Source organism: Nocardia sp. NPDC050710, assembly GCF_040654375.1.
In the GTDB taxonomy this organism is placed as follows: Bacteria; Actinomycetota; Actinomycetes; order Mycobacteriales; family Mycobacteriaceae; genus Nocardia.
Genome location: NZ_JBFAHV010000017.1, coordinates 115,344 through 171,308, shown reverse-complemented (window position 1 = coordinate 171,308; position 55,965 = coordinate 115,344). Strand labels below are relative to the sequence as shown.

At 66.0% G+C, this 55,965-nt stretch carries 55 protein-coding genes and 4 pseudogenes (2 of these 59 running past the window's edge); 23 read left to right on the top strand and 36 right to left on the bottom strand.

Annotation, left to right across the window (positions count from 1 at the left end):
- Window positions 1-469, bottom strand: partial view of a hypothetical protein gene (locus AB0H61_RS25950; RefSeq protein WP_357309208.1) — the 5' portion only. 194 nt of this gene lie to the left of the window's left edge; only the first 469 of its 663 coding nucleotides appear in the window; its start codon is at window positions 467-469; its stop codon lies off the left edge, out of view.
- Between the two features lie 62 nt (window positions 470-531).
- A complete protein-coding gene (locus AB0H61_RS25945) occupies window positions 532-705 on the bottom strand; it encodes a winged helix-turn-helix transcriptional regulator (RefSeq protein ID WP_357309205.1) in 174 nt (57 codons plus the stop codon).
- Window positions 706-789: 84 nt separating this feature from the next.
- On the opposite strand from AB0H61_RS25945, the gene AB0H61_RS25940 reads away from it, so the two are divergent.
- The 3 genes and pseudogenes from AB0H61_RS25940 to AB0H61_RS25930 form a co-directional block, all read left to right on the top strand.
- Window positions 790-939 carry a hypothetical protein gene (locus AB0H61_RS25940; protein WP_357309202.1) on the top strand — a complete coding sequence of 50 codons (150 nt, stop codon included), beginning with the start codon at window positions 790-792 and terminating at the stop codon, window positions 937-939.
- Window positions 940-1,079: 140 nt separating this feature from the next.
- The gene (locus tag AB0H61_RS25935; protein ID WP_357309199.1) at window positions 1,080-1,976 is read left to right on the top strand and encodes an alpha/beta hydrolase; all 897 of its coding nucleotides are present in this window, start codon (window positions 1,080-1,082) and stop codon (window positions 1,974-1,976) included.
- Window positions 1,977-2,179: 203 nt separating this feature from the next.
- Window positions 2,180-2,592: pseudogene (locus tag AB0H61_RS25930) on the top strand (helix-turn-helix domain-containing protein); the annotation flags it as partial.
- A gap of 306 nt (window positions 2,593-2,898) precedes the next feature.
- Here AB0H61_RS25930 and AB0H61_RS25925 read toward each other — a convergent pair.
- The 3 genes from AB0H61_RS25925 to AB0H61_RS25915 form a co-directional block, all read right to left on the bottom strand.
- Window positions 2,899-4,068, bottom strand: coding sequence for a cytochrome P450 (locus AB0H61_RS25925; RefSeq protein ID WP_357309196.1), 1,170 nt, complete (start codon window positions 4,066-4,068; stop codon window positions 2,899-2,901).
- A 245-nt stretch (window positions 4,069-4,313) separates the two neighbouring features.
- Window positions 4,314-4,889, bottom strand: a complete 576-nt coding sequence (locus tag AB0H61_RS25920) for a GNAT family N-acetyltransferase (RefSeq protein WP_357309193.1) — start codon at window positions 4,887-4,889, stop codon at window positions 4,314-4,316.
- A 460-nt stretch (window positions 4,890-5,349) separates the two neighbouring features.
- A complete protein-coding gene (locus tag AB0H61_RS25915) occupies window positions 5,350-6,225 on the bottom strand; it encodes a helix-turn-helix transcriptional regulator (protein ID WP_357309190.1) in 876 nt (291 codons plus the stop codon).
- A 145-nt stretch (window positions 6,226-6,370) separates the two neighbouring features.
- On the opposite strand from AB0H61_RS25915, the gene AB0H61_RS25910 reads away from it, so the two are divergent.
- Window positions 6,371-6,715 carry a transposase gene (locus AB0H61_RS25910; RefSeq protein WP_357309187.1) on the top strand — a complete coding sequence of 115 codons (345 nt, stop codon included), beginning with the start codon at window positions 6,371-6,373 and terminating at the stop codon, window positions 6,713-6,715.
- Window positions 6,716-6,753: 38 nt separating this feature from the next.
- Entirely contained in the window at window positions 6,754-7,698 is a 945-nt protein-coding gene (locus tag AB0H61_RS25905; protein ID WP_357309183.1) for an integrase core domain-containing protein, read from the top strand.
- Window positions 7,699-7,831: 133 nt separating this feature from the next.
- On the opposite strand, the gene AB0H61_RS25900 is transcribed toward AB0H61_RS25905, so the two are convergent.
- Entirely contained in the window at window positions 7,832-8,188 is a 357-nt protein-coding gene (locus AB0H61_RS25900; protein WP_357309180.1) for a DoxX family protein, read from the bottom strand.
- A 76-nt stretch (window positions 8,189-8,264) separates the two neighbouring features.
- Here AB0H61_RS25900 and AB0H61_RS25895 point away from each other — a divergent pair, with 76 nt between their 5' ends.
- Both AB0H61_RS25895 and AB0H61_RS25890 read left to right on the top strand, forming a co-directional pair.
- Window positions 8,265-8,609, top strand: coding sequence for a helix-turn-helix domain-containing protein (locus tag AB0H61_RS25895; RefSeq protein WP_357309177.1), 345 nt, complete (start codon window positions 8,265-8,267; stop codon window positions 8,607-8,609).
- Window positions 8,610-8,823: 214 nt separating this feature from the next.
- Complete coding sequence (locus AB0H61_RS25890; protein ID WP_357309172.1) at window positions 8,824-9,228, top strand: hypothetical protein; 405 nt, start codon at window positions 8,824-8,826, stop codon at window positions 9,226-9,228.
- A gap of 21 nt (window positions 9,229-9,249) precedes the next feature.
- Here AB0H61_RS25890 and AB0H61_RS25885 read toward each other — a convergent pair whose 3' ends face one another.
- The 4 genes from AB0H61_RS25885 to AB0H61_RS25870 all read right to left on the bottom strand — a co-directional run bounded on the left by AB0H61_RS25885 (window position 9,250) and on the right by AB0H61_RS25870 (window position 12,760).
- A complete protein-coding gene (locus AB0H61_RS25885) occupies window positions 9,250-9,477 on the bottom strand; it encodes a hypothetical protein (protein WP_357309278.1) in 228 nt (75 codons plus the stop codon).
- A 296-nt stretch (window positions 9,478-9,773) separates the two neighbouring features.
- Window positions 9,774-9,956 carry a tyrosine-type recombinase/integrase gene (locus AB0H61_RS25880; protein ID WP_357309276.1) on the bottom strand — a complete coding sequence of 61 codons (183 nt, stop codon included), beginning with the start codon at window positions 9,954-9,956 and terminating at the stop codon, window positions 9,774-9,776.
- A gap of 105 nt (window positions 9,957-10,061) precedes the next feature.
- Window positions 10,062-11,435: a PQQ-binding-like beta-propeller repeat protein gene (locus tag AB0H61_RS25875; RefSeq protein WP_357309169.1), complete on the bottom strand. Its 1,374-nt coding sequence runs from the start codon at window positions 11,433-11,435 to the stop codon at window positions 10,062-10,064.
- Window positions 11,432-12,760, bottom strand: coding sequence for a hypothetical protein (locus AB0H61_RS25870; protein WP_357309166.1), 1,329 nt, complete (start codon window positions 12,758-12,760; stop codon window positions 11,432-11,434). Before AB0H61_RS25870 ends, AB0H61_RS25875 begins: the two co-directional genes overlap by 4 nt.
- 739 nt (window positions 12,761-13,499) lie before the next feature.
- On the opposite strand from AB0H61_RS25870, the pseudogene AB0H61_RS25865 reads away from it, so the two are divergent.
- A pseudogene (locus tag AB0H61_RS25865) lies at window positions 13,500-14,102 on the top strand (SDR family oxidoreductase); the annotation flags it as partial.
- 420 nt (window positions 14,103-14,522) lie between these two features.
- On the opposite strand, the gene AB0H61_RS25860 reads toward AB0H61_RS25865, so the two are convergent.
- From AB0H61_RS25860 to AB0H61_RS25850, 3 genes are all read right to left on the bottom strand, one after another.
- Window positions 14,523-14,708: a hypothetical protein gene (locus tag AB0H61_RS25860; RefSeq protein ID WP_357309273.1), complete on the bottom strand. Its 186-nt coding sequence runs from the start codon at window positions 14,706-14,708 to the stop codon at window positions 14,523-14,525.
- Between the two features lie 219 nt (window positions 14,709-14,927).
- Window positions 14,928-15,887, bottom strand: coding sequence for a hypothetical protein (locus AB0H61_RS25855; RefSeq protein WP_357309163.1), 960 nt, complete (start codon window positions 15,885-15,887; stop codon window positions 14,928-14,930).
- Between the two features lie 466 nt (window positions 15,888-16,353).
- A complete protein-coding gene (locus AB0H61_RS25850; RefSeq protein WP_357309160.1) occupies window positions 16,354-17,412 on the bottom strand; it encodes an endonuclease/exonuclease/phosphatase family protein in 1,059 nt (352 codons plus the stop codon).
- A gap of 220 nt (window positions 17,413-17,632) precedes the next feature.
- Here AB0H61_RS25850 and AB0H61_RS25845 point away from each other — a divergent pair.
- Both AB0H61_RS25845 and AB0H61_RS25840 read left to right on the top strand, forming a co-directional pair.
- Window positions 17,633-18,899: pseudogene (locus tag AB0H61_RS25845) on the top strand (IS3 family transposase); the annotation flags it as partial.
- The gene (locus tag AB0H61_RS25840; protein WP_357309270.1) at window positions 18,873-19,712 is read left to right on the top strand and encodes an alpha/beta hydrolase; all 840 of its coding nucleotides are present in this window, start codon (window positions 18,873-18,875) and stop codon (window positions 19,710-19,712) included. The pseudogene AB0H61_RS25845 and the gene AB0H61_RS25840, both read left to right, overlap by 27 nt.
- A 119-nt stretch (window positions 19,713-19,831) precedes the next feature.
- On the opposite strand, the gene AB0H61_RS25835 is transcribed toward AB0H61_RS25840, so the two are convergent.
- Window positions 19,832-19,999, bottom strand: coding sequence for a hypothetical protein (locus tag AB0H61_RS25835; protein ID WP_357309157.1), 168 nt, complete (start codon window positions 19,997-19,999; stop codon window positions 19,832-19,834).
- A gap of 41 nt (window positions 20,000-20,040) precedes the next feature.
- On the opposite strand from AB0H61_RS25835, the gene AB0H61_RS25830 reads away from it, so the two are divergent.
- Both AB0H61_RS25830 and AB0H61_RS25825 read left to right on the top strand, forming a co-directional pair.
- Window positions 20,041-20,436: an SDR family NAD(P)-dependent oxidoreductase gene (locus tag AB0H61_RS25830; RefSeq protein WP_357309154.1), complete on the top strand. Its 396-nt coding sequence runs from the start codon at window positions 20,041-20,043 to the stop codon at window positions 20,434-20,436.
- A 434-nt stretch (window positions 20,437-20,870) separates the two neighbouring features.
- Window positions 20,871-21,773 carry an alpha/beta hydrolase gene (locus AB0H61_RS25825; protein WP_357309151.1) on the top strand — a complete coding sequence of 301 codons (903 nt, stop codon included), beginning with the start codon at window positions 20,871-20,873 and terminating at the stop codon, window positions 21,771-21,773.
- Window positions 21,774-22,429: 656 nt separating this feature from the next.
- Here AB0H61_RS25825 and AB0H61_RS25820 read toward each other — a convergent pair.
- Window positions 22,430-23,332 (bottom strand): helix-turn-helix transcriptional regulator, encoded by a 903-nt coding sequence (locus AB0H61_RS25820; RefSeq protein WP_357309148.1) that lies wholly within the window; start codon window positions 23,330-23,332, stop codon window positions 22,430-22,432.
- Between the two features lie 102 nt (window positions 23,333-23,434).
- On the opposite strand from AB0H61_RS25820, the gene AB0H61_RS25815 reads away from it, so the two are divergent.
- Window positions 23,435-24,877, top strand: coding sequence for an MFS transporter (locus AB0H61_RS25815; protein WP_357309145.1), 1,443 nt, complete (start codon window positions 23,435-23,437; stop codon window positions 24,875-24,877).
- Between the two features lie 74 nt (window positions 24,878-24,951).
- Here AB0H61_RS25815 and AB0H61_RS25810 read toward each other — a convergent pair whose 3' ends face one another.
- Complete coding sequence (locus AB0H61_RS25810; protein WP_357309142.1) at window positions 24,952-26,178, bottom strand: MCE family protein; 1,227 nt, start codon at window positions 26,176-26,178, stop codon at window positions 24,952-24,954.
- Window positions 26,179-26,343: 165 nt separating this feature from the next.
- Between AB0H61_RS25810 and AB0H61_RS25805 the strand changes: the two genes are divergently transcribed.
- Complete coding sequence (locus AB0H61_RS25805) at window positions 26,344-27,693, top strand: cytochrome P450 (protein WP_357309139.1); 1,350 nt, start codon at window positions 26,344-26,346, stop codon at window positions 27,691-27,693.
- 61 nt (window positions 27,694-27,754) lie between these two features.
- On the opposite strand, the gene AB0H61_RS25800 is transcribed toward AB0H61_RS25805, so the two are convergent.
- The 8 genes from AB0H61_RS25800 to AB0H61_RS25765 all read right to left on the bottom strand — a co-directional run bounded on the left by AB0H61_RS25800 (window position 27,755) and on the right by AB0H61_RS25765 (window position 36,487).
- Window positions 27,755-28,981: a cytochrome P450 gene (locus AB0H61_RS25800; protein ID WP_357309136.1), complete on the bottom strand. Its 1,227-nt coding sequence runs from the start codon at window positions 28,979-28,981 to the stop codon at window positions 27,755-27,757.
- A gap of 31 nt (window positions 28,982-29,012) precedes the next feature.
- Window positions 29,013-30,626: a succinic semialdehyde dehydrogenase gene (locus tag AB0H61_RS25795; protein ID WP_357309133.1), complete on the bottom strand. Its 1,614-nt coding sequence runs from the start codon at window positions 30,624-30,626 to the stop codon at window positions 29,013-29,015.
- Window positions 30,627-30,802: 176 nt separating this feature from the next.
- Window positions 30,803-32,395 carry an acyl-CoA synthetase gene (locus tag AB0H61_RS25790; RefSeq protein ID WP_357309130.1) on the bottom strand — a complete coding sequence of 531 codons (1,593 nt, stop codon included), beginning with the start codon at window positions 32,393-32,395 and terminating at the stop codon, window positions 30,803-30,805.
- 25 nt (window positions 32,396-32,420) lie between these two features.
- The gene (locus tag AB0H61_RS25785) at window positions 32,421-33,659 is read right to left on the bottom strand and encodes a hypothetical protein (RefSeq protein ID WP_357309127.1); all 1,239 of its coding nucleotides are present in this window, start codon (window positions 33,657-33,659) and stop codon (window positions 32,421-32,423) included.
- Window positions 33,660-33,696: 37 nt separating this feature from the next.
- Complete coding sequence (locus AB0H61_RS25780; protein ID WP_357309124.1) at window positions 33,697-34,248, bottom strand: nuclear transport factor 2 family protein; 552 nt, start codon at window positions 34,246-34,248, stop codon at window positions 33,697-33,699.
- The gene (locus AB0H61_RS25775) at window positions 34,248-34,463 is read right to left on the bottom strand and encodes a ferredoxin (protein WP_357309121.1); all 216 of its coding nucleotides are present in this window, start codon (window positions 34,461-34,463) and stop codon (window positions 34,248-34,250) included. Before AB0H61_RS25775 ends, AB0H61_RS25780 begins: the two co-directional genes overlap by 1 nt.
- A complete protein-coding gene (locus tag AB0H61_RS25770; RefSeq protein ID WP_357309119.1) occupies window positions 34,460-35,281 on the bottom strand; it encodes an SDR family oxidoreductase in 822 nt (273 codons plus the stop codon). Before AB0H61_RS25770 ends, AB0H61_RS25775 begins: the two co-directional genes overlap by 4 nt.
- Complete coding sequence (locus tag AB0H61_RS25765; RefSeq protein WP_357309116.1) at window positions 35,282-36,487, bottom strand: cytochrome P450; 1,206 nt, start codon at window positions 36,485-36,487, stop codon at window positions 35,282-35,284.
- Window positions 36,488-36,789: 302 nt separating this feature from the next.
- Here AB0H61_RS25765 and AB0H61_RS25760 point away from each other — a divergent pair, with 302 nt between their 5' ends.
- The 7 genes from AB0H61_RS25760 to AB0H61_RS25730 all read left to right on the top strand — a co-directional run bounded on the left by AB0H61_RS25760 (window position 36,790) and on the right by AB0H61_RS25730 (window position 44,090).
- Complete coding sequence (locus AB0H61_RS25760; protein ID WP_357309113.1) at window positions 36,790-38,259, top strand: aldehyde dehydrogenase; 1,470 nt, start codon at window positions 36,790-36,792, stop codon at window positions 38,257-38,259.
- Window positions 38,260-38,281: 22 nt separating this feature from the next.
- Window positions 38,282-39,031, top strand: a complete 750-nt coding sequence (locus tag AB0H61_RS25755; protein WP_357309110.1) for an SDR family oxidoreductase — start codon at window positions 38,282-38,284, stop codon at window positions 39,029-39,031.
- Window positions 39,028-39,918, top strand: a complete 891-nt coding sequence (locus AB0H61_RS25750; protein WP_357309107.1) for an NAD(P)-dependent oxidoreductase — start codon at window positions 39,028-39,030, stop codon at window positions 39,916-39,918. The genes AB0H61_RS25755 and AB0H61_RS25750 overlap by 4 nt, the downstream gene beginning before the upstream one ends.
- On the top strand, window positions 39,915-40,325 hold the full coding sequence (locus AB0H61_RS25745; RefSeq protein ID WP_357309104.1) for a carboxymuconolactone decarboxylase family protein: 411 nt from the start codon (window positions 39,915-39,917) through the stop codon (window positions 40,323-40,325). Before AB0H61_RS25750 ends, AB0H61_RS25745 begins: the two co-directional genes overlap by 4 nt.
- Window positions 40,326-40,337: 12 nt before the next feature.
- Window positions 40,338-41,804: an FAD-dependent oxidoreductase gene (locus tag AB0H61_RS25740; RefSeq protein ID WP_357309101.1), complete on the top strand. Its 1,467-nt coding sequence runs from the start codon at window positions 40,338-40,340 to the stop codon at window positions 41,802-41,804.
- 20 nt (window positions 41,805-41,824) lie between these two features.
- Window positions 41,825-42,403, top strand: coding sequence for a TetR family transcriptional regulator (locus tag AB0H61_RS25735; protein ID WP_357309098.1), 579 nt, complete (start codon window positions 41,825-41,827; stop codon window positions 42,401-42,403).
- A gap of 103 nt (window positions 42,404-42,506) precedes the next feature.
- On the top strand, window positions 42,507-44,090 hold the full coding sequence (locus tag AB0H61_RS25730) for a GMC family oxidoreductase N-terminal domain-containing protein (RefSeq protein ID WP_357309095.1): 1,584 nt from the start codon (window positions 42,507-42,509) through the stop codon (window positions 44,088-44,090).
- 29 nt (window positions 44,091-44,119) lie between these two features.
- Here AB0H61_RS25730 and AB0H61_RS25725 read toward each other — a convergent pair whose 3' ends face one another.
- On the bottom strand, window positions 44,120-44,467 hold the full coding sequence (locus AB0H61_RS25725) for a DoxX family protein (RefSeq protein ID WP_357309092.1): 348 nt from the start codon (window positions 44,465-44,467) through the stop codon (window positions 44,120-44,122).
- A gap of 137 nt (window positions 44,468-44,604) precedes the next feature.
- Here AB0H61_RS25725 and AB0H61_RS25720 point away from each other — a divergent pair, with 137 nt between their 5' ends.
- The gene (locus AB0H61_RS25720; RefSeq protein ID WP_357309089.1) at window positions 44,605-45,495 is read left to right on the top strand and encodes a sigma-70 family RNA polymerase sigma factor; all 891 of its coding nucleotides are present in this window, start codon (window positions 44,605-44,607) and stop codon (window positions 45,493-45,495) included.
- 34 nt (window positions 45,496-45,529) lie between these two features.
- Here the strand turns inward: AB0H61_RS25720 and AB0H61_RS25715 are convergent, their stop codons facing one another.
- Window positions 45,530-45,880: a DoxX family protein gene (locus AB0H61_RS25715; RefSeq protein WP_357309086.1), complete on the bottom strand. Its 351-nt coding sequence runs from the start codon at window positions 45,878-45,880 to the stop codon at window positions 45,530-45,532.
- A 297-nt stretch (window positions 45,881-46,177) separates the two neighbouring features.
- Complete coding sequence (locus tag AB0H61_RS25710; protein WP_357309083.1) at window positions 46,178-46,297, bottom strand: excalibur calcium-binding domain-containing protein; 120 nt, start codon at window positions 46,295-46,297, stop codon at window positions 46,178-46,180.
- Window positions 46,298-46,852: 555 nt separating this feature from the next.
- On the opposite strand from AB0H61_RS25710, the gene AB0H61_RS25705 reads away from it, so the two are divergent.
- Complete coding sequence (locus AB0H61_RS25705; RefSeq protein ID WP_357309081.1) at window positions 46,853-47,602, top strand: RDD family protein; 750 nt, start codon at window positions 46,853-46,855, stop codon at window positions 47,600-47,602.
- A 114-nt stretch (window positions 47,603-47,716) separates the two neighbouring features.
- Here the strand turns inward: AB0H61_RS25705 and AB0H61_RS25700 are convergent.
- The 9 genes and pseudogenes from AB0H61_RS25700 to AB0H61_RS25660 all read right to left on the bottom strand — a co-directional run.
- Window positions 47,717-47,845, bottom strand: a pseudogene (locus tag AB0H61_RS25700) (hypothetical protein); the annotation flags it as partial.
- Window positions 47,846-48,030: 185 nt separating this feature from the next.
- Window positions 48,031-50,211, bottom strand: a complete 2,181-nt coding sequence (locus tag AB0H61_RS25695; RefSeq protein ID WP_357309078.1) for a CHAT domain-containing protein — start codon at window positions 50,209-50,211, stop codon at window positions 48,031-48,033.
- A complete protein-coding gene (locus AB0H61_RS25690; RefSeq protein ID WP_357309075.1) occupies window positions 50,212-50,556 on the bottom strand; it encodes a hypothetical protein in 345 nt (114 codons plus the stop codon).
- 231 nt (window positions 50,557-50,787) lie between these two features.
- Window positions 50,788-51,999, bottom strand: coding sequence for an MFS transporter (locus AB0H61_RS25685; protein WP_357309072.1), 1,212 nt, complete (start codon window positions 51,997-51,999; stop codon window positions 50,788-50,790).
- 203 nt (window positions 52,000-52,202) lie between these two features.
- A complete protein-coding gene (locus AB0H61_RS25680; protein ID WP_357309069.1) occupies window positions 52,203-52,679 on the bottom strand; it encodes an HAD-IIIC family phosphatase in 477 nt (158 codons plus the stop codon).
- A gap of 168 nt (window positions 52,680-52,847) precedes the next feature.
- On the bottom strand, window positions 52,848-53,627 hold the full coding sequence (locus AB0H61_RS25675; RefSeq protein ID WP_357309066.1) for an SDR family NAD(P)-dependent oxidoreductase: 780 nt from the start codon (window positions 53,625-53,627) through the stop codon (window positions 52,848-52,850).
- Entirely contained in the window at window positions 53,624-54,577 is a 954-nt protein-coding gene (locus AB0H61_RS25670) for a diacylglycerol kinase family protein (protein ID WP_357309063.1), read from the bottom strand. The genes AB0H61_RS25675 and AB0H61_RS25670 overlap by 4 nt, the downstream gene beginning before the upstream one ends.
- The gene (locus tag AB0H61_RS25665) at window positions 54,562-55,326 is read right to left on the bottom strand and encodes an HAD family hydrolase (protein WP_357309060.1); all 765 of its coding nucleotides are present in this window, start codon (window positions 55,324-55,326) and stop codon (window positions 54,562-54,564) included. The genes AB0H61_RS25670 and AB0H61_RS25665 overlap by 16 nt, the downstream gene beginning before the upstream one ends.
- Window positions 55,323-55,965, bottom strand: partial view of a nucleotidyltransferase family protein gene (locus AB0H61_RS25660; protein WP_357309056.1) — the 3' portion only. Its footprint extends 758 nt past the window's final position; only the last 643 of its 1,401 coding nucleotides appear in the window; the start codon falls outside the window, past its right edge — the gene reads right to left on this strand; its stop codon occupies window positions 55,323-55,325. The genes AB0H61_RS25665 and AB0H61_RS25660 overlap by 4 nt, the downstream gene beginning before the upstream one ends.

The window sequence follows — 55,965 nt, the reverse complement described above, 5'->3', positions numbered from 1 at the left end:
AGTCGCCGAAGTCGTAGTGGGTGCGCATCGCCTCGGCTACGGCCTTGCAGTAGCGGCCCCATGCGGTGAAATTCGAGTAAATACCCGCTGCGGCGGCGGAGGGTTCGGCGTGCATCGCCAACCAGGCGACATAGGCCGGATATGCCTGGCAGCCCGCCCTCGGCAGCTCCATGCCCTGGTCGGGTCCCACCGCCGCCACCAGCGCATCCAGCATGCCGTTCGCCTGCTGCTCGCCCGATGGGAGCCCGCCGAAGAAGACTCTGACGTGCGGTTCGTCCGCCCGCGCCGCCATGGCGTGGAAGCTGCGCCAGTCGCTGCTGATGATGCGCTGCTGCTCCGCCGCGATCGCCGCGAAGACCGCCAGCGGCGCCTTCCCCGCCGTGATCAGCGGGATCAAGCGGTTGTCGTCGTCGTGCGGGCCCAGCTCCGCCTGAATACCGTCGAGCAGTGCACGGGCGGAAACAGTCATCGGAACCTCCCTATCGGACGGGTATCTCTGTCTATTCAACCGCCCCGCGACAACTATCGCGGTCATTCGGTTTCGTCGACGCCGTGTTCGACATCCCAGCGTTGCCGGGCCGAGGCGATGACGTCCGTGTGATCTCGCGACCAGTCGGCGAGCGCGCCGATCGCCGCGGCGAGACTATGTCCGGTCTCGGTGAGCCGATACTCCACCTGCGGCGGGATCGTCGTCGAGGTGACCACCCTGCGTAACGGACTCTACGCCGAAGTGCCCGTCGGTCTCGCCGTCGCGGGAGCGGCACATCCGCCGAATCCGGTGTATTCGCAGTGCCATTCGGCACCGGCAAGATCTCGGTGGTTGTGCGCGAGGATCTCGCCGAGGTGACTGTGCGGGTGGCCGCCGAGACCGAGCGCGATCTCGCCGCGGGGCAGCACAGCAGACATGTGGGCGAGGTGCTGGACCGTGCGGTGAGCTGACCCGATAGCGGTTCGTCTCGAGTTCCTTGTGCCGATCATCTATCCGCGGCCAGCGGCGTAGCGGGCGGAGTTGTCGGGAACGAATCGCTGATCACCGCAGACGGTGGTTCGGTAGCCGCCCGGCGAACTATCGTGACCGTATGCCCGTTACCGACGGTATTGCTGTTTCCGAACCGCCAGTCATACCCGGCGTGCGCCGGTCGTTCAGCACCGCCCGTGGCGTTCGATTCCACGTCACCGAAGCCGGCCCGGTCGACGGTCGTCCGGTTGTGCTGCTGCACGGCTGGCCACAGCACCATTACACCTATCGGGATCTGCTCGCCGACCCGCCCGAGGGACTCCGGATCATCGCGCCCGATCTACCGGGCTACGGCTGGTCGGGCCCGCCGCCACATCGATGGGCAAAGGAAGACATCGCCTCCGATGTGCTTGCGCTCCTCGATGCGCTGGGCCTGGAGCGCGTGCTGCTCGTCGGACACGACTGGGGCGGTTACATCGGATACCTGATGGTGCTGCGCCAGCCCGAACGCTTCGACGGCTATCTCGCACTGAACATGGCACATCCATGGGTACCGGCGACAACGGTGTTGCGACACATCTGGCGCTTTCTCGTCTACCAACCGCTGGTCGCCATTGCGGGCGTGCCGTTACAACAGCGCACCCGCCTCCTCGAACGGCTCATCGGCGCCGCGATCACCGACCACAGCGCCGTCGGCCCCGACGTGGTGCGAATCTTTGCCGACCGCTTCCGCGATCCGGTCTGCGCTCGCTCCGCCACCGACACCTACCGAACGTTCTGGCTGCGCGAAATCCCGAACAGCGCCCGCAATCCCGAGCGCCGCCGCGCCACTGTGCCCATTCACGCACTTTTCGGCGTGGACGATGCCGCTATCCATCCCTCCCTCGCCGCAACCGAAACCGCCCGCGCCGACGACTACACCTTCGAACCCATCACCGGCTGTGGACATTTCATCGCCGACGAACGCCCCGACCTGGTCCGCGCCCGCCTGATCGAACTGGCGGCGACCACGACATAGCGAACGACCGCCGTAACAGGGTTCGACGTGCGATTCGCCAGTGAAGTCGGTTTCGGCGTTTGGGAGGCGGGTCGTGCCACCGTCGATCGCGCGGAAGGATCGACCGGGCGCATCGGGCATTAAGCGCAGATGAGCTGGCGTACTTGGAATCTCATGCCGCACACCATGCAGTTAGACCCTCGAGTGCGATCGCGCGTGGTGTGATGACCGAGGACGCGGCGGCGGAGGCGGGGGTGTCCTCGCCGGTCGGGTTCCGATGGTTCCGGCATGCTGGCGGCGTGAATCCTCGTTTGCCTCAGTCTGTTTCGGATCGGTATCTATCTTCGGGCGAGCGGGAGGACATCGCGTTGCGGCGGGCTCGTGGGAGGGAGTCCGTGAGTTCGCTTGCTGGCTTGGTCGTAGTCCGTCGACGATCTCGCGGGAGTTGCGCCGCAACGCCTCGACCCGCTCGTACTGGCTGAACTAAAGGGCCTCGAAAGCGCAGTGGCATGCCGAACGTCGTGCCCGGCGCCCCGAGATCGCCAAACTTGTCGCCAACGACCGGCTGCGCGAATACGTGCAGGACAAGCTCTCCGGGGTCGTCCGGAGTGCCGACGGGCGTGCCGTGGCCGGTCCGGTCGGTCCGGAGTGGGTGTCGGTTTCGGCGTTGGACCACACCACGCCATCGACGTAGTCGACGATCTTGTCCCACCACGACGGTCTCCCCGAATCCCCGCCATACAGGTTGGGGATCTCGGGACTTTTCATCCACTCCAAAGCCCCCGGCGGAAACGCGATGTCATCCGAGGCGCCACCGATGACCGAGAGCTGGTTGGAGTTGGTCGAGCCATCCAGCCGGTAGCAGAATCATCCGTATTCAGCGGGGTCCCAGAAACGGGTCGGCTTGTTGGTGATGATGAACCGCAATGCCTTGATCATGATGTCACCTCCTTCCTGGGGCTCGGTCGGGCGCGGACAGGGCTTGTGGGGCACGCCGCAGGGTGAACGGCCTGGGGGTCGCGGCATTGGTCACGATCGGGCGCGTATCACCGCCGCCGATGACGCGCAGAGAGGTGTTCTCGATGAGGGTGGTGGCCGCATCGGTGACCAGATCGTGGGCGACCGCGGCGCCGGCGCAGGTGAAGGGGCCGGAACTGAAGGGCACAAATGGGCCGTGTTCGCTCGGTCGAATCCAGCGGTCGGGTTCGAATGCCCCTGGTCTGGTCCAGTGTTTGTTGTCGTGATGGAGCAGATAGGGGCTGACGGACAGCATGTCGCCGGTCTGGAAGGCGATCCCCCCGAACTCGGCGGAATAGGGGACGGGACGGCTGACCATCCAGGAGACCGGCCGGTGCCGCAGGGCCTCACGTACCACCCAGTCGACGGGCCAAGGCCATGGTGAGCCGGGAGAGTGGAGACTGCCCAGCAGCACCGACCACGCGAGCGAGTAGCCCAGCGGTCCCACAATGGACCGGAACATCAGCACATACAGCTGCGCCACCGTTGTATCGGCGACGCCGTCGGGGCAGGCACCGATCACGGCATCGAGCAGATCCCGTGGTTCGGCTTCCGCAGTGCGGCCGGTGGCGCTGCGCCGGTCGCGGATCTGCTCATTCAGCGCGGTGGACAGCTTGGCGCGCAGCAGCTGGGCCCGCGCCCGCTGCGCCATTCGGGCCGGGCGAAGCGGGCCCACGCGTGCATTTCGCTCCAGCAACTGCCGCAACTCGGGAGAACCATCGGGGTGCAGCAACACGTCCGCGGTGCACCGATACACCAGCTCGACCCCCGCTTCGGGCCAGCGGGTGACGGAGGGCATTTCGATCACCGCCGCCGCCAGGGACTCGCGATACTCGGGCGTATGCGTCCGCAGAATCGCGCGCACGGCGCGGCCGAAATCGACCTGAGCAGACCGCGAAGGCAGCATAGAACCGAAGAACCCGGACTTCCCCGCATTGAAAGCGCGGTCATTCAACACCGTCAGCGCCAGACCCGTATCGCCGACACACCACCCGCCCCACGGCAGCCGGAACACCTCTACCGGGCTGGTCCGGCGCAGATTCTCGAGGAAACCCAACGGATCACGCCGGAACCGGCGCATCTCTGCAAAACCCATCGGACGGTCCTCTCATGGAGAGGGTGAGCGATTCATCAGATGTTTTCGAGCGGATTTATCCACCGGCTGTGCGTACAAACGCAGATCAAGCACAGTCCCGACTAATTTTACAAGCGAGGCCGTGGAGGTCGACCACGAGGCGAGTACCCTGGCACCGCCGGGGGCTATCGAACAATGTGCCAGCAGTGATATCGGTTCACAATCACCCGCGACCGCCGGCAACCGGTCATTGAGGTCTAAGCGGTTCAAACCCGATCCGCCTCGGCGAGGGTTCCCGTTGCCAGGCGCGCGTACATGTACATGTCGCGGCGTCGATTGCCGACCTTCTGCCACGATCTGAGGAGCCCTTCGCATTCGAAACCGGCTCTCTCCGCAGTGCGGATCGAAGCGCGGTTCCAAGGTTCCACATAGAGCTGGAGCCGTGGGATATGCAGCTCTTCCAGCGCCCAGGTAGCCATTGCCGCCAGAGCATGCGCGGCGACGCCATGGCCGCGCGCAGAGCGGACCACCCAGTAGCTGAGCGATGCGCGGCCTTCGTCGATGTCCTTCAACCACAGGCCGATACTTCCCAGTGATGTGTTGTCCCGTCGCCGGACGATCACCATCGGGTATCCGGTTCTATCGGTCGCTCGTTGCCACTGGCGTTCGACAAACCGCGTTGCGGCCTCGCGCGAAAAGGTCGCCGACACCGTGGTTATAGGAATCAGGTCGTCGGCAGAGGCTTCCCTGACAAGCTCGAGGTCTGCCGCAGACAACGACCACGGGCGGAGTTCCAAGTCTGCCGTGGCTCTCAGATGCGGTACTTGCAGAGCATCGTCCATGGTCAGCCTCCCCACAATATGCAAAGGATATCGGCCCGTGTCACCATTACACTTCCATTTCCGAGTACCGCAGGCACACGCCGACCCCCGCAATTCGATCGCCTCCGGCAGGCATCGGCCGGTGCACCGCGCGATAGAGGACGGAGCCGAGCCGGAAAGCTGGGCAGGTCGGCGGCTACCCGTCCCGGTAGTACCGAACTCCTCGGGCTGAAAAGGCGCTACTTCGATCCGGGCGAACGTCACCTCGCCCGGCGAAAAGTCGCCAATGGTATCGGCGCATGGATGCTGTCACACGTGACACATCTCGGTAATGACCCTGCCGGGCCAGCGGATTCGTGACCGTCGTCAGAATGGCGGCTGGTGAGATCGCGTATTCGACTGTCGACTTTGTCTATGCGCAGCGGTTCGTGGTCGGGGATTGAGGTTGCTCCGGTCTTCCGGACTACGCAAGCCCGAAATATCAGCGTTCCTCAGTGTCCAACCGTTCAGCACGCCGCGCACGAGGGTGTTCCGCATCGGAACCGCCGGCCCCCGGGTTCATAGGCGGAGTCTGCGACCCGGTCCACGCGGCGAGCAGCCGCAGTGCGGTCTCCGACGCCGAGCCTGCCTCGGCGGTGTAGATACACAGCGTCTGGTCGGGATCGCCTAGCGAGACGCATTCGTAGTCGATAGTGAGATCACCGACGAGGGGGTGGTGATAGCGCTTGCTGCCGTGACTGCGTTCGCGAACGTTGTGGTCGGCCCACCAGCGCCGGAATTGCGGGCTCTTGACCGCCAGTTCACCGACGAGTTCGGCCAGCAGCGGGTCGTCGGGGTGACGGCCGGCATCCAGGCGCAGGACCGCGACGTTGTCCCGGGCGACCTCTTCCCAATCGAGGTACAGCTCGCGGGCGGACTCGTCGAGGAAGGTGTAGCGCAACATGTTTCGGTCCCGGGGCGGGAGCGCTTCGAAGTCGGTGATCAGTGCCCGGGCGAGATGGTTGGTGGCGAGGATGTCCATGCGGCGGCCGAAGACGAAGGCAGGCATCACGTCGTCGAGCGTCTCGAGGATGCGGCGGATCCCGGGACGGACCCGCTGCACTCGCGCCGGAGTCCGGCGCCGGGCGCGCCGCGGATTCGCCCGGGCGATCTGGAAGAGATAGGAACGCTCGACCTCGTCCAGGCGCAGGGCGCGGGCCACGGCGTCGAGGACCTCGTCGGAGACGTTGATATTGCGCCCTTGCTCGAGGCGGCTGTAGTAGTCCACGCTGACCCCGGCAAGCAGGGCCGACTCTGCACTCCTAAGGCCCGGAGCAGCCCGCACGATCGGCGGCATGATCGGATAGGACTGCCGCATCTGCGACGTGAGGTTGCAGCAAGTTTGTCAAGAAGGGCCTGCTGCACGACGAGGTGACAGTGCATAGATTTCTAGCGAGTCAAACTTTCTGGCAGGGTTGCTCGGTTTACGCTCCGGGCACATCGAACCAGGAAGGAGCCGGTCTGTGGCGAGATCGCGGCGGTTGAAGATTCCGGTCGAGGACAAGGTGCGAGTGGTGTTTTCGGTGCTGGCCGGGGAGATGGATGCCGCCGAGGCCGCTCGCCGACGCGGGGTGAGCACGGCATCGGTCGGTAAGTGGAAGCAGGCGTTCCTGGAGGCCGGGACCAATGCGCTGGACGAGGTGTCAAGCGGCCCGGCCGGGGCGCAGGGGACGCCAGAGCAGCGGCGGTTGCGGGTGGAGAACGAGCAACTGAAGTTGGCGCTGGCCGAAGCGACGGTGCAGTTGCGGGTCTGGCAGCACGGCGCCGCCCTGGTGGACCAGGTCCCTTCGCTGACCTGGAAGCCCTGAGAGCGGCAGAGCGACTGCCGGTTTCGAGGTTCGCTCGATTGACCGGCATCCCGGAGCGCACCTACCGACGGCGGCTGGCCCGGCTCCGAAACGGTGACCCACCGTATGGTCCATTGCCCGCGCCGAAGGTCGACCGGTTCGAACCGATTGCAGCGAAATACGCCGAGGAATGGCCGGCGTGGGGGCATCGCAAGATCGCGGTGCTGGTGCGCGCCGACGGCGACGAGGTCTCGACTTCGACGGTGCAGCGGGCACTGCGGCGGCGCGGACTGTTGCTGCGCAGGGCTATCGGGCGGACCGTAAGTCGTGGGCGATGCTGCGGCGCAAGGTGTTCCACGATCCACCGACACAACGGAATCGAGTCTGGCAAAACCGATTTCAGCGAATTCGAAACCAGCGGTGGCGGCATCTGGCGGATCCGCGCGGTCATCGATTACGCGACGAAATACTGCCTGGCCATCAGCGTGACTCCGACGGCCCGCAGTGCCGACGCGCTGGCCTGCCTGCGGCTCGCTGTCACCGAGGCCGAGCGGATCCTCGACGTGGACGACCTGCGTGCCGATCGTGGGCTGACCGAGGTCCTCGTGCCGTGCGGGGAGGTGCTCGGCATGGCGCCCGCGCCGATCGCGGTGGTGTCGGACAACGGCCCACGCTTTCGCGGTGAGGTGTTCAAGACCGCGTTCGCCGGACCGGATCCGCTGCTGCGACACGTCCGCACGCGGGTGCGATCATCCCAGACAAACGGTGTGATCGAGCGGTTCTTCGGCACCTTGAAATACGAGCACTTGTTCCGTGGCATGATCGCCGACGGCGATGCCTTGGACATGGAGGTTCACCGCTTCCGGGTCATCTACAACACGATCAGGCCACACCAGGTCATCGACGATCAGGTACCCAGCTCAGCCTTCACGGCTGCGAGCAGCCGAAAACCGCTCGATACGCGGCATTTACGGATACTTTTGCTGACTGTAGTCAGCCTGTGAACTTCGTTGCCTTACATCATCGGCAGCTCCATGCCTTTGATTCGTGGAAAGATTCGTGAGTACATGGCCCGGTCGCCTTCTCGTGGGGAACTTCTCCGCGACTTCAGCCAGCGGCCGAGGTAGAAACGCGGGCTCAGGCGAGGAGAACATTGAGAACGAGCACGACTGACGTCGCGATCGAGAACGCGAGGAAGACCCCGGCTCCCAGCAGGTTCCGGTCGCCGCTGCGGATGTGGGCAACGATCGCGCCGCCGAAGTAGAGCACCAGCCCGATCGCGGCGGCGATCGCGAAGGGCGGGAACCAGATGCCCCAGATGAGACCGGCCGTCGCGGCGATCTGCAGGCTCCCGAGCACGGTGAGCTGGGCAGTGGTGAGGTGGACCGCTTCGGCGAATTTGCGTAGCCACGCTGGGCGGACGAACTTCATCACTCCGGAGTGGAGCATCGCCACAGCGAGCAGGACGGACAGGATCAGGGCTGTGATTTGCATGATGACAACGCTAGGAATCCGATAGGTACCCTTTGGTAACCTTTGGGCCGTGAGCCCTCCTGCTGAAATCATGTTCATGTCCGACTGTCCTGCGCGTACAGCAATCGAGGTCATCGCGAACAAGTGGTCCGTAGTCACTTTGTATGCGCTCAAAGACGGCCCCAAGCGGCACAGTGAACTTGTCGCTCTGTCCGGCGGGATCTCCCGGAAGGTGCTAACCCAGACCCTCCGCCGCCTGCAGAGCAACGGCCTCATCGATCGACAGCGGTATGCCGAAGTGCCCCCACGGGTGGAATACAGCCTGACACCGCTCGGCCGGACGCTCCAGGAGCCGATAGCGATGCTGACGGAGTGGGCGCAGGCGCACGGAGAAGCACTCGTCGACTTCCAGGAATCGACAGCCGCGAACCAGGCGCACTAGGGTTCCGGACAGCCCACACCTTACGTGTCGCGAACGAACGCTCAGGAGACACCCTGATGCTGTCGGTTGCCGGGCCGAACGCCCTCAACTCGCCATTACCGACCGCTCTCGAGCGATCTCACCAGCCGTGGCATCAACCATGTGACCAGCCAGATCCTGCCAAGATCTTGACCCAAGACAGATTGGCGGTTGATGTCAAGATGACAGGAGCTTCATGAAGTCGTTCACGTGGACGCCTACCCACGTGGTATTCGAGGACTGGAACCATCATTCGAAATGGAAAGCCGCGCAGTCGCCGGTGCATGTCCTGTTCGACGACACCGAGCGAGTAGACCTGATTCCTTTTGGATCGTCGAGGTCGTTGTGGTGGTGCCAGCTCATCATTCGAGGAAGGCAGCCCGACCCTATGAATGACTTGTACTCGTTCACCTACGACACCCGCCGCGATGCGAAGAAGATCGACGACATGCAGGCGCGTATTGCGCGCGGCACAATCCGGGTGGCGGAGGGCCTGCCGGGCAGTCAGCCGCTGACCCCTGACCAGCAACAGCGTGTGGCTGACGCTCTTCGGCGTGGTAGTCGCGGTTGGTTTCTTGATGGATTCTTCGGCGGCGAATAAGGGCAGGGACTGCGGGCGCAATCAGGGGACGTTCGCACTGCATCCGGCGTTCGGCGCACACAGACTGTGTAACCGACATCTCACCCCGGCCAAAATAGCCACTTCCTCGCGCCGCAGCCCCGGCGTGCGCCTGCGTCCGCCGCCGGGCAGACCGACGTCGGCGGGCCGCAACTCCGCCCGCCGGGCCACCAGGAATTCCGCGAAGCCGTTGCGACTCCCGGATCCGCCCTTGTGTTCCATGCGTTCCATCGTGCCTCGTCCTCGGACTTTTATCCGCGCCCTGCCAGATCCAGGACAAACCGCGGTCTGGTTGCCCGCGGTGCGGGACGAGGATCAGCGTTCCCGCTGGACTTCTTCGAGGCCGAGAAAGCCGACCGTGACATCCAGGTCCGCACCGTCGACTTCTTGGTGGAGCTCGAATACTAACGGCCACAGCCGATATCGGTTGTGGCACTTCTCCGCGCACCCCCGGGAACGTGCCATTGTCGGTTGCCCGTTCCGGCTGTGAAGCTCGAAACCGGCACCCCGGCCGGGATGTTCTGGTCTCACCCAACTTCGGCGCGGGGTTGTTGGCGTGCCGGTCGAGGTTGGTTCGAGCGCGGTCGTAGCGCAGGGTCGTCGGCGGGTCGGCATGGCGAGCCGCCGATCTGAACATCACGCAGGTCGGCACCAGCGTCGAGCAGGGTTGTGACGAAGGTGTGGCGCAGCATGTGCGGGTGCCCATGCAGGTGCGGTAGAAGCCGGTCACCACCGTGCTCTTGTTGGTGCTCGGACTCGGGCCCACGCCGGAACGTTTGAATCGGCTCTGGCCGCGAGGAGTTGGCGATTCGGTGTCAGTGTTCGAGGGGCCGGAGTCCGATTATTGTTCGGGCGCTGGCGCAGGTGTAGTGGCCCTTACCGTGTGCGGCGAGTTGGCTGGGTCCGGTGAGGGCCTCGGTGTCGGTGTTCACGGCGAGGAATGGAATGTCCCAGGAGATGGCGCCGGTTCGGGGGTCGATTGCCCAGAGTCCGGTGTAATCGGAGAGGACCACGGTGTGGCCGTCCCAGCTCAGGATCGTGCCGAAGCGGGTGGTGTCGGTCCGCCACAGCCGGTGTCCGGTGCGTAAGTCGAGGCCGGTTGTGGTGTGCGCGTCAGTGTCTCGTAGGAGCGCGACGTCGCCGAAGATCGCCGCCGCGGTGCCGGTCGTGGCGTTGGTTTCCCGGGGTGCGGAAATCAGGTCGGAGCTGGTCCAGAGGAGGCTGCCGGTGCGGCGGTCATAGCCGCTGTCGCCGAGCAGGACGGGGACGGTGTCGTCGGTGGGCAGGTCGATCGAAAGGGTTTGGGCGACTGTGCTATCGGAGGTGGCAATGGTGCGGCCGGCGCGGTCGAGGAGGTCGCTGCCGGTGATTTCGTGGCCGCCGCATTCGGTTCGGGCGCGCACGAGCAATGCGCCGCTGGTTGCGCCGGCATCGGAGCATCCGTCCTGGGTGGTGGTCCAGGTCGGCTTCCCGCTGGCGAGGTCGAACCCGGCGATATCGGCGCCGAGGGTGAAGACACCCTGGCCGTGGGACACGTCCAAGGCGTCGAAGGGCAGGTCTTCCCACAACGTACCCATGGTGAATGCCTGAGACCAGTATGCATCCGGGTCGGCGAGGGTGCCGGCGTGGACGCGCACGTCGTCGGATTCGACGTCGCCCTCGGCGACGTACACGCGATCATCGAGTGTCGCGATGGCGAAGGGAAACCACTTCGTCGGTGTGCGGGTGGCATCTCCGGTGGTGAGGTCGTAGCCGACGAGTGCTCGGTCGGAGCTGAAACATACGACCTGGCCATCGACAGGGGTAGACCCGCAACCGGTCAGGTCCGCGGCGGGGGTCTGCCAGCGCTTCGCGCCGGTGCCCGCATCGATGCCGACCAGCACCGGATCTCGCAGGTACATGTCGTCCGGCACACCGAGCACCGTCACAAGTGTGTCACCACCGTCGACGAATCCTGATCCGTGGGTATCGAATTCGGTGCCCGCTCGCGGATCGCGGAACTCCGCGCCTGCTCGTCCGAACCCGGCAGCGCTTGTCGACCACGCGAGGCCGGGAGCGGAGTCCGCGGTGCCGGTGATCTTGCGCGTGGTGTCCTCGGGTTGTAGATGGACCACCACCGCACCGGCAGTGGCGACTACGGCCGCCGCAGCGGCGAGCACGAGGTTGCGCAGCCCGGGAATCGTTCTCATCGCGACACCTCCAGTCCCGGATTCGAGGCGATCGCCTCGAGTAACTCGAATGGCAACGGCTCGGCGGGACCATCGCCGGAGGTGACCTGGATCCGGGTCCCGGACGGGCGGGTGACGGTCACCGTGCGGGTCGTTTGCGTGGGGGGTGACGGCTCCATCACCGTGCTTCGCGATTCGCGCGTTTCGACCACCGTTTCGTCCGGCAGCCGACGTGACGTCGCGCCGTCATTCGGCGAAAGCTCCTGCGGGAGAGGCTGCCCGGTCGTGATCGCCACGCTCAACCGTGATCGACGGCCAGGTGTGGTCACCCGAACTACCTGGCACACCCCGCCTGTGCTTGCCGGTAGCAGCGCTCCCAGCGGCGGGTCGAGGGTCAAGCCGTCGAGTGGAATCTGCGCCAGGACCGCGTCCCATCGACGAGCCTGGGCCTGATCGATGGCGGAGGAGGACTCCGCCCAGATATTGCAGGACTCGGGTGGGTTCGGCGTTCCGGGCGGAACCGGGGCGGTGACGCGGAGTCCGGGGACGGTGACGAGCGCGACGAGCTCGTCGATGGTCAGCGGGACGGTTCCGGTATAGCCGTTTCCGTCAGCGGCGTCGTCGGTGGCGTAGGCGTGGGCGACGGAGCCGTCGGGCAGGTAAGCGGTGGCCGAGCGGAAGAGGGTGCGAACACCATTCGTCTCGGACCAGGTGTCGTGGGTATCGACGATCGTGCCGTCGGGAAGGCGGCGTCTCTCATCGAGATCGCCGGCGACGCACGGCGGGATCGGCCTGGTGGACTCGCGAACGGTCACCGACAGCGAGCCCGATCGGTCGCCGCGCAGCAGCGTGGCGCGCGCGTCGGTCCAACCGCCGAACCCCTTGTCCTCCGTGGGGTCGTCGAGGATCGGCTGGAATACCAGTGACCGATCCACCGGTGCGAAGGCGATCTCGACACCAGCGGGCAGCGCCGCACGCAGCGCCTGCGTCATCGCGACGGCCTTGGGCCCGGAGAACCACGGATAGGACGGGTTGTCGTATCCGGGTGTTTCGAAGGTAACCATCGAAAACCCTTGCCCCGGCTGTGGCGGCTCCACGACATCACAACCCGGGATCTGCACCGGAAATGTCACCGGCGGAGTGACATACGAATATTCGGCCGGTTCCGGCGGCGGCGCCGAAGTGGTGGGGGTGATCGGTGCGGTCGTCAACTCCGGCTCCCGCTCGTACAGCAGCCCGGCGACCAGGTAGCCGGTCGCGACGATCGCCACACATGTCAAACCCACCGTCCAGTGCTGAACGGCGGGGGAGGGTGCGGTCGCGTCCTTGTCATCACCGTTTTCCATGTCCTGCATTGTGTCTGCCCGTTCGAGATCTGAGAAACGTCGAGGTAGCCGTTCGGCAGTTGTGTGGGACTCGGGACGCGTGCAGCGGCGTGACCGAGGGATCGTCGTACCAAGCGGCACGCGCTGGACCAGCAAGAGGAAGCCCAAGCCCGTAGCTCCGCCCTGGAGGAGGACAGCTACTCCGGTACCGCCATTGTCGCGTCGGTGCGCTGGCCCTCGGAAGTCGCAGACTGAGTCCACCTCCCCTGGGTCGCGAAGCCCGTGTTCGTTCGGATACGCGCTTCTTGGCATTTCAGGATGCTCGGACCGACTCGGTGGTGATTATTTCGGTCGAAGACCGATTTCCGGACGGGAGAGGTGACGGTGACCAGCTCCCTTCCTGGCTCGAGCCTTTGAGGGAGTGTGTAACCAACATCTCCCCCCGGCGAGCTGGGCGACTTCCTCGCGACGCAGCCCTGGCACCCGGCGTACCCCGCCCGTTCCGCGATCTGCATGTCATCGACGTTCAGGCGCGCGCGGCGGGTGCGTAAGAACTCCTTCAGCTCGGCATTGTGCTCCATGGTTCCAGTCTGACGGTCACGGCGGCCACACATCGCAACCAAGGTCGGTCTGCTGGACCCAGGTTCGCCGGACCTAGGTCGAGCAGGGCGCAATTTGGCCGGCCGCGGGCCCCGTTCCCGCTGTTGTATCGAGTACGCGGCGCATCCGCCGCGGACGACACACAGGAGAGATCACACCCATGACTACTCACAACACCTCCCCGCTCGCCGGCCGCGTCGCCGTGGTGACGGGCGCCTCGAGCGGCATCGGCGCCGCGACCGCCAAGCGGCTGGCCGCGTCCGGTGCGACGGTGGCCGTGCTCGCACGCCGGGCCGATCGGCTCGAACTCCTTGCCGAAGAGATCGCGCACGCGGGCGGGACGGCGCTGGCCCTGACCGTCGATGTCACCGATGCGCAGGCCATGCGCACCGCGGCCGAGCGGGTGGCCGCCGAACTCGGTACCGCCGATCTGCTGTTCAACAATGCGGGTGTCATGCTGCCCGCACCCGTCGAGGAGCTGCCGGTCGAGCAGTGGCAGCGGCAGATCGACCTGAACGTGACCGGCCTGATGAATGCCATCGGCGCATTCCTACCGCAGTTGATCGCCGCGGCCGCGGACAAGGGCGTGGCCGACCTTGTCAACACGTCCTCGATCGCCGCGCAGAACCTGTTCCCGAATTTCGCGGTGTACTCGGGCACCAAGGCCTACGTGACGCACCTGTCGCGGACCCTGCGCGCGGAACTCGGCGCCAAGGATGTCCGTGTCTCCGCGATCGAGCCGGGCATCGTCGGCAACGGAGCTGCAGAACCACGTCACCGACGCTGGCGCCCGAGAATGGCTCGAGGGTTCGAAACAGGAGATGACCTGGCTCGATCCGCAAGATATCGCCGAGGCCGTCAACTTCCTGGCGTCCCAGCCTGCGCACGTGAACCTGCAGCAGGTCACGATCATGCCGACCCGGCAGCCGTCGTTCGACGAATGGGCCACCCTCACCAACCTGGTCGACGCCGGGCCCCACGTTCACGTCCACACCGGATAGACAATCCCGCAGGCTGTCGCCGCTTGCAGGATGCCGGTGTGGTCGGCAAAGTAACGGATGACCGGGCCGTGGACCCCAGTCGCCGTGAACCCTCAGCGCGTAGGTGCGTGCCAGCAGTCACCGTTGGTGGTGGACAGACTCACGTCGGTCCATCACCGCCGGGTAGCGGTGGCCGGATGCGGTCAAAACATCTCCAACTCTCCCACCGCCAAATTCCGCACCACCGTCCGACTCGTCGGCACCGCCACATCATCCAACGCCCACAACGACGCGAAAACCTCACTCTCCGAACACAACTCCGTGACGAACTCCTCCCACCCCGGATCCCCCAGATCCTTCGCGTACGCCCCACGCAAGTACCCCACCATCCGCCGAGCCCTTTGCGGTCGCCGTACTGGGTGTCGGCGTAGTGTCCGTCGTCCGCTACCCGGAAATGGGGCAGCGAAGACGTCGTGAGCCGGTGGGACACAAATGACGCGCGCCGGTTCTGCCGCTACGGATTCGACGAGGTCCGAATGAGAACAACAACCGGCCGACGTTGCAAGCGGCAGCCGTGGCGTTTCGGGAGTGTCGACGTTGGTGTCTGCTCAATGCTTGGCGTCGACCACGAGTTCGGGTTGGGGGCTCGCAGCACCGACGAGGTCGCGGCGGCGAACCACCACAAGCCCGGTGAAAGTCACGTAGAGGTCGCCGCGTGAGCGGATGTCGGCGGGAAGACTATTGCCCATACCGATCGCGTCTCGGAACTCGGGGCGCATTCCGTCGCTGCCGCGGATCTGGGCCAGGCCGCACACGAGTTGGCCGAGGGTGGATCCGATCCAGGCGGGGAGCGCCACCAATTGGATGGGCATGAAGGTCCAGAAGAAGAATGTCGCGGCGAGCTCAGGGTCGCCGTCGATGAGAAGTGCCACCGCTCCGCCCGCGGCGGGAGTTATGACCATAATCAGGACGAAGTCCACGACGCTGGAGATCGCTTTGCGTAGATCGCGTGAGGATGGATAGCGCGGATCTCCTTCGGCGCCATAATATTCCGGTGTTCTGGGTTGCTGGGCCGCGTGCTGGTCGGGGTGCATCGCGAGGTCAGCTCGGTAGACAATGAGGTCGCGACGCCGGACTACTACGAGATGGGGCGCGAGGGTATGTATGCCGCGGATCCGGAAGGGGATGGTCGGGTGACGCACAATGGCGCGGGCGATGTCGCGGATGCGCGGGCGGGCCGCGTCACTGCAGCGAACGATGGTCAGCCCGCATACTAACTGGCCGATGCTGGCCCCGATGATGCTCGGAAGTAAGAAGTACTGAGCGAACGTCAGGAACAGGATGGCTGGGAACCCGCCAAATATCACGACATTTGAGCCGAGGCCGTACACAGTGATCAGCAGCTGAACAACGCCAGCGGTCGCGACGAGTATCAACATCAGGTCGGCGATGTTGGCGACAATACTGCGGAGCCGACGCGGCGACGGGAACCACGGATCGCCCTCGGCCCCAAGATATTCCGCTGCACCGTGCGTCGCGCCGCGCCGCCGACCCCCTCCGAAACTCACCGCGCAATCATGGCACACGGCATTAGGCGGAGCCATCCTGCGAACCTGTGGCGGTGACCGTGACGCACAGCCGTGACCACGTAACGGCTGTGCGGCACGGTGACGACGGTACGGCACCCGCTTCGCCGGATCCCCGACAGCGCCGCGGCGGGCCTGGTAGTCGCGCTGACGACACGTCGAAGAGCAATGCCGGGCATCAGCGTGCAGCCGTCTGCCGCCGGGATAGATCCGCCACCCGCAGCCGCGGGCAGATCACCCCGATCTCTGGGTTCCTCGCCGGCGAGATGGGCGCGGCCAGCACGGACGATCTGGGGGTATAGACCCGCTCCCGCTCGTAGCGGCGGCGGTAGGCACGGGGTCAGCAAGCCGCCGAACAACAATCGGTGTCCTAACCCTCGCAACCCAGCGGACATCAACCTGGGACAGCCCAAAGCGGCCCCAAACCCGGGACGGTTCATCCTCTCTGTCAGTCGGCGAGTTGGTATGTCGCGAAGATGCCTTTGTGGTCGCTGCCCCACTGCGCTGGGCAGGCAACGAAATTGTCCTGGGTTGGTTGTTGGAGTCGGGTACCGCGCACGATGGACCCGCGTGGGCCGATGATGCCGACCGCAGATAGGCACAACGCGGCACCACGAGCGAAGATGTAGTCGACGCGGTCGCGTTCGTCGGCCTCAGGAGCCCAGGCGAGCTCGGAGACATCCACATCGACGTTATCCGACGGCCAGGTGAGTCCGGGGTGGGTGGCCGGGTCCGGGTACATCGATCGGTAGGCATCGATGAAACCGGCTTGTTGCAGGCGTCGAGTGGTCTCCCACGCCAACACCACACCGTTGTGGTCGAACAAGTTCGCAGTGGCGGGCGTCCAATCCAGCAGGGACGGCTCGTTCAGGTCGCCACCGATGATGACCGAAGACCCGTCGGCGATCTCGGCTTTCGCGTCCGCGAGAAAGTTGCTGATGACCTCGGGGCGGCTCGAGGCCGCATTGATGCGCTCGATCACGGCAGGGTCGGTCATTGGGCCTTCCGGCAGCTTGTTCCACTCGTGCTCGGCGAACTCGCCCGACCCCGGGGCCCCGGGTCCGTACCCTCGGGGCAGGTTGGAGGCATACCAGCGATACTCCAGATGCGCGGAGTAAACGCTGAGGCGCTTTCCGTCGATGTTCAACCGCGCCTTGACCATCCATTGCAGATCGGCGCTGTCCTGGACCGGGAACACCGACAGAATTCCGGTGTCGTGCGAAGGGACGGCGTTGAACTCGTGCCCCCGCCGCACCAGTTCGGCCGCGACGGCCGTCGTCGCTTCGGTTGCCTCCGAGAGCAGCACGACCGAGGCCTTTGTCGAGACGATGAGATCGGTGATCAGCTGAATACCATTGGAGATCTTGCTGCCGCTGTGCCACGTATTCAATGCGAGCACCCGGATCTCTCGTGCCGCGGGGGCAGCAGCGGCAACGGACATCACCGCACCGGCCGCGAGCGCTCCGCCGGCCCCTGCCGACCCCAAGTCATCATCGCTTCGCATCATCAACCCATCATGGCCTCCTGGCCGAGGTACTGGCACCGGTGCGTCGTCCCAGTGAGGATCGCTTCGGTTTCGGCAGGATCGATGACCTGGTGTCCCCTGCGTGTCAGGCTGAGTTGAGTCCACTGGTTCACAGCAAATCGGCCTGACGCGGGGCGAGATACGGATCAGCATTTTCATGACCAGTACGAGGGTCTCGAGGGGCGCCGACGACAATGGGCGGATGGGTTCACAAGGTCCGCGCGGTGACGAACCGAAGCGGCGGCGCGCGTTCAGCGTCGCCGACAAGCTCGCGCATCTGCAGGCGTATGAGCAGGCGGTCGAACACGGTGAGGGCGGGGCGTATCTGCGGGGCGACGGCTTGTATTCGTCGTTGATCAGTGAGTGGCGTAAACAACGCGACGCGGGGGTGCTGGCGGGCAAGAATCCTGGTGAAAGATCGGCAAGCCAACTGCTGAGCAGGCTGAGATCGCGCGGCTGCGTCGAGAGAACCAACGCTTGAACAAGCGGTTGGCGACTACCGAGACCGCGCTCGACATTATGGGAAAAGCACACGCTCTCTTGGAAACTCTCTCCGAGAGAGCGGATTCCGACGAGCAACGCAAGAAGCGTTGACCGGTGCGTATGTGTCACTGACCGGTGCTGGGATCTGCACCAGGGCGGCCGCGGTATTGACCGGGCTGGTGCGCTCGACCGCGATCCGCCGGACCAGCAACACCACCGCGGCGGTCCGGTCCCGGGCCGTGGCGGGGCCGGACCCGGTGAACAAACTGACCGCATCGGAGCGTCGCCGGATCCTGGAGGTTCTCGACAGCGATCGGTTCGTCGATCTGGCTCCGTTGCAGGTCTATGCACAGTTGCTCGACGAGGGCGTCTACTTGTGTTCGGTATCGACGATGTATCGGATCTTGCGCGATAACCGGCAGGTCAAAGAGCGGCGCCGGGTGGCTCGCCATCCGGCGAAGGTGTGTCCGGAACTGGTCGCCACCGCGCCGAGGCAGGTGTATTCGTGGGATATCACCAAACTCGCCGGTCCGGTCAAAGGCCGATATTTCGACGCCTACGTGATGATCGACATCTACTCCCGCTACATCGTCGGCGTCCACGTCCACAACTATGAATCCGGTGTCTTGGCAACAGAATTGATGAAAGAGATCTTCGGCGTCCACGGCATCCCACAAGTGGTGCACGCCGATCGGGGCACATCGATGACCTCCAAGTCCGTCGCCACGTTGCTCGCCGACCTCGAAGTCACCCGATCGCATTCACGGCCGCGGGTGTCCAACGACAACCCCTACTCCGAATCACTGTTCAAGACCTTGAAATACGGACCGGAATTTCCGCAGCGCTTCGGAACTCTCACCCAGGCAAGGCAATTCATGAACTCATTCGCTGCGTGGTACAACCACGAACACCGCCACACCGGCATCGGACTACACACCCCCGCCGATGTCCACTACGGGCTGGCCAGCGGCAAAGCCGCCGACCGGCAGTCGGTACCGGCTGATGCCCGAGCGGTCGACGGTCGTCCGGTTGTGCTGCTGCACGGCTGGCCACAGCACCATTACACCTATCGGGATCTGCTCGCCGACCCGCCCGAGGGACTCCGGATCATCGCGCCCGATCTACCGGGCTACGGCTGGTCGGGCCCGCCGCCACATCGATGGGCAAAGGAAGACATCGCCTCCGATGTGCTTGCGCTCCTCGATGCGCTGGGCCTGGAGCGCGTGCTGCTCGTCGGACACGACTGGGGCGGTTACATCGGATACCTGATGGTGCTGCGCCAGCCCGAACGCTTCGACGGCTATCTCGCACTGAACATGGCACATCCATGGGTACCGGCGACAACGGTGTTGCGACACATCTGGCGCTTTCTCGTCTACCAACCGCTGGTCGCCATTGCGGGCGTGCCGTTACAACAGCGCACCCGCCTCCTCGAACGGCTCATCGGCGCCGCGATCACCGACCACAGCGCCGTCGGCCCCGACGTGGTGCGAATCTTTGCCGACCGCTTCCGCGATCCGGTCTGCGCTCGCTCCGCCACCGACACCTACCGAACGTTCTGGCTGCGCGAAATCCCGAACAGCGCCCGCAATCCCGAGCGCCGCCGCGCCACTGTGCCCATTCACGCACTTTTCGGCGTGGACGATGCCGCTATCCATCCCTCCCTCGCCGCAACCGAAACCGCCCGCGCCGACGACTACACCTTCGAACCCATCACCGGCTGTGGACATTTCATCGCCGACGAACGCCCCGACCTGGTCCGCGCCCGCCTGATCGAACTGGCGGCGACCACGACATAGCGAACGACCGCCGTAACAGGGTTCGACGTGCGATTCGCCAGTGAAGTCGGTTTCGGCGTTTGGGAGGCGGGTCGTCCCACGGTCGATCGCGCGGAAGGATCGACCGGGCGCATCGGGCATTAAGCGCAGATGAGCTGGCGTACTTGTAATCTCATGCCGCACACCATGGCAACAACGCCGTCGGCGCCGACACCACCACTCAGGTAGATCAAGTAACCGACGCGATTGATGCAGCCGGCGACCGTTTCGGCGCAATCGACATCAACATCAACACCGCAGGCATCCAAGGCTATGTTCTCCTCATCGCCCCGACGGCGGCCCGACCGACGTGGCCGAGTTCACGCGGCTGTGGAACACCAACGTCGTGGGCACCTTCAACGTTATGAGCCGGGCAGCCGCCGCGATGCTGAACAACAAACCCGACACCGACAGCGAGCGCGGCGTCATCATCAACACCTCATCCGTAGCCGGCGAGGAAGGCAACGCCGGCATGCTCGGCTCCGCCGCGGCCAAGGCTTCACCACTAGGTATGACACGCCCGGCCGCACGCGAGTTCGCCGGTCACGGCATCCGTGTCAACACCATCATCGCCGACCACTTCGACACCCCAATCCTGGACGTCACCGGACGAGAAGGCGCCGCCGGGCAAATCAAGTTCTTCCCGAACCATCACCGACTGGGCAAATCCCGAAGAGTTCGCGGCGTTCGCAGCGCACATCGTTGAGAACGGCTTCGTCAACGCCGCCGCGCCTCGGCTCGACGCGGGCTACCGAATGCCGATGTGACCGGTGTATTCGCTGGCCATCGCACGACATGCACTCAGAGCCTTGCTGAAGCTCTAGCCATGTTGCGAGTGACTACGAGTGACGCAGCACCCCATCGGCGTGGATGGATCAGCCACGTTGCCATGCCCGTAGCACTGACGTGGCGAGGTCAATGGCGACCACGCGGGCGCGGCTGCCTCGCATGGATTCTGCCCCCGCGCCGACACACCGAACACGCGCACCGAGAGGCATTTGGCCCCAATCTGTTTCGATGATCGGTCAGTATTGACATGCAACGTAATGATTGACTGCGCCGACGACCACGATCGGTACAACCCTCCTGGTTGCGGTTGATGATGACCTTGCTACATGACGTATTGAATCAGGAGGTAGCGTGCGGATCGACATCGCATTCACCAGCGGGAGCGTAACCTTGCGCGGGTGGTTGTACCGGCCGGCGAACACCACAACGACCGGGGTTCCCTTGGTGGTCATGACACATGGTTTCGCCGGGGTCAAAGAGTGGGTAGCGCCGTTCGCCGAGGTCTTCACCAACGCTGGTCTCGCGTGCCTGGTGTACGACCACCGCGGGTTCGGGACGTCCGACGGCGAGCCGCGCTACGAGGTGGACCCCACGGCTCAGATCGAAGGCTATCGCGACGCGATCACCTTCGCGCAAACCTTGGACGGTATCAATCCGGATCGTATCGCGGTGTGGGGCACGAGTTTCGCCGGCGCGCACGTGCTGGTCGTCGCGGCGATCGACCGCCGTGTGTGCGCCGTCGTATCCCAGGTACCGCTCACCCACGGTTGGGCTACGTTCAGTCGGCAGGTGTCGCCCATCATGCTGCCCGCCATGCACTCCGCCATCGCGGCCGACCGCCTCGCCCGGGCCGCCGGTAAGCCTCACCAAATGATCAAATTGGCCTCCGACGATCCTGCCGAACCGGTCGCAACGCCCGGCGCCGACATCTACGCCTGGCTGATGGCGAACGGCCCCCAGGTCCCTACCTGGCGCAACGAGGTCACCCTCTCCAGTGTGGACAAACTCCAGTCCTACACCCCGGAAGCATTCCTGCGGCGGGTATCACCGACACCGCTGCTGATGGTGGTCGCCGACGAGGACACACTCACCCCGACCGACATCACCCTCACCAGCTACGCCGAGGCATTGGAACCGAAACAACTCGAACTGGTGCCCGGTGGCCATTTCGCGGTGTATGACGAACAGTTCTACCAGGCCTCGAACGCTGCTCGTGAATTCCTGCTCACCCACCTGACCCGTAGTGGTACGTGATTCTGTCGGTCGTTCTTCGCGTTGTTGTCGACGGGCTTCGTGACGATGCCGTCGCCTTCCGCTCTGCCGAACTCGCCCGCAATGAACTCGACGGCCTCCCACTGAATCACGCTGAGCTCGCTACCCTTCGCCGAGCTTGGAGGAGGACTCCATTCCGCCTGGCGACCATGGCACCGGAGCGTTCTTCATCCGGGAGTGCTGGATCGTTCCTCGACGCAAGGATTATCGCCGCTGGGAATGCTGCGCCACGCACCCGCCCAGCCACAACGCCAATAGCGGCGCCATCGGAAGTCCGGGGGGTTTTCGAGGGGATTGACACCCCTGAAGAACTCGAATACCTCGATGAGGTGGAGCAAACCCTGTCGGGACCACTCACCGAAAGGCAATTGACGCTGCTCCGCCGCTGGTCGAACGGTGGATATCGACAGCCCACTGATTAACCCGGAACACACACCACTGCCCCAAGAGCCCGATCCGACCACTTCGCTCGAGCATCCAGCCCCATCGCAGCAACAACATGCGGCATAAGCAGCGACGACTTCGCTCAGCCGATTCGATCGCGGGCTTCTTCCTGGCCCTACACCGGCCGCGCTCAACCAACCTTTCCTCAGCCTCAACAGAACTCCGCCCACCCCCAAACGCATCACCCGCCAGCGCTACCCCGCAGCCGCATGGAACTGCTCCCGATGCTCATTCCACGGACGCTGACGCTCTTCCTCACTCATCGCCAGCAACTCACGCAACTTCACCCAGGCGACCTCATCGGTCGGGGTATACACCTGCATCCACGCATGCGGAACCGACGGCAAACTCATACTCGTCAGGAACATCTCCAACTGACCGACCGCCAAATTCCGGATCTGCTTGGTCCGACTCGCAGGCACCGCCACATCATTACGAGCCCACAACGACGCGAAACTCACACTCTCCGAACACAACTCCGCAATGAACTCCTCCCAACCCGGATCCCCGAGATTCTTCGCATACGCCCCACGCAAATAGCCGACCATACGGCGCAGATCATCCCAATTATGGTGATAGGTATTGCAACACTCCGGCGTCAGAAACACCCGCCTGGCCACATTGCGTTCACCCAGCAGAAAACCCGGACACAACGCCTCATACGACTTGTTATGCGCCAACACGTCATACCGCGCACTCAACACCACACCGGGCAACGGTTGCAGATGATCCAGGATCACCTGCAACTCCCCCGGCAACACAGTCCCCGCATGCGCACTCGGCACCGTCGGCACATCCGCCAACCGATACACATGCGCCTTCTCAGCCGCATCCAACCCCAACGTCCGCGCCACCGCATCCAACACCTGCACACTGACATTGATCTCTCGGCCTTGCTCCAGCCAGGTGTACCAGGTGACGCCGACGCCGGACAGCTGCGCGACCTCCTCGCGCCGCAGGCCGGGCGTGCGCCGCCGCGGACCGGGTGGCAGGCCGACATCGTCCGGGGTGATGCGCGCTCGCCGCGACTTCAGGAATGCGCCGAGTTCGCTGCGCCGGGCCTTGCGCAGGGCGCGGGCGTCCACCACATTCGTCATACGACGATCGTCGCCCATCGGGTGCGGCTTATCCAGGTGGTGCCAGTACTAGTTTTATTGGGCTCCTGTTACTGGTGTCGGAAACGCTGCACGATCAATGGCATGACCCAGACCTTGTCGCCGAAACCGGCCGCGGGCGCCCAGGCCACCGGCGCGGCGCCGCCCGCGTTCGACGCCCGGCGCACCCTCGCCATCCTCGCGGTGATCCTGACCGGACAGTTCATGGCGGTACTCGATGCCTCTATCGTCAATGTCGCCATCCCCTCGATTCGCGGCGATCTGCACACCAGTGGGTCGGCGCTGCAACTGATCGTCGCCGGATACGTGATCGCCTACGCCGTGCTTCTGGTGACGGGTGCGCGGCTGGGTGACCGATTCACCCAGCGCCGCACCTTCATCGCCGGACTCGCCCTGTTCACCGCGGCCTCCCTCGCCTGCGGTCTGGCCTGGGACGAGACCTCGCTCATCGTATTCCGCTTCGCCCAGGGCATCGGGGCAGCCGCGATGGTGCCGCAGGTGATGACGCTCATCCAGCGCAATTTCACCGGCAATGCCAGGGCCAAGGCGCTCAGCGCGTACTCCGCTATCATCTCCGGCGGCATGGTGGCCGGACAGGTGCTGGGCGGGCTGATCGTCAATGCCGACCTGTTCGGAAGTAGTTGGCGCGGAGTGTTTCTGGTGAATGTGCCGATCGGCGTGGTGCTGCTGCTGGTCGCACCGCGGGTGCTGCCGGCCAACACCGCCCGCTTCGACCGCGCGGTGGATCTGCCCGGACTCGGCATGTTGACCCTGTCGGTGCTGCTGCTGGTGCTGCCGCTGGTACTCGGCCACGAGCAGGATTGGCCGCTGTGGACGTGGATCACCCTGGGCGCCAGTGTGCTCGGCGTCGCGGCCTTCGTGCTGATCGAGCGGGCGGTCGCGGCCCGCGGCGGCGAACCGCTGTTCGCCCGGCGCGCATTGCAGGCTCCCGGCCTGTTGCTCACGGCCGCAACGCTGTTCGTGGTCATGGCCACATTCGGCGGCTGGATGTTCGTGATGGCCATACACTTGCAGAGCACCCTCGGCTACACCGCGCTGCACGCCGGACTGCTGTTCATTCCGTTGGGCCTCACCTTCGCGCTGGCCAGCCTGTACTGGGAGCACGTCCCGGCCCGGTTCCACGCCACGATGATTCCGGCGGGCCTGGTGCTCGCCGCTGCCTCGATGGTGGCATTGGGCATGCTGCAGCGCGACGGCGCCGAATTCGGCGTGGTGGCCCTGATCCTGTTCGGCTTCATGGGCATCGGCAACGGACTGGCCTTCAGCCCGCTGATGACGCGCACCCTGGCCAAGGTGCCGATGGATCTGGCCGCCGACGCGAGCGGCATCCTCGTCACCAATGTGCAACTCGGGATCGTCGTCGGTATCGCCTGCTTCGGCACCGTCTTCCTCGGCCTCGCCGGGAGCACGGCGCTCTCGGCCGCGCATGCCCTCGGCGGCACCGCGATCGCGGAGGGCGTCACGGTGCTGGTGGCCGCCGCCCTCGCGACGCGGGCCGCGCGCTAGTACAGGCGGGCTCGGACCCCGGGGTCACCTCCGTATGGCGGAGGCGACCCCGGGGTCTCGGCATCCGAGCCGATTCAGCGCTCGGTGACGCCGGGCAGCCCCGCGAAGAGCAGCGCGAAAACGGGCGGAGCATTGGCGAACAGCCGGGTGGAGGGCACGAAGGGCGCGCCGTCGTCGGTGTCGGTGACGAGGTAGTCGGAGTGGGTGCCGGGGACCCAGTTGTCGATGCCGAAGCACCGTGGGCCACCGGTGGCGTTCACCTTCGGTAGGTCGTCCGGGTAGGTGTAGGGCCTTTCACCGAACATGAAGCCCGCGTTGAAGACCACCCAGGGCTTGCCGCCGCTGCCGAACAGGTCGTCGGCGGCGGGCAGGGTCTGGGCGAGCGCGTTCACCACGCAATGCAGCACGGGCGCATAGACATTCAGCAGGCCGGTGGTCGGGCGCAGCGTGCGCAGCGCCGCCGTCAGCGGCTGTTCGCTCTCGTGGAGGACGGCGGTGGTGGTATCGGCCAGGCCGATCAGATTGAGCAGTACCGCGTCCAGGTCGGCTCGACCGTCGACGAAGGACGCCCCGGTCACGGTGGCATTGTCGGTCGTGCGCACCAGGTCGTCGGCGGTATCCGCGTAGAGTTCGGTGACGCGCGCCGCGCCTGCCATATCGCGCTGCAATGCGGGCAGGCTCGGATCGAGTTCGCGCAATACGGCATCGGCCCGGGCCAGCAGCTCGCCGAGTGCGACGCCGCGGCCCTGTAGCGCGGTCCCCAGCGCGGCGAGTGTCGCGTTCAGGTGACCCGGATCGACCTTCGCCAGCAGGGCGGTGAGGTGTTCGAAGAGGGTATTGAATTCGACGGTCACCGACTCGGCCCGCACCACCGTCCCGGGCCGCCAATGTGTGGCCGACGGCCGTTCCGGCGCAATGATATTCACATACTTTCCACCGAAGACCGTGGTGGACCGGATGTCGACACGAGCGTTGTCCGGAACCAGGCGCAGCTGCTCCGGACCCACGGCCAAGCGCAGTCGCACCCGGTCGGCGCCCCGCTCGATCGCCGCCACCCGGCCGATCTCGACGCCGCGGAACTTCACCCGCGCGTCGGGTTCCAGGACCAGCCCGCTGCGTGATGTCTCCACGGTCACCGTGGCCATGGGCGTGAAGCGGCCCGCGTACATCGACAGCGCCAGGACGATCACCGCGGCCAGCGCGAGAACCGAGGCGACACCGGCGAGTTTCAGTCGTACGAGCTGCCACCACGCGTGTGCCACCGCACGCCACCCGGATGTCGACCACTGTGTCGAAACCATTGCCTCACCTGCCCGGAGCCGGAGCCGCGCATCGCGGCGTTGGGCCGGTGGGCGGTGATCGGCTCGTCGCGCCGTCTCCGGTCCCTTGCCCGGCCACCGTTGCCATAGTACTGTCCAGACAGGTGTCCATCAGCAGTCTGGACAGTCAGCTCGGGAGGATTTCCCATGACCCTGGTCAAACCGCGCCGCGTCTCCGGCGGGCAGCAGGAATACGGCCATCTCGACGAATTCCGCGTCGATCCCATCGGTCTCATGCGCCGGGTACGCGAGGAATGCGGCGATGTCGGCGCATTCGATCTCGCGGATCGACGCGTGGTGCTGCTCTCGGGCGCCGAGGCCAACGAATTCTTCTTCCGCTCCGGTGACGACGATCTCGATCAGGCCGCGGCCTACCCGTTCATGCGGCCGATCTTCGGCGACGGCGTGGTCTTCGACGCCAGCCCCGAACGCCGCAAGGAAATGCTGCACAACGCGGCACTGCGCGCCGAGCAGATGCGCGGGCACGCCGCGACCATCGCACGCGAAGTGGAGCGGATGCTGGCGGGCTGGGGTGATTCCGGCGAGATCGATCTGCTCCATTTCTTTGCCGAACTGACCATCTACACCTCCTCGGCCTGCCTGATCGGCACCAAATTCCGCAATCAGCTGGACGGTCGCTTCGCCCGGCTCTACCACGATCTCGAACGCGGGACCGACGCACTGGCCTACGTGGATCCGTACGCGCCGATCGCGAGTTTCCGACGTCGCGACGCCGCGCGCGTGGAATTGGTCGAGCTCGTGCAGGGCATCATGGACGGCAGGCGCGCGAATCCGCCTGCGGACAAGGATGATCGGGACATGTTGGACGTGCTGATCTCGGTCCCGGACGAGAGCGGTGCACCGCGCTTCAGCGCCAGCGAGATCACCGGCATCTTCATTTCCATGATGTTCGCGGGCCACCACACCACCTCGGGCACCGCCGCCTGGACGGTAATCGAACTGCTGCGGCATCCGCGCCTGCTCGGCGAGGTGGTGACCGAACTCGATGACCTCTACGCCGACGGCTCCGATATCAGTTTCGGTGCGCTGCGCCGGATTCCGCGGCTCGAGGCCACCCTCAAGGAGACGCTGCGCCTGCATCCGCCACTCATCATTCTGATGCGCGTGGCACGCGGCGAATTCGACGTCTGCGGGCATCGCATCGAACCCGGCGACCTGGTCGCGGCCACCCCCGCCGTCTCCAATCGCATTCCCGAGGACTTTCCGAATCCCGATGCCTTCGATCCGGCCAGGTACCTCGACCCCAACCAGGCGGACCTCGTCAATCGGTGGACCTGGATTCCCTTCGGGGCGGGCAGGCACCGCTGCGTGGGGGCGGCGTTCGCGCTCATGCAGCTGAAGGCCATATTCTCGATGCTGTTGCGGGACTGGGAGTTCGAGATGGCACAGCCCTCGGAGAGCTACCGCAACGATCACAGCAAGATGGTCGTGCAGCTGGAGCAGCCGTGCACGGTGCGGTACCGCAGGCGGCGGTAGTACCGCGGATCGCGATCGGCCCGCACGACAACCGATTCCCGGTGTCGCGCGGGCCGTCTGCTCATTCGTAGCGGACCTGCCAACTCTTGATCCCGTTGATCCATCCCGACCGCAGCCGCACCGGATCCGTGACCTGGGCGAGGTCGGGCATGGCGTCGGCGATGGCGTTGAACATCAGATCGATCTCCAGCCGGGCCAGGTTCGCCCCCACGCAATAGTGGGCCCCGGTGCCGCCGAAACCCACGTGCGGGTTGGGATCGCGCAGGATATCGAAGGTGAACGGATCACCGAATGCCTCATCGTCGAAATTTGCCGAGCTGTAGAACAATCCGAGTCGCTGCCCGGCCGCGATCGGCTGCCCGCCGACCACCGTGTCCCGGGTCGCGGTGCGCTGGAACGCGGTCACCGGGGTGGCCCAGCGGACGATCTCATCGGGTGCGGTACGCGGGCGGCGCTCTCGGTAATGCTCCCACTGGTCCGGATGGTCCACGAAGGCCTTCATGCCGTGTGTGATGGCATTGCGGGTGGTTTCATTGCCGGCCACCGCGAGCAGGATGACGAAGAATCCGAATTCGTCCGAACCGAGTGCCTCGCCGTCCACGTCGGCATCGACCAGTTGGGTGACGATGTCGTGCGCCGGGTGGCCGCGCCGCTCTTCGGCCATATTCCAGGCATAACCGAGCACCTCGGCCGAGGCCACCGCGGGATCGCCGAAATCCGGATCGTCGTAGTTCAGCATCTGATTCGACCAGTCGAACAGCTTGCGCCGATCATCCTGCGGCACACCGAGCAGTTCCGCGATGGCCTGGAGCGGCAGCTCGCATGCGACCTGTTCGACGAAATCGCCACTGCCGGCATGCTTCGCCTCATGCACGATGGCGGCGGCCCGTTCGGTCAGCGCCGCGCGCAGCCCCTCCACCGCGCGTGGGGTGAAACCCTTGGAGATGATGCGGCGGATTTTCGAATGCTTCGGCGGATCCATATTCACCAGCAACGCACCCGTCAGCGCCAACTGCTCCGGGGTGATGTCGTCGGGGTACCGGATGATGGCACCCTTCTGCTCCGAGGAGAAGACCTCGTGATCGCGGGAGACCTCACGGATATCGGCCATCCGGCTCACCACCCAGTAGCCGCCGTCGCGGAAGCCGCCCGAGGAGTCGTCCGGCTGGGCATTCCACCACACCGGCGCGGTCCGCCGCAGCGCCGCGAATTCATCGACCGGACTTCGCGATTCCCATAGACCGGGATCGGTGAAATCGAAGCCTGCCGGAAAGGCCGGAGCTGCCATGATGCCTCCTCGGGCGGATGGCGACCGCGGTTCAGCGCATTCGGGTGCGGCGCATGAATCGCAGTGTCGCGAGGGTTATCTGGAATTGCTTCTGATACGGCAGGCTCGAAAGCGCGGCGAGCACCTGGCGCTTCTGCACGCCGATATTCACGCCGTCGGTGTACTTGAGCAGCCCCGCGTCGCCGTGGCGGTTGCCTACACCGGACTGTTTCACCCCGCCGGACGGGGTGGCCTTGGCGGCGTATGTGGTGACGAAACCATCGTTGACGTTGATATTCCCGGCCTCCAACTGTCCGGCGATGCGCTGGGCGCGAGCCAGGTCCCTGCTCCACACGCTGGCATTGAGGCCGTATTCGGTGTCATTGGCGAGCCGGATCGCCTCCTGCTCGTCGGTGAACCGGTAGACGCTCACGACCGGCCCGAAGGTCTCCATGGTCGCGTGTGTCATATCGGGGGTGACATCGGTCAGCACCGTGGCCTCGTAGAAGGCCGGGCCGATGTCAGGGCGCGCCTGCCCACCGACCAGCACCGTCGCGCCCTTCTCCCTGGCATCGGTGACGTGGGCGGCGACCCGCTCCATATGCTGCACCGATACGAGTGAGCCGAGTTCGGGCGTGTAGTCGTAGGTGGCGCCCATCTTCTCGTTCAAATCCGCTGCGGCGCCGACCAATCGGCGTACGAACTCGTCATGGATGGTCTCGTGCACATAGATTCGCTCGATATGCATGCAGGCCTGGCCCGAGTTCCCGAAAACCGCGAATGCCGTGCCTGGGATCACCTCGTCCAGGTTCGCGTCATCGAGAACGATCATCGGGTTCTTGCCGCCGAGTTCCAGGCTGCAACCGATCAGGTTGCGGCCCGCCCCCTCCCCCACGATCCGTCCGGTCGCGGTCGATCCGGTGAACATGACGAAGTCGGCGTTGTCGATCAGCGTCGGGCCGACATCCGCGCCCTCGCCGCAGACCACCTGGAACAGCCCCTCCGGCAGGCCCGCCCGGTACAGCAGTTCGACGCCGAACAATGCGCACAACGCGGTCTTGTTGTCCGGCTTGAGCACCACGCCGTTACCCGCGATGAGCGCGGGCATCGAATCCGACAGCGCGATGGCGAAAGGGAAGTTCCACGGCGCGATGACCGCCACCACGCCCTTGGGCCGGTGCTCCTCGATCGAGGTGGTCACCATCGGGACCGGGCCGCCGCGCTTGATCGGCCGCAGCACCCGCCGCGCGGTCTTGAGGTAGTGACTGATCACCATAGGCACGTCGCAGGATTCCTCGACGGCCATCCGGCGGGTTTTGCCACTACCGATCTGGATGAGATCGGCGCTGGTTTCGTACTCCTCCAGAAACAGTTTGTGAGCCCGTTCCAGCACCGCCAGCCTGCGCCGCAACGGCCACGCGGCCCATTCCCGCTGTGCCGCACGTGCCTTCGCGTACGCGTCGGTGATGTCCCTCGGCCGTGACTGCGGCAGTTCGCCGACGGCCGCGCCGGTGTACACCTCGATCATCTCGTAGGGTGCGGCGGCATCGGCGCTGCCCGCCGCCGGTGCGGCGGACACCATGGCGGTCAGCCCAGCGATCAGCTCCGGAGTGATCCGAGTGGGTAGGGTGGCGGTGGGATCGGGGCGGGTTTCGGTGGTGCTCATCGGGCTCTCTCCATCACATGCGCGGAAATCCTGGGGACGCGATCGGTCCGGCTCCGCCAGAATTAGAACACGTTATTGTTTTCCGGTCGAGGGTGCCGGACCTGCTTCGCCTCGGGCCGATGGCCGGTATCCGCCGAGGACCGGGCGAGTTCTCCCCGTCCGCACGAAATCGGTTGTCACAGAACTTCATATGCCGGCTCCTGGGTTGCGGCGTACTCCTTGGCCCAGCGGTAGTCGGGTTTGCCGCTGGGTGCGCGGGCGACCGACTCGGCCAGCCAGATCCGGCGCGGCACCTTGTAGCCCGCGAGATGTTCGCGCACATGCGCCTCCAGCGCCGCGAAGTCCACCCGGCCCGAGGTCGAGACCACGGCCCCGACCTGCTGGCCCCAGCGGTCGTGCGGTACTCCGATCACCACGGCGTCGTAGATCGCGCCGTACGCCTTCACCACACCCTCGACCTCTTCGACGAACACCTTCTCGCCGCCGGTATTGACGACCATATTGCCGCGTCCGAGCAGCGTGACCGTCCCGTCCGGCTCCACCCTGGCCCGATCGTCGGTGACCACCATCCGGGCCCCCTCGACAGTCCGGAACAGGTTCTCGGTCTTCACCGGATCCTTGTAGTAGCCGATCGGAACCGATCCGGTCTTCGCCAGCCACCCCTGCTCGCCCGGCCCGACCGGGCGACCCGCGTCGTCCACCACTACCGCACCGCGGCCGGTCTGCACCCGTGGCCCGCGCGTGGGATTGTCATCCTTTTGCGCGAAACCGATACCGCCGAAACCGGTTTCGGACGAGCCGATGGAATCGGTGACGACGGTCGAGGGAAACAATTCCAGCAGCGCGTTCTTCACCGGTTGCGACAGCAGTGCCGCACCGGAACCGATGGCGAGCATCGAGGAGACATCCACCGGCGCGGACCGGTAGGCGTCCAGGAGTGGCCGCGCCATGGCGTCACCGGTGATGACCAGAACCTGGGGCCGTCTGCGCGCCACCGTTTCCCAGATCCGGTCGGCGTCGAAGCGAGGTTCGAAGATCACCGCATTGCCCGACCACAGCGCGGTGAATGTCGGCATCATGGCGGCCGCGTGGATCAGCGGCGGCAGGATGAACCAGGTGGCCTGCTCCCCCTGTGCGCCGACCCTGGACTGCTGGAATTCGTCGGCGACCGGTTCGCCGGTGTAGAAGTCGATGCCGCCGCCGAGTACCCGCCACATATCCTCCTGGCGCCACATGACGCCCTTGGGCAGGCCGGTGGTGCCTCCGGTGTACATCATGAACAGGTCATCGCTACTGCGCGGCGCGCCGGCGCGGTTCGAGGCACCCGCGGCGACCGCGTCCTCGTAGCGCACCGCGTCGGCCTGCCGCACGTCATCGCCCACCACGATCAGCTGACGCAGTGCGGGCGCCGCAGCGGCCGCCGCGCGCACCGCGGACTCGTAAACGTCGTGATAGAACAGTATTTCGAGATCGGCATTGTCGTAGACGTAGCGCAACTCGTCGACGCCGTAGCGGTAGTTGATATTGATGGGGACGGCCCGCGCCTTGAAGCAGGCGATCAGCGTCTCCACGGTGGCGATGCCATTGTGCATCTGGAAACCGACGTGGGTACCGGCCCGCACACCCACCGAGCCGAGATAGTCGGCCAGGCGGTTCGCCCGTGCGTCCAGTTCCGCGAAGGTGAGGCTGCAATCGCCCTCGATGACGGCCACCCGGTCCGGCATCGCGTCCACGGAGTGCTCGTACAGGTCGGCGAAGTTGCGCGCCATAGCGATTCGATCTCTCGGTCGGCGCTCACACCACGGTGAGCGGCAGCGGAATGCCACGGTCGGCGAAGGTGAATGCGGCGCCGCGGCTGAACCGGGTAATGGCGACCTCGGTCGCCTCCTGGAAAGGTGTGGCGGCGAAGGCGATCTCGGCGGTCCACCCGAGCCGCTCCGCCTCGACCGCGCGGACGTAACCGCGCGCGTTCACACCGCGCACCATCGCCTCGAGCGGCCCGAGTTGCCCAGCCTCCAGCAGCGCGGGCCACGCGCCGTCCGCGATGGCGTCGCTGTGCCGGGGGAACCACACCCGCACCACGTCATCGGTGACCGTGATCTCGATACCGGTGTAGGGCAGCGGATTCCAGGCCGGATGCAGCCGTAATACGGTGGCCACCGCCTGCGCGTCGTCCCCGAGTCCGAGCGCGGCACGCAATCGTTCGGCGGCGATGCCCGCGATGCCGGTGAACTGCTTGCGGCCGATCGCCACGGCCGCGTCGGTGCGTGCCCGCACCGCGACGAGGAAGCCGAGGGTGAGCAGGTGGTGTTGCAGGCAGACCTCATCCGCCATCCGCACCAGCGCGGATTTCGAGAAGTCCGGGAACCGCAGATCGCTCAGGAGCGGGCCCGCGTAATCGGCGCGGCCGTCGTTCGCGTGATCGATCGCGGGCAATTCCAGTTGCGCGGCGGCGGAATTCGCGACCAGCTCCGCATTGGCGGGTATCGGCGGCGGGGTGTGCGCGGAGTCGATGGTGACCGTCCACGCGCACATCGGATGCCGGTCGGCGGGTGTGCGCGGTGGCCGGTGGATGGGACGCACCCGCGCGTGCGGGTTGGTGGCCAGCGCGGTGGCGTCGAAGGTGGGATCCTCCATATCGTGGCACATCGCCACCACGAATTCCGGCCCCATCGGCTCTACGTCCAGCAGCGCGCCGCAGTGGTCGAGCCAGAACTCGCCGTGATCGTGATCGTCGACGCGGAACCGGAAGTCCATGAACTGCGGCGGCGCCCCGATATCCAGCTGCAAGCCCTTGAAGATCGTCTCTACCCCGTCGCCGCCGATGCCGAGCGCGCGCCGCATCCGCCGCGTATACACCGGACTGGCCAGTTGCCACTCTTCGATCGCTACCGCTGTCATCCCATCGCGCCCGAAGGCGGCCAGGCAATGCGCCATGCCGGAGCGGTCGATGAGATGGCCGGTGAGCAGCAGTTCGGGCAGCAAGCGGGCCAGCGTCTCGCGCGGCAGCGCCGTGTAATTGCTCGCCGTCATCGTCGCCGCCGCTCTCCGCCCATCGCAGACACTCCGCTCACCACAGGCCCGCCGGGGCTTCGCCGACCCGGTACCACCCGGGCAGCGGCTGTCCGGAAACCGAACGCTGGATCCGCTGCTGCATGCCCGCCGACAGCGCCTTGTTCGTGATCATCTCCACGAACATGGCCGAAACATTGCCGAAGTCGAAAAAGTCACGCTGCCAGGACCATTGGTAGTCGCCGCCGTAGCGAAACCAGCTGCCGCCGATACCCTCGGGCGAATAGTTCCGCCCATCCGGACGCTTCGCGTCACTGATCTGTTTCCAGAAGCCGATGACGCTGCCGCTGCGCTCATCGATGACGAACTCCTGGTACGGATAGGTCCAGCCGTCCAGGCCCTGCATCTCCTGGCCGAGTGCCAGCTCCCGGATCTCATCCCGGCCGACGGCCATGAATTCCTGGGCGGGGCCGTAGTTCCAGCCGTAGGTCGCGTCCACGGTGTACATCTGCGCCAGCGGCCGCCAGTCGCCCTTCTCCTCGCAGCGCTCGTTCTCCACCACCCAGCGCCGGACCATCTCGTCCAATTCGGCGCGTTCGAATCCGGTCATCACCGGGCTCCTTCCGTACGGTCCTCGGTCACGATCGACAGCGCCTGGGTCGGGCAATACCGGACGGCGCGTTCGATATCGGCGCGCATGCCCGAATCCGGTGCGGGGTCGATGATTTCGACCTTGCCGCGTTTGGGCACCGTGAATACATCCGGCGCTTCGTCCTGGCAGACGGCGTGTCCCTGACACAGATCGAGATCGGCGTGAATCCTCACCGGCTGTTCCTCCCTTCCTGGTTCGGGCCGGGCGCTTGTTCCTTCGGCCGCAGAGGCGCCTCCGGCTGCACCTCGACGAGCACCAGGTGCGCACCGCGCGGCGCGCTCACCACGGCGATTACCGCGGCCGCCAGATCGGTGGCACGCAGCATGTACGGGTGCCGGGCGAACCCCCAGTCCTTCCAGTCCTGCAACATCGGCCCGACCACCTCGGGGGTGGAGTTCATACCCATTCCGGTGAGCGTCGGTCCCGGCCGGACCAGCGAGGCGCGCACACCGGTGCCCTCCAGCTCCATCCGCAGTTGCTGGGCCATCGCCTCCAGCCCGGCCTTGGCGGCACTGTAGGCGCCGGTACGCGGGCGCGGTTCGGGGGCGCAGTCGGAGCTGATCAGCACGAAGTCGCCGCGCTGCCGATCGATCATGCCGGGCAGTACCCGGTGCGCGAGCCGGTGCGCACCCGCCAGGTGCACCCCGATCTGGTCCAGGAAACGCGCCGGATCCATCTCGTGCACCAGCCCGAACTCGATATCGCCCGCGCCGGAGACGAGGATCTCGACGGGCCCGAGTTCCTTTTCGGCCGCGGTCACGAAATCGTCGACCGCGGCGGTCTCGGTGACGTCGAGCGGATACGCGAAAGCCGTCCCGCCATCGGCGCGGATCTCCGCCGCCAATTCCTCGCATCTATCGATCCGGCGGGCGCCCAGCGCGACCGGATGACCGAGTTCGGCCAGCGCCACCGCGGTGGCGGCGCCGATACCCGAGGACGCGCCGGCCACCACAGCGGTCCTGCGCTCGGGATGGGGTTCGAAACGTGGCATTTACCGTGCCTCCACGACGATGGGAAGTTTCGCGAAACCGCGGACATTGGTGGAGTGCACCCGTTCGATGCCCGCGTCCTCGACCCGGTAGCGGCGCACCCGCGCGGCGAATTCGCGCAGTGCGATATGCGATTCCAGGCGGGCCAGATGCGCACCGAGACAGAAGTGCACGCCCGCCCCGAAACTGGCGAGCGCCGCCTTGTCGGGTCGGCCGATGCGATAGCTGTCGCCGTCGGCGAATGCCTCCGGATCGCGGTTGGCCGAGCCGATCAGCAGCAGCACCTTCGCGCCCGCCGGAATGGTGCCGTACGGATAGTCGATGTCGACGGTCGCGGTGCGCGCGATGATCTGGCTGGAGGTGTCGTATCGCAGCGTCTCCTCCACCCAGTCCGGGACCAGCGCGTCATCCGCCACCACCCCGGCGTACTCCTCCGGATACCGCCCTCCCCAGAACAGCGCGTTGCCGAGGAGTTTGGTGGTCGTCTCATTCCCCGCGACCACCATCAGGAACAGGAATCCGATGATCTCCTCATCGGAGAGGGTGTCGCCATCGATTTCGGCGTCCAGCAACGCGGACGTCAGATCGTCGGCCGGCTTTTTGCGCCGCTCGGCGACCAGTTCGGTGTAGTAGGTGATGAGTTTGATGGAGGCGTGCGCGGCCGCCATCGGGACATCGAGCACCCCGTCCTCGCGATGCACCACCAGATCGGCCAGTCTGCGGATCTCGGCGCGATCCGGCTCGGGCACCCCCATCAGCTCCGAGATCACGTCCATCGGCAGTTTGCCCGCCACCTCGTCGATCCAGTCGAAGCGGCCGCGCGCGAGGGCCGGTTCCAGATAGGACAGCGTGAGTTCCCTGATGCGGTCCGACATTTCGGCCACCCGCTTGGGGGTGAAGCCCTTGTAGACGAGCCTGCGCATGCGCAGGTGCCGTGGATCGTCCATGGCGAGGAAGGACATCACGCGATGCGCGTGCGGACCCCAGGCCGCCGGATCCAGCGAAACCCCGTTGGCGCTGGAGAGCCGCCGGTGGTCGCGGAATCCGGCCGTCACGTCGGCATGCCGGGACAGCGCCCAGAAATCCAGGTCCGCGTTGTAGTAGAGCGGCGCCTCGGTGCGCAGCCGCTGATAGGTGGGGTACGGATCGTCGTGGAATCGGTAGTCGTACGGATCGAAAGTCAGCGGCTCCAATGACGCGGCGGTCATCGCGCACATCCGAAAATCGAGAACGCGTTCATATCGCATGAGCGATGCGCCGAGCCATGGAGAGACACGTAGCTGGACATGTGTCTGGACGGTACCAGTGCCCGCGGTCGCATACAACGATTCGACAGGATTTGCCCGAATATTCGAGGTGATCGGCGGGAACGGGCGGAAACCGTCAACCACGTCGCGTCAGCAGCGTCCCGATCGAGGTCCGGATTGGCAATCTGAAACATGTTCTTGCGCCATATCGCGCCCCGAGCCTATATTTCCGTACACGTGTCCAGACAGCATAGGAGTCCAGCATGAGTAGCCTCCTGCCCGCCGACGGGGCGCGCCTGCTGATCGGCGGCAAGCTGGTCGAAGGCGGCAGCGGCGTCTTCGCGACGGTGAATCCGGCGACCGAGGAGGTACTCGGCCAGGCCGCCGACGCCGACGCCGCCGACCTCGACGCCGCCGTCGCCGCCGCGCGCACCGCCTTCGACGAGACCGACTGGTCGCGCGATCACGACTTCCGCGCGCACTGCCTGCGCCAGCTGCGGGCCGCGCTGCAATCGGAGGCCGACGAGCTGCGCGCGATCACCGTCGCCGAGGCGGGCGCACCGCTGATGCTCACCCGCGGACCGCAACTCGACGGCCCGGTCGACGATCTGGGCTACTGCGCCGACCTCGCCGAAACCTACCGCTGGGAAACCGATCTCGGCACCGCGACGCCCATGGGCATCAAGAGCACACGGGTGCTGCGCCGGGAGGCCGTCGGCGTAATCGGCGCGATCACCCCGTGGAACTTCCCGCATCAGATCAACTTCGCCAAGCTCGGTCCCGCGCTCGCGGCCGGAAATACCGTGGTGCTCAAGCCCGCCCCGGACACCCCGTGGTGCGCGGCCGCTGTCGGCGCGATCATCGCCGAACGCACCGACATCCCGGCGGGCGTGGTGAATATCGTCACCTCCGCCGACCACGCCCTCGGCGGTCGCCTCACCGAGGACCCCCGGGTCGATATGGTCAGCTTCACCGGATCCACGGCCACGGGGCGCGCCGTCATGACCGGTGCCGCAACGACACTCAAGAAGGCCTTTCTCGAACTGGGCGGCAAATCCGCGTTCATCGTGCTCGACGATGCGAATATCGCGGCGGCATGCGGGGTCGCGGCGTTCTCGGTCTGCGTACACGCCGGTCAGGGCTGCGCCATCACCACCCGGCTGCTAGTCCCCCGCGCCCGCTACGAGGAGGCGGTACAGGCGGCCGCCGCGACGTTGGGTGGAATCCGGCCGGGCGACCCGGCCGCGCCTGGCACGATCTGCGGGCCGCTGATCTCCGAGCGCCAACGGGCCAGGGTCGAGCGGTATCTGGACATCGCCCGCGCCGACGGCGGCCGGATCGTGGTCGGCGGCGGCAGGCCCGCGGGGGTCGATCGCGGCTACTTCATCGAGCCGACGCTCATCGCCGATCTCGGCAACGAGTCGACCGTGGCGCGCGAGGAAATCTTCGGCCCGGTCCTGGTCGTCATCCCCTACGACGGCGATGACGACGCGATCCGCATCGCCAACGATTCGCCGTATGGACTGTCGGGTGCGGTGTGGGGCACCGACCCGGAACGGATCCGCCGCGTCACCGACCGCGTCCGCACCGGCACGCTCGCCGTCAACGGCGGCGTCTGGTACTCCGCCGACGTGCCGTTCGGCGGCTATAAGCAGTCCGGCATCGGCCGGGAAATGGGTGTCGCCGGGTTCGAGGAATACCTGGAGACCAAGGTCATCGCGACCGCCGGCTAGACCATCGCAGAGGAGCATATCCATGGCCCGTTTCACGGGAAGATCCGCTATCGTCACCGGCGCGGCACAGGGCATCGGCGCGGTATACGCGCAGGCGCTCGCCGCCGAGGGCGCGAAAGTCGTTGTCGCCGACCTGAATACCGAACGCGGGCAGGCCGTCGCGGAGAAGATCGCCGCGGACGGCGGCACCGCGGTCTTCGCGCGGGTCGACGTCGCCGATCCGGAATCGGCCACGGCGCTGGCCGAATTCACCGTCGCGGAGTTCGGTGGGATCGACCACCTGGTCAACAATGCCGCCATCTACGGCGATATGAAACTCAACCTGCTGCTCACCGTGCCGTGGGACTACTACAAGACCTTCATGTCGGTGAATATGGACGGCGCGCTGAATATGACGCGCGCGGTCTGGCCGCATATGCGCAAGGCGGGCGGGTCGATCGTCAACCAATCCTCCACCGCCGCATGGACCTACTCGAGCTTCTACGGCCTGGCCAAGGTCGGCGTCAACGGACTGACCCAGCAGCTCGCCTTCGAACTCGGTGGCTCCGGGATCCGCATCAACGCCATCGCACCCGGCCCCATCGACACCGAGGCCACCAAGGCCGTCACCCCCGAAGTGATTGTCGAGGATATGGTGAAACGGCTGCCGCTCAAGCGGATGGGCACGCCGGAGGATCTGGTCGGCGCCTGCCTGTATCTGCTCTCCGACGAGGCCAGTTGGGTCACCGGTCAGATCTTCAATGTCGATGGCGGGCAGGTGTTCCGGTCATGACCGACCGGGTCGGATTCATCGGCTTGGGCAGCATGGGCGCACCCATGGCCAAGCGACTTCTGGACCGGCCGGGCGGGCTGAACGTCTACGACATCCGGCCCGAAGTGGTCCGCGAGTACACCGAAGCCGGTGCCACGGAGGCGGTTTCGCCCGCTACCGCGGCCGAGCAGGCCGGGGTCGTCTGTATCGCCGTGGTCGACGACGCCCAGGTCCGCGCGGTGATCGCAGGGCACGAGGGGATCCTGCGCACCGCAGCGCCCGGCACCGTGATCGCGGTGCACTCCACCATCTCCGACACCACCGCCGAACAGCTAGCGGCCGAATGCGCCACGCACGATGTCGAATTCGTCGACGCCCCGGTCAGCGGCGGCGCACCGGGTGCGAATCAGGGCCGCCTCGCGGTCATGGTCGGGGGCAGCGATGCCGCGTTCGAGCGGGTCAGGGAACCGTTCGGCGCCTTCGCCGATCTCATTGTGCACGCGGGGCCGGTCGGTGCGGGCACCCGAATGAAGCTCGCGCGCAACCTCCTTCATTTCGTCGCCTTCACCGCCGCGACCGAGGCGCAACGCCTCGCCGAGACCGCAGGGCTGGATATCACCACCCTCGGCAAGGTGGTACGTCATTCCGATGCGGTGACCGGCGGACCCGGCGCCATCATGTTGCGCGACCGCACCGCCCCCATCGAGGACCACGACTTCTGGCTGCCGATCCTCGGCCACGTCCGCGACCTCGGTGAGAAGGACCTCACCCTCGCCCTCGAACTCGGTGCCCGCCTCGATATTCCGCTTCCCCTCACCGAACTCGCGCTGCACGGGCTCGGATCAGGTCTGGGTGTCGGGCCCGGTCTGATCGCCACCGGAAAGCAGTCGGAAAGGCCATCGTCATGAATGACTCCAACGGTTCCGCCGACTCGGTTCGCCAACGCGGTCTGGCCAAGATGGCGGAGGTGTACGGCACCGAGTTCGCGGAATACCCGGGCGACCACTTCGCCGTCACCGCCGATCATCTCTTCGCCAATATCTGGTCCCGGCCCGGGCTCAGCATTCGCGACCGGCGGCTATTGCTGCTCGGCGCCCTCACCGCGCAAGGGCTGATGGACACCGCCGGCATCCAGATCGGCGCCGCGCTGCGCAACGGGGAGTTGACCGAGGAGCAACTGCACGAGATCGCGCTGTTCCTCTGTCACTACGTGGGTTGGCCGAACGGCACCAAACTCGACCTGCTGGTGGGAACCATTGTGCGCCAGCAGAAGAAAGCCGCCCGCGAGCGGCGGACCGACTCCACCGAGAAGTAAGGAATCCCAAAGATGGCCGATACCACCCTTCGTCCACTGCCCGCCGCCGAGGTCGCCGCCTGGACCCACACCGCCGACGTCGTCATCGCCGGGTACGGCATCGCGGGTGTCTGCGCCGCCATCGAGGCGGCCCGCGCGGGCGCGAGCGTGCTCATCCTCGAGCGCACCGGCGGCTGGGGCGGTGCGGCCGCGATGGCGGGCGGCTTCATCTATCTGGGCGGCGGAACGCCATTGCAGCAGGCGCTCGGCTTCGAGGACACACCGGAGAATATGGAGAAGTTCCTGCTGGCGGCCATCGGGGCGGGCGCGGACACCGAGAAGATCGCCGATTACTGCCGCGGCAGTGTCGAGCACTACCACTGGCTGGTCGCCAATGGAGTGCCGTTCCGGGAGGCGTTCTGGGGCGAGCCGGGCTGGGAGCCGCCGCATGACGAGGGCCTGATGTACTCCGGCGGCGAAAACTCCGCACCGTTCAACACGATCGCGAAACCCGCACCGCGCGGGCATGTTCCGCAGATGGCCGATAAGAAGATCGGTCAGCGCAGCGGCGGCTACATGCTGATGAAGCCGCTGGCCGAGACCGCCGAATCACTGGGGGTGCGCGCCGAATACGACACGCGGATCCGCCGCCTGATCGTCGACGAGTCCGGCCGGGTGGTCGGCGTGCTGGCGACCCGGTTCGGCGCCGAGATCGCCATTCGCGCCGAGCGCGGCGTCGTGCTGGCCACCGGCAGTTTCGCCTATCAGCAGCAGATGATCGAGGGGTACGCGCCACGGCTCATCGGCCGTCCGGCCGCCGCCATCGAGGAACACGACGGCATCGGCATTCGCCTGGCGCAGGCGCTGGGTGCGGATCTGGCGCATATGGACGCGACCGAGGTCGCGTTCTTCGGGGATCCGCAGCTGCTCGCCCGCGGCATCCTCGTCAATGGACGCGGCCAGCGTTATGTGCCGGAGGACACCTACGGCGGGCGGATCGGCCAACTGACGCTGATGCAGCAGGACAACCAGGCCTATCTGATCCTGGACGAGTCCGCCTACGAGGAGGCGCTCGCCACTGAGACCTCGACCCCGTTCTTCCGGCAGCCGCCGAAGTGGGCGGCCGAGACGGTGGCCGAATTGGAGTCCGATATGGGCCTGCCCACCCTGGCCCTGCAATCCACGGTCGAGTGCTACAACCTGCACGCCGCCGAGGGGCTGGATCCGTTGCTCGGCAAGAAATCCGAATGGGTGCGCCCGCTGCGCGGTTCGCTGGCCGCATTCGATATGCGTGGATTCACCGCGGGTTTCACCCTCGGCGGATTGCGCACCGATCGGGACTCGCGGGTCCTGCACGTTTCGGGTGAACCCATCCCGGGACTGTTCGCCGCGGGCCGGTGCACCTCGGGCATCGCCACCGGCGGCTATGTCAGCGGCGCGTCGCTCGGCGACGGCAGCTTCTACGGACGCCGCGCGGGCATTGCGGCCGCCAAGAGTTGACCATAGTAGGATCCAGACACATGTCCGAAGCCGAGTCCATCACGCTCGAGGCAACACGCCGCCGCCTCACCGGCAAGCAGGCCGACACCGTCGACAAGCTCACCCGGTCGGCGGTGGAAGTGCTGGCCCGCGAAGGTTTTGCGGGGATGACGATCCGGCTGGTCGCGGCCGCCGCCGGGGTCGGCACGGCGACGGCCTACACCTATTTCTCCTCCAAGGAACATCTGGTCGCCGAGATCTTCTGGCGCAGGCTCATGTCCGCGCCCTCGCCCGCCAGCGAGGACCCGGACCCCACCGTTCGGGTCGTGGCCGAACTGCGCAATATCGCCATGCTCGTCGCCGATGAGCAGGAGCTCTCCGGCGCGGTCACCAGCGCCCTGCTCGGTCGCGACCCCGACGTCGAACATCTGCGCACCCGCATCGGCACCGAGATCCGCAAACGCATCATCCGCGCCCTCGGTCCCGACGCGGATCCGGACGTCGTGGAATCGTTGGAGCTGCTCTACGCGGGTGCGCTGGTCCGCGCCGGAATGGGTTACGGCTCGTACTCCGAAATCGCCGACCGCATCGAGAAATCGGCACTGTTGATCTTGCGGTAGATCGCCGGTCGACGGGAATCTTGTCCCGCATCGACGCAAACCGAACCCGGAGCCGCCGGTTGCTCGTATGTTTCTCGGTAGGCGTGGCAGATCGGAGTGCGACATGCAGACCAGCGAAGTATCCGCGGACTATGTAATCGTCGGCGCAGGTTCCGCAGGAGCCGTGCTGGCCGATCGGCTCAGCGCCGATCCGGCCGTCCGGGTTGTCCTCGTGGAAGCCGGGCCGCCCGATAAGAACAAGTTCGCACATATTCCGGCGGCGTTCTCGAAACTGTTCCGCTCCGAACTGGATTGGGACTATCTGACCGAACCGCAGCCGCAGTTGCGAAATCGGCAGATCTATTGGCCACGAGGCAAGACGTTCGGCGGATCCTCGTCGATGAACGCGATGATGTGGGTGCGCGGATTCCGCGCCGACTACGAGGAATGGGCGCTGCTCGCGGGCGAGGACTGGGGATTCGCCGCCGCCATCGACAAGTTCCGGCGGATCGAGAATGTGGAGGATGCACAGTACCCCGATGAGGGCGCCGCGGGGCCACTGCACGTGTCACGACAGCGCAGCCCGCGGGCTTCCACCGAGGCGTACCTGGCCGCGGTGCAGGAGACCGGATATGCGGTGGAACCCCCGAATCGGCCGCAGCCCGACGGGTTCAGTCGAACGATGGTCACCCAGCGCGGTGGCAGGCGGTGGAGTACGGCCGACGCATATCTGAAGCCCGCGCTGCGCCGACGCAATCTGAGCGTGCTGCCCGAGGCGCTCGCCACCCGTGTGCTGTTCGAGGGCACGCGCGCCGTCGGCGTCGAATATCGCCGGGGCGGTGAGATGGCGACGGTGACCGCGCGGCGCGAAGTGGTGCTGTGCGGTGGTGCGATCAACAGCCCCCAACTGCTGATGCTTTCGGGCATCGGTGATGCCCACGATTTGGAGCGCCACGGCATCCAGCCGGTGTATCACGCACCCGAGGTCGGTTCGAACCTCCAGGATCATCTGGTCGCGGGCATCGGTTACGGTGTCGCCGCCGACTCCCTGTTCGATGCCGAAAAGCCCCGGCAGCTCCTCGATTACCTGATCCGGCACCGCGGCATGCTCACCTCCAATGTCGGCGAGGCCTACGGATTCGTGCGCAGCACACCCGAACTCGAGCTGCCCGACCTGGAGCTGATCTACGCCCCCGCGCCCTTCTATTACGAGGGCCTGCGGGAACCGACCGAACACGGGGTGATCCTGGCCAGCGTGCTGTTACGTCCGCACAGTCGCGGCCGGATCAGCCTGGCGAGTGCCGATCCGGCCGCGAAGCCGGTGATCGACCCACGCTACCTCTCCGACAGCGCGGGCGCCGATCGCGCCGCCCTGCTGTCCGGCCTGCGCATCTGCGCCCAGTTCGCCGCCGCACCCGCGCTGAAGGCGGTGCTCGGGCCGCTCATCTACCCGCCGCAGGCGCCCGCGGAACTCGAAGCCACCCTCGAACTCGCCCTCGACGGCTACGCGCATACCCTCTACCACCCCGTCGGCACCTGCCGGATGGGCACCGACCCCGCCAGCGTGGTCACGCCGCGGCTGGAAGTCCGTGGCGTGCAAGGTCTTCGGGTCGCGGACGCGTCGGTGATGCCGCTGCTGATTCGCGGCCACACCCACGCCCCCAGCGTCTTCATCGGCGAGCAGGCCGCCGATTTCCTGCTCGCCTGATTTCCCGCTCGCCCGACCGAGACCGATCCTCAGGCGAACGCGAAGAGCGCGAGCGAGCCCGCGGCGAGCGCGAGATACGGCAGCGGGTAGACGACGTCGCGGTACTGCCGGGCTCGCAGGATGACGGCTACGGCCAGGACGTAGTACAGCACCAGGCAGATCGCCGTGGTCAGACCGAGCGGCGGAATGAAGAGGCCGGCGAGCAGTCCGAGGGCCCCCGCGGTCTTGATGACGCCCAACGGCGCCAGCGTCCAGTGGGCAAGCCCGTAGACCGACATGGTGTCACGGACCCGCTGCGCCTTCGCCACATCGAAGTAGACGGTGAAGGCGGTGCCGAGTGCGGCGAGGACGGTGATGACGACATAGGCGATGGACATGGTTCGGACCCTCCGATGAGTCGAGTGCTGGCGGTCTGCGATCGTGGTGGGCGCGTTCGGCGCCGCACCGCGGTCGCACGGGACGCTGTGTGCGCCCCGTCGACCAGATGACGGATGCCGAATGGGAAAGGTGACCGGTGCACGAGCAGGAATTGCTGGCACGGCGGTTCGAGACCGAACGCGGCCGTCTGCACGCCGTCGCCTATCGCATGCTCGGCTCGGCGAGCGAGGCCGATGATGCCGTGCAGGAGGCGTGGCTGCGGCTCGCGCCGATCGACACCGGATCGATCGAGAACCTGACGGCTTGGCTCACCACCGTGGTGTCCCGGATCTGCCTGGATATGCTGCGCGCGCGAGCGGCACGCCGCGAAGATCCCCTGGAACGGCTCGGCGAGCTCGGGGACGCGGCCTTCGACCGCGATCCGGAACATGAAGCGGTACTGGTGGATTCGGTCGGGCGGGCGCTGCTCGTGGTGCTGGACACGCTCGGGCCCGATGAGCGCGTCGCCTTCGTACTGCACGATATGTTCGCGGTGCCGTTCGACCAGATCGCGCCCGTCGTCGGCCGCAGCCCGGCCACAACCAAGAAATTGGCCAGCCGGGCCAGGGTGCGCGCCCGCGGCGCGGGCACTGCGCCGAGTACCGAGCTCATCGGTCAGCGTCACGTCGTCGATGCGTTCCTGACGGCGGCGCGCGACGGTGATCTCGAGACACTGCTCGCCGTCCTGGCGCCCGACGTGGTGCGCATCGCCGATCCCGCCGCGCTGCCCGCGGGCATGGCTGCCGTGATCCGCGGTGCGCAGGCGGTGGCCGGGGAGACCGTGCTGCTGCGCCGCCGGTCGAAGGTCGCCGCGCTCGCAGTGGTCGACGGCGCGGTCGGCATTGTCGTCGCACCGCGCGGGCGGCTGCTGCTGGCGTTGCGGGTCACCGTCGCGGGTGAACGGGTCGCCGCCTACGAGGTGATCGCCGACCCGGCACGGTTGCGGGAGCTCGATATCGCGGTGCTGCCGGAGGGCTCGGCGGCCTGATCCGAGCCACCACGCCGAGGGGCGGCTCCGTTCGCTAGGCGGTCACCACCCGCAACACCAAGGCGGCCACGGCCAGTCCCAGGAAGACGGTCGGCGCCGGCAGGTTCTTCCAGTCCCCGGCCTTCACGTGGAAGCCGATACCGCCGAGGAAGTACAGAATCAGGCCGACCGCGGCCGCAATCCCCAACGGCGCCCACCACAGCCCGATGAGAATTCCCGCGGCACCGGCCAGCAGCAGGGCCGCCAGCCGATTGAGCCAGCTGTCGGGCACGCCGAGATCGGCGTAGACCTGCACCATCGGTTGCCTGCGGGTGATCTTGACGGTGGCTGACATAGTTAGCATCGCGGCGAGAAGCACAGAAACGATGACGGTTGCGACGAACATAGTGCGTCTCCTCGACGGTCGCCCCCGGTGACTGGTTCCAATGTAGGACGGGCGGGCCACATGCGGAATACCTCGCGGGGAATCCGTCGAGCGCACAACCTCGCCCGGCGAAATCGACTGGTACGCAGCGCGGTATCGGAGGACCCCGGCCACCACGTGGAACAGCAGGAACCCAGCCGCCAGCACCTCGACCTACGACGCGGCCCTGGTCCGCCGGGCACCCCGGTGAAAATTTCTGATTGTCACCGATCCGGCGCAGCCGAAACGGACGGTGAGCACACCCGACGGCCCTGCTCGCTACTTCTCGCAGGCCACACCATCTCCATCGCTGTCCAGACCCGCACGGTAACCGGGGTCTCCCCGGCGCAGTGGTGCAGCACCCGCTGCCCTGGCTTCCTTACATGACTTGTAGTACACGTTGGCGTGGGTCGTTGCCGGAGCGACAGGTGGCGCGGCCACCGAGGGTTGAGGCCGCGCCGTGAACGGCGTCGCCGACGGCGGAACCGGAGTCGGCGTCGAAGTCGGCGTGTTCGCCGAAATGACCGTGGTCAGCGACGGCGCGGCGGTAGTCGTCTGAGTGGGCGGTGTCGCGGTACTGGTGGCGCGCGCAGGCTGTTTTGTATCGTTTGCGCCGCATCCGCCGAGCAGCAATACCGCGAGAATGCCTGTTACTGCGGCGAGTTGTGATCTTGACATCATCCCCTGCTTGATCGTTGTGGCGCGACCTGGCGGCCATCCCGGGACCGCGGCTCTCCCTATAAGAGTCGTCACGCGAACCAAATCCTGCCCGAAATATCTGGCGTCGTGTTAGATTTCGGCACGATATGGTCTTCGTCGTCGGCTGGCCGGACCGTAGTTCGGTGAGACCGACACCGTGAATACATTCTCGACCTACCAGGGTGCGACGGCGGGCGGTGATGGGATATCCAAGGCGTGTGATCCCCCAGGTACTCACGACCGCCGTAAGCGGCAATGAACATAATCGCCGTCGCCCTGACGCAGACCCGAAACTCACTTCAGCGGCGTAACGCCCAACCCCCGACAGGCGATGACAGCACAACATTAAAAGTCCCACTGCCAAAGCGCATTTCAGCATTCGGCACATTGCTCGAGGACATGCGAGGTCAGATGCACTACGAAGCCGCTCCCTTCTTCCGCCGTCTCGCGGCCAGACTCCTCGACTTGGCGTTCTGTCTCGTACTGACCTTCATCGTCGCGATCCCGGTGTCCATCCTCTGGATCCCGTTCGGAATGGTCACCGAGGGGACGAATGAGGACGTCGTCTACGGGATCGGCGCGGCGGTGTGCTATTTCATCGCCTACGTCGGCCTGGAGGTTTTTCTATTGATCCGGCGTGACGGACAGACACCTGGCAAGGGATTGCTCGGCCTCCGTGTTGTACCCGCCGAGGAAGCGACGGCACCGCGGCTCAGCTTGGTACCCGCCGTCACCCGGATGCTCATCATCTTCATGCCGTTCGTGTTCCTGTCGCTCTCCGGCGGATTTCCAGAGTCGGGAATTCTCAACGCACTCGCGATGGTCGGTCTGCTGTCGTTCGTGGTAAGCCTGGCCCTCGCTGCCATCCCCGCAGCCCGCCGACGGGCGTTGCACGATCTGGCCGCTGGCAGTCGGGTGGTCCGCGCCGCCAAGCGGAAGATCGATTTGAAGAGTGACCTTCCGATGGTGTTGCCGGGCAAACTGGATATGACGAAGCGCTACTGAAGCACACCCTGATCCAGCGACAGGGACGGCTACGCCAATACGACAGAGATGGACAAGGCGCTGCGCGATCGCGCGCCACGTGAAGAATGTGCCGGGGCGACCGGCAACCAAACTTCACGGGCCTTCGCCGAACTCACCAGTGGCGTCATGCATTTGTTGGACTATGAGCGCCTCCGCTGCCACTCGGGCGTGTGCCCAGGGGGCAAGATCATTGAGGGCGGTGAACAGCGCGGCGGCGGCCTCCTGCCAATGCTGGTACGGCGACTCGCCGAGGCAGCTGCGCGTGGCGCCGACGATGAAAGGCATTGCCTCCCAGCCGTTATAGCGCCCGCTTACGTGCCAATGCACCACCGAGGGACCGGATCCCAGGCCGGGCAACCATGAGGTAGCCAGCCAATCGAATGTTGCACCGGAGTGAAGACGCGGTCCTACCAGCGCCCGAACAGGCACATACCCGCGGCGGGCTTTCGAGCATTCGGAGGTTGGGCCGAGAACGCACGTCGGAATGCTATTGGTAGCGAAGCGCCTTGGGCGTGTGCTTCATAGACGGCAGCGAGATGCGCTCCCGAACTCCGATCATCGAGATCCCAGAGTCCGCCCACTACTAGGGATGCGCCAGCGAGGATGCATGCCAAAGACGCGACGACCGAGTGCGAAGCTTCGGGCGATCGAGCCGACCAGCAGCAGCCGAGACTGACGGTATTCGGCAGAGGCAGCGTCAGAAACTCTGCGAGAGGGAGTTTTTCAGTTCCGAGATCAATCTCGAACTCGAAACCTTCGGAACGAGTTCCGTGAGCACTGATAACGAGCAAATCGTAGGTACCCGACCGCAGAGCCGTACCGAGGTCTGCGAAGTTGCGAGCCTGGCGAAAGCTGATGCGGCCGTCATCATTCAAGCGGCGTAGTGCCTCGATTTCGCATTGCGAACCGTTCAGGTTCTCGTTGAACAGGCCGATGATCCTAGGATGTGGAGCGGCAGTGATCGGAGTCAGTCGCATGACCGAGGCGACCGAGGGAGCGACACAGAACTGGGAAACGAATTCGGGAAGAAGCCTTGGCCAACACAGTTCCCATGAAGGCTGATCAGGAATGATGTAAACACCCGCGCCCACAGTTTCGGCTTCGAGATGTTGGAACAGCCGTTCCGACAGCCACGTCAACTGCTCGTCTTCGAGGTCCTCAGAAGACACACCGATCGCTGCGTCGATCAGATCGATCTGCTCCGAGGAAAGGGTGGTCTCGTCGACCTCGCACACTGTCGAGTTAGCCGCCAACGTGGTGACGTGTAGATAGCTTCCGTAGGGCTGGCTATCAGGATCGTCCACGATGTCGTGTGACAGGGTCACCCAGACTATCGACGCGGCCGGAAGGAAGGATTTCAGATCGGCGATGTCCAGTACTTCAGGATCGCGCTGCAGTGCGTCGACAGCTGCCAGATCAGTCAGTGCCCGAGTCGCCGTGGACAGGTTCGCGTAGCGGTGATCCAACGCGACCCCGAGACGGACATCTCCGGCGAAGTCCGCGGCCTGTGCCGCGATATTGGAGCCACGATGACTACGGTCCATCCGCCGGGCCACCGAACAATAGTCGACCAAAAGGCTGTCGACCGGCAGCATTGACTTAGCCATAGTCACATGGTCGTTTGCCAGTCTGAGCATACTGAGCCGAAACTCTTTCGGACTGTATAGCTGTCCCGAATGCAGCAATGCCATCTCGGATATCAATCGGCACGTGGCGGCCTGGTCAGGAGTGTTTGCACGCTCGACGAGACGGGCGTATAGCTGTGCGACGGCACGAAGGTCGCCAGCATCGGCTGCTCGAGCCGCCCGACCGGGTAATGTCCGGTCACCGGAGAAGGCCGAGCCGGGCGATGCGTCGTGGCTTTGCACCCACCGGGCCATACGCTCGACATGTCGAGCCGCGGGGTCGGAACGTTCGACACCCGCGAACTCTGAAAGGTACCGAGCGCGCAGCGGTCCATAGACGTCAGCGTCGCGCCTGGTCAACGGCATCTGACCGCGGTAGAAGTTGAACAGCGCGCGGTATCCCAAGCTGTGCGGACGGTCTTTGGCCGCGACGAGCACTCGCTTCAGCAGAGGGAAGATCCCGTTATCGTGAGCAGCAGCGGCAGCCGAGCGAAGCGCTTCGGACTGGCGTTCGCTTGTCGCCAGATTCTCGATCTGCACAAGGATCGCCTCTACGACCGCCGAAACAGCAGTGCTGTCCGCATGATGGATCCGGTTCGAGTCGAGAGCCTGGGATAAGCAGGCCAGATTCGCGTCGGAGATAGCTTGTCCCGAAGCGTGGAAATCCTGAGCAACGCCAGCAGCCAGATCCTCGTATCCGCGGATCGTGTAAAGCTGCTGAATCCGCGCGGCCACAGTGGCCGTGACCACCCCTGACAGGTGGCTGGCCGGTCCACCCTCGGCCGTCTCGATCAGGACATCACGCGCGTAGGCGATGTCCTGCTGGAATATCGGACTACGACTGAGTAGATCGAATAAACGCGCAGCAGAACGCAACTCGACCAGTACCGGTCCGCTGACCGCCTCTAGCGGTTCGGTCGCAAAGCCATGACCCGAACCACGCCGACGGAAGAGCCCAGCCACCTACGACTGATCCCCTGGTTCGAAGATAGTGTTTCGAAGTAATTCTGCGATTTCCTCGATATCGGTGTCCTCGGAGACCTTCAGTCTGAGCTGACCACGCGGCCCTGTCACCTCAACCGTGATCGGCCCGACGTCTCGTCCTCGCTTGAACAACGAATGGATCCTTCTCGCCACATCCGCCATCGTTTGCGGTGCTTGCAACAGCGCGAGAGTCGTTGTAGCGCCGGTCAAAACATCAGCCATGATCTGCCAACTACTGCGACGTGCCTCGACCCGCTCCACCCCCTCCAGATCGGCTATCGCCTCGGCCAGCTCCTGCGGCACCGTCACACGAATTACAGCCATGCGCCCTCACTGCATCATGAATCTCAAACGCCCCGAACAGCTCAAGTATCGACACACAACGCGGAGGCACCACCAAATCGACAGACTCGCCACCATGACACGCCGGTCAGATCCAGGAACCCATCTCGGACCTCCGAACACGGACTCGAACCAGAAACCTGCCGGTATCGGAGGAATCCGCCCCCCACCTCGAACCGCGGGACACGCGATCCAGCCCATCGACGTCGCGACCTACGACGGGGCACCCGCCCGCCGGGCACCGAGGTGCAGATGTCTGCTCACCAGGATGAGCAGCGCCGCGAGCTGGATGCCCGCGGTGATGCTGACGACCGCGGTCAAGGATTCCGTGTACAGCACCGCCAGTAGCGCCGAGCCCGCGAAGGTCGCGACCCCAGCGCCCGCGGCGAAGATGCCGTAGGCGGTGCCGCGGCGGTGGATGGGGACGAGATCGGCGATGGTCGCGCGTAGCGTCGATTCCTGCACGCCGAGCACGGCGCCCCAGAGCAGGGCGCCGAGGATCGCGGCGATCGCGCTGTCCTGGAAGGCAAGTGGCGGAACAAGGGCACCGAGTACCGGCACCGCAAGCAGCACGCGGACCCCGATCCGATCGTAGAGCCAACCGGTGATCAGCGCGGCCACCGCGTCCACGACCATGGCGGCGGCGTACACCAGTGGGATGGCCGCGACCGGAACGACTTCGTGGGCCGCGAGATGGAAAGCAAGCAACCCGAAGCCCGAGAAACCCAGTGTGGTCGTGACGGCGAAGGCCAGATAACTCCAGAACATGCCGGGCAACGGAGTCGGTGAATCGGTTTCGATTGGCGCCGTTGCCGATTCGTAGCCGCTAGGGTTCGGCGCCCGTGACCGCAGGCGCAGGAGCAGCACCATGACCGCGATACCGGGCAGCGCCAGCGCCCAGAAGGCGAGACGGTAGTCGCCCGCCGACAGCACCAGGATGCCCGCCACGGCAAGCGGCCCGATCAGCGCTCCGACTTGGTCGAGCGCCTCGTGCACCGCGAAACCGCGCCCCCGCCCCACCGCCGCCGCGGCATGGGAGAGCAGTACATCCTTGGCGGGACCGCGGACCGCCTTACCCGCCCGCTCCGCGATCACCAGCGCACCGGCCGACCACAGTGCCGTCGCGAAGCCCAGCAGCGGAACCGCGGCCACCGTGAGCCCGTACCCGGAAATCGTCAGCGGCCAGTACGCCCGGGTCCGGTCCGCGAGCGGCCCACTGACCAAACGCCCGACCAGCGCGAATGCCTCGCCGGCCCCGGTGATCACGCCGACCAGCACCGCCCCCGCGCCGAGGGAGGCCAAGTACGGCCCCGTGATCGCCCTTGCCCCCTCGTAGACGACATCGGCGAGCAGACTGATCACACCGAAAGCGACCACGAACCGCCACGGCGTCAGCACCCCACGCCCAGGCTCGACCGCCGACACGCACAGAGAATAGCCGCGATCGCGGCTATCGGCCGGATGAATGCCGTGTTCCGGCCCACCCGAGGCGGTGCCGGCCGCTCACCCCAATGACGGTGTGAACCCGATCTTCTCGGTCGTGGCCGACCTCATCCCCGAGGGCCGCGCCGCCTCCGACGTAGCGGGCGCCTACCTCCGCGACGCCGCCGGGGTGCCCGCGCGCCCGGTCAGCGCGCGGAGACGCGCGCGAAACCCAAGGGGGGCGTAGGGTCCGGGCCGGTACACAGCACCGGTTTGAAATCCGGGAGCACGGTGAGCACATCGATATTGCGCGCGGCATAGCAGCGGACCTGCGGCAACGCCCGCGCCACCTCGGCGCGTTCGACGGGCTCGGAATCGACGAAGGCGATGGAGTCCAGGCTCAGCCCCAGAGTCCGCGCGATCCGCACGATCGCGGCCGACTTTCGGCCCCAACCGATCTCGATCGCGGAGAACATCTCGTAGACGCCGTGCCGGTACAACGCCTCCAGCGTCCGGTCCCGGTCACTGCGGCTGGCGACGGCGTGCCAGATGCCGCGGTCACTCAAGGACCGCAGCGTACGCAGCGCCTCCGGCTTCGGTGTGGTGCTGGTCGCGTCACACACGACACCGTCCCACAGAGTGTTGTCCAGTTCCCAGACAAGACATCTCAGAGCCGGTCGCATCGCCTGCCCCTATCGGTTCGTCATCACTGCCTCTCCTACCGTGACGCGCACGGGGAGATGGGCACTGTTCACACCATCCAGGGCACGGCACGTGCCGGGCAAGCCCCCGGTTTCTGGGGACCGTTCCGGCCGGGGTGATACTACCGGCCCGGAACAGTTACCCTCGCGTCAAATTCCGTAATAGCCGCGGACCAGCCGTTCGTATACCCGACCCGGGACCAGGCGACGGGTCCAGAAGGAGAGCCGAACATCGTTGCCGCACAGATAGGTTTGGCGCGGCCGGGATGTCTCGAGGATGGCCTGCACCTTCCGGGCAACCGCGGCGGCCGGTTGGCCCTCGGCCAGGTATCCGCTGACCCGTTCCAGCACCGCCCGCCGATCGGTGTCGTACGCCGCCAGCGGCGCGGCCACCCGCACCGCGGATTCGATGATCGGGGTCACCGTCCATCCGGGCGCCAATACCGATACCGCGACGCCGAATCCGGCCGCCTCCATCCGCATTGCCTCACCGATCCGCTCCACCGCGGCCTTGGTCGCCGAGTACCACCCGCCGTAGGGCTCCGCGATCGCGCCCGCTCCGGAGCTGACCACAATCACCCGGCCACCGCCCTGTGCGCGCATGATCGGCAGTGCCGCGCGCAGCACCCGGTGGGTGCCGAGGACATTGGTGTCGAAAATCGCGGCGGCCTCGTCCGGGTCGGTCTCCTCCACCGAGCCGACCACGCCGTAGGCGGCGAAGGTGACCACGGCATCGATACGACCGTGCCGCGCCGCCACCTCCTTCACCCAGGTGCGCACGGACTCGGTGTCACGAACATCCACGGTGGCGTGTGTCGGCCCGGCGATCCGATCACAGCCCTCGACGGTGTATCCGACGTTCGTCAGATGCGCCACGGTCGCCGCGCCCATTCCGTTGGCCGCGCCGGTGACCAATACGACTCCCGTCATGCCGCGCACACCCGCAGCGCCAGGGGCAGCACCTCGAGGCGAGCCGATTCGACCAGCGTGATCTCTCCGTCCAGTTCCAGCGGGGCGGGCCGGTCGGGACGCAGTTCGACCGCGGTGTCGCGGTAGCAGGTCGCCAGCGGTGAGCCGGTGAAGGCACCGCGGTACAACCCGGCGATCAGACCGAGGATGCGCAGCCGTCCCGCGGCCGCCCAGATATTCACGTCGAACCGGCCGTCGGTCCGGGTCACGGGGGTGTCGTAGTACATACCGCCCGCGAAGTGCACGCTCTTGAGCACCCCGATATTGGTGATCGGCGCGGTATGCACCCAGTCGCTGCCGCGCACCTCGAGGCGTAGCGGCCGGTGGGTGGCGATATTGCGCAGCGCCGTGGCGACGATGGCCGCCTCCACATTGCGCGATTTCAGCCAGGCCACCGCACCGGTGGCGTGGTTGAACGAATCATTGCCCGCCGCGACAAGTCCCATACTGGCGTTCAGCAGGAAGTACCGGACCGTGCGCGTGCCGTCGGGCAGCAACATGGTGGCCTTGCCGACGTCGACGGCCTCCGCGCTTGCCGCGTCGACGCGGACCGCGACGTCGGCGATGGTTGCCGTGGGATGCACCGGCTTGTGGAAGTCGTTGGAGCTGCCGAGTCCGATGGCGCCGAGGGCGATCCGCTCCGCGCCCCGGCGCGGCCGATCGGTCTCCGGATCCATGATCGCGTTGAGCACCAGGTTCACCATTCCGTCACCGCCCGCCGCCACGATCACCTCCGGCGATGCGCCATCCGGTGTTTCGATGTGGGCGCGCACCAGTTTCACCGCCTGGTCGGCATCGGCGGGCAGTTCCACCGTCAGGCCGGGATACCGGTCCCGCAGGGTGCGCTCCACCGGCTGCCAGCGTTGCAGGGCCGTCCCCGCATTCGATTGCGGATTCAGGATGACGAGCATGACTTCTCCTCGATTCCCAGCCACTCGCGCAGCCGGGGCCAATCCCCCGTGGTGACCAGACCGGTCCGCCGACACTCCGGCGGCACGGCGGATTCCGTTGTGCCGAGGAGGAAGACCGGGATGCCCGCGCGGGCCGCGGGCGCGTCGTTGGCGGCATCGTTGCCGATCATGACGCAGTCCTCTGCCGCGAGGCCGAGGCGATCGAGCAGTTCCCCGTAGAACTCGACCCGCGGCTTCGATCGCCGCATGGATTCGCCGCTGGTGATGAACTCGAACAGGTCGGGATCATGCCCACCCCAGCGCAACCGGGTGGTCGCGGTGCTCAGCGGCCACAGCGGGTTGGTGGCGATGATCTGGGCATTGCCCGCCGCGCGCAGCTCCCGCACCGTCGACACCGCCTCGGGCAGCGCCGGGAAACAGCGCCGCAGCCTACCGAAATCGCGGTCGGCCAACCGCTGTAGCCGCCTGCTCACCAGGTCGGGTGCGATATCCAGACGGTCCGCGAGCCGCTCGACCATGAATTCGGTATTGGTGCGGTCGGTTTCATTGCGGCGCACCTCCGGCAGGACGTCGGCGAGTACCCGCAGGAAGCGGTGCGGCGGCGTCAGATCGCGAAAGGCGAACGCGGCCGTCAGCGGCATCAGCGTCTTGAAGCTGCGCCGGCGCAGGCCGACCAGCGTGCCGTCCAGGTCCCACAGCACGGTGCGGTCGCCGAGCCCACCGGACGCCGGCCCACCCGTCGCTCTCATTCCTGGCTGTCCAGCACGGCTTGCAGGTCGGCGCGGGACAACCCCAACTCCGCCGCGTACTCGTCGATCCCGGGCCGGACGGCGACCGCGCGCACACCCGCGCGCTCGGCCAACTGGGCGCCGTAGGCGGCGCCGAGGTCGACGACCGTCTTGGCCAGCGCCGCGGGGAACAGCCAGCGACCGAGATCGCGCTGGAACACCCGGGTCAGGCGGTACGGCGCGGCGACTCTGGCGCCGAGCGCCGATAGCGGTTTCGGCTCCCGCAGCGAACTCATCCGCGCGGCCTCCGCACCGGGCACCAGCAGCAGATCCGACCAGAGCCGCCCGAAGCTGGTGCGCTTCTCGTGCGCGAGTGCGGTCATATTGAATTCGGTGTAGGCCTTCTCGATCCGCGAGGTGTGGGTGGAGCGACTGCGCAGCAGCGCATGGATATCAGCGGTCTTGCGGGCGGTGTCGGAGCGGGTGAAACGGTTGATCCGCGGTTCGACCCGGTCGATGAGGGCGGCGAACGCGGGGTTCGGCACCAGCCGGTGTGCCAGCGAGAGGGCGTGGTACATCAGGTTTTCGGTGCCTCCCGTGGCGATTTCGCCCGCGAGCAGGTCGTAGTCGAGATCGGTGGCGTAGCGGGCGAGATTCCAG

Excerpts from the sequence above, each read along its gene's own strand:
- AB0H61_RS25810 (WP_357309142.1), bottom strand. The coding sequence starts at position 26,178 with ATGGTTTCGACACAGTGGTCGACATCCGGGTGGCGTGCGGTGGCACAC.
- AB0H61_RS25665 (WP_357309060.1), bottom strand. The coding sequence starts at position 55,326 with ATGAGAGCGACGGGTGGGCCGGCGTCCGGTGGGCTCGGCGACCGCACC.
- AB0H61_RS25875 (WP_357309169.1), bottom strand. The coding sequence starts at position 11,435 with ATGAGAACGATTCCCGGGCTGCGCAACCTCGTGCTCGCCGCTGCGGCG.
- AB0H61_RS25805 (WP_357309139.1), top strand. The coding sequence starts at position 26,344 with ATGACCCTGGTCAAACCGCGCCGCGTCTCCGGCGGGCAGCAGGAATAC.
- AB0H61_RS25795 (WP_357309133.1), bottom strand. The coding sequence starts at position 30,626 with ATGAGCACCACCGAAACCCGCCCCGATCCCACCGCCACCCTACCCACT.
- AB0H61_RS25815 (WP_357309145.1), top strand. The coding sequence starts at position 23,435 with ATGACCCAGACCTTGTCGCCGAAACCGGCCGCGGGCGCCCAGGCCACC.
- AB0H61_RS25800 (WP_357309136.1), bottom strand. The coding sequence starts at position 28,981 with ATGGCAGCTCCGGCCTTTCCGGCAGGCTTCGATTTCACCGATCCCGGT.
- AB0H61_RS25920 (WP_357309193.1), bottom strand. The coding sequence starts at position 4,889 with ATGGACGATGCTCTGCAAGTACCGCATCTGAGAGCCACGGCAGACTTG.
- AB0H61_RS25780 (WP_357309124.1), bottom strand. The coding sequence starts at position 34,248 with ATGACCGGATTCGAACGCGCCGAATTGGACGAGATGGTCCGGCGCTGG.
- AB0H61_RS25885 (WP_357309278.1), bottom strand. The coding sequence starts at position 9,477 with ATGGAACGCATGGAACACAAGGGCGGATCCGGGAGTCGCAACGGCTTC.
- AB0H61_RS25915 (WP_357309190.1), bottom strand. The coding sequence starts at position 6,225 with ATGCGGCAGTCCTATCCGATCATGCCGCCGATCGTGCGGGCTGCTCCG.
- AB0H61_RS25850 (WP_357309160.1), bottom strand. The coding sequence starts at position 17,412 with ATGATGCGAAGCGATGATGACTTGGGGTCGGCAGGGGCCGGCGGAGCG.
- AB0H61_RS25750 (WP_357309107.1), top strand. The coding sequence starts at position 39,028 with ATGACCGACCGGGTCGGATTCATCGGCTTGGGCAGCATGGGCGCACCC.
- AB0H61_RS25790 (WP_357309130.1), bottom strand. The coding sequence starts at position 32,395 with ATGGCGCGCAACTTCGCCGACCTGTACGAGCACTCCGTGGACGCGATG.
- AB0H61_RS25895 (WP_357309177.1), top strand. The coding sequence starts at position 8,265 with ATGTCCGACTGTCCTGCGCGTACAGCAATCGAGGTCATCGCGAACAAG.
- AB0H61_RS25900 (WP_357309180.1), bottom strand. The coding sequence starts at position 8,188 with ATGCAAATCACAGCCCTGATCCTGTCCGTCCTGCTCGCTGTGGCGATG.
- AB0H61_RS25725 (WP_357309092.1), bottom strand. The coding sequence starts at position 44,467 with ATGTCCATCGCCTATGTCGTCATCACCGTCCTCGCCGCACTCGGCACC.
- AB0H61_RS25670 (WP_357309063.1), bottom strand. The coding sequence starts at position 54,577 with ATGCTCGTCATCCTGAATCCGCAATCGAATGCGGGGACGGCCCTGCAA.
- AB0H61_RS25925 (WP_357309196.1), bottom strand. The coding sequence starts at position 4,068 with ATGGGTTTTGCAGAGATGCGCCGGTTCCGGCGTGATCCGTTGGGTTTC.
- AB0H61_RS25870 (WP_357309166.1), bottom strand. The coding sequence starts at position 12,760 with ATGGAAAACGGTGATGACAAGGACGCGACCGCACCCTCCCCCGCCGTT.
- AB0H61_RS25715 (WP_357309086.1), bottom strand. The coding sequence starts at position 45,880 with ATGTTCGTCGCAACCGTCATCGTTTCTGTGCTTCTCGCCGCGATGCTA.
- AB0H61_RS25755 (WP_357309110.1), top strand. The coding sequence starts at position 38,282 with ATGGCCCGTTTCACGGGAAGATCCGCTATCGTCACCGGCGCGGCACAG.
- AB0H61_RS25935 (WP_357309199.1), top strand. The coding sequence starts at position 1,080 with ATGCCCGTTACCGACGGTATTGCTGTTTCCGAACCGCCAGTCATACCC.
- AB0H61_RS25740 (WP_357309101.1), top strand. The coding sequence starts at position 40,338 with ATGGCCGATACCACCCTTCGTCCACTGCCCGCCGCCGAGGTCGCCGCC.
- AB0H61_RS25760 (WP_357309113.1), top strand. The coding sequence starts at position 36,790 with ATGAGTAGCCTCCTGCCCGCCGACGGGGCGCGCCTGCTGATCGGCGGC.
- AB0H61_RS25690 (WP_357309075.1), bottom strand. The coding sequence starts at position 50,556 with ATGGCTGTAATTCGTGTGACGGTGCCGCAGGAGCTGGCCGAGGCGATA.
- AB0H61_RS25745 (WP_357309104.1), top strand. The coding sequence starts at position 39,915 with ATGAATGACTCCAACGGTTCCGCCGACTCGGTTCGCCAACGCGGTCTG.
- AB0H61_RS25785 (WP_357309127.1), bottom strand. The coding sequence starts at position 33,659 with ATGACGGCGAGCAATTACACGGCGCTGCCGCGCGAGACGCTGGCCCGC.
- AB0H61_RS25730 (WP_357309095.1), top strand. The coding sequence starts at position 42,507 with ATGCAGACCAGCGAAGTATCCGCGGACTATGTAATCGTCGGCGCAGGT.
- AB0H61_RS25735 (WP_357309098.1), top strand. The coding sequence starts at position 41,825 with ATGTCCGAAGCCGAGTCCATCACGCTCGAGGCAACACGCCGCCGCCTC.
- AB0H61_RS25820 (WP_357309148.1), bottom strand. The coding sequence starts at position 23,332 with ATGACGAATGTGGTGGACGCCCGCGCCCTGCGCAAGGCCCGGCGCAGC.
- AB0H61_RS25860 (WP_357309273.1), bottom strand. The coding sequence starts at position 14,708 with ATGGTGGGGTACTTGCGTGGGGCGTACGCGAAGGATCTGGGGGATCCG.
- AB0H61_RS25705 (WP_357309081.1), top strand. The coding sequence starts at position 46,853 with ATGAACATAATCGCCGTCGCCCTGACGCAGACCCGAAACTCACTTCAG.
- AB0H61_RS25675 (WP_357309066.1), bottom strand. The coding sequence starts at position 53,627 with ATGACGGGAGTCGTATTGGTCACCGGCGCGGCCAACGGAATGGGCGCG.
- AB0H61_RS25765 (WP_357309116.1), bottom strand. The coding sequence starts at position 36,487 with ATGACCGCCGCGTCATTGGAGCCGCTGACTTTCGATCCGTACGACTAC.
- AB0H61_RS25680 (WP_357309069.1), bottom strand. The coding sequence starts at position 52,679 with ATGCGACCGGCTCTGAGATGTCTTGTCTGGGAACTGGACAACACTCTG.
- AB0H61_RS25890 (WP_357309172.1), top strand. The coding sequence starts at position 8,824 with ATGAAGTCGTTCACGTGGACGCCTACCCACGTGGTATTCGAGGACTGG.
- AB0H61_RS25770 (WP_357309119.1), bottom strand. The coding sequence starts at position 35,281 with ATGCCACGTTTCGAACCCCATCCCGAGCGCAGGACCGCTGTGGTGGCC.